This is a genomic window from Candidatus Pelagibacter bacterium nBUS_27, from assembly GCF_051200985.1.
Taxonomy (GTDB): Bacteria; Pseudomonadota; Alphaproteobacteria; order Pelagibacterales; family Pelagibacteraceae; genus Pelagibacter.
The window spans coordinates 583,874-641,544 of sequence record NZ_CP172845.1; the positions used below are offsets into that span (position 1 = coordinate 583,874).

General features: G+C 28.4%; 61 protein-coding genes, 6 tRNA genes and 1 pseudogene (2 of these 68 running past the window's edge). 16 read left to right on the top strand and 52 right to left on the bottom strand.

All coding sequences use genetic code 11. The features are described 5' to 3' along the window. The 8 genes from ACIJYG_RS03215 to ACIJYG_RS03250 all read right to left on the bottom strand — a co-directional run. A protein-coding gene (locus ACIJYG_RS03215; protein WP_435098509.1) for a hypothetical protein crosses the window boundary here: on the bottom strand, positions 1-500 show its 5' portion. 103 nt of this gene lie to the left of the window's left edge; only the first 500 of its 603 coding nucleotides appear in the window; it begins with the start codon at positions 498-500; the stop codon falls past the left edge of the window. After that, positions 472-741, bottom strand: coding sequence for a GIY-YIG nuclease family protein (locus ACIJYG_RS03220; RefSeq protein WP_435098512.1), 270 nt, complete (start codon positions 739-741; stop codon positions 472-474). The genes ACIJYG_RS03215 and ACIJYG_RS03220 overlap by 29 nt, the downstream gene beginning before the upstream one ends. 4 nt (positions 742-745) lie before the next feature. Further along, positions 746-820: transfer RNA gene (locus ACIJYG_RS03225), tRNA-Glu, on the bottom strand. A 50-nt stretch (positions 821-870) separates the two neighbouring features. After that, positions 871-2,565, bottom strand: a complete 1,695-nt coding sequence (recJ, locus tag ACIJYG_RS03230; protein WP_435098515.1) for a single-stranded-DNA-specific exonuclease RecJ — start codon at positions 2,563-2,565, stop codon at positions 871-873. Continuing rightward, positions 2,562-3,509 carry a class II fructose-bisphosphatase gene (gene glpX / locus ACIJYG_RS03235; RefSeq protein WP_435098518.1) on the bottom strand — a complete coding sequence of 316 codons (948 nt, stop codon included), beginning with the start codon at positions 3,507-3,509 and terminating at the stop codon, positions 2,562-2,564. The genes recJ and glpX overlap by 4 nt, the downstream gene beginning before the upstream one ends. Beyond that, positions 3,509-4,501 carry a putative transporter gene (locus ACIJYG_RS03240; RefSeq protein WP_435098521.1) on the bottom strand — a complete coding sequence of 331 codons (993 nt, stop codon included), beginning with the start codon at positions 4,499-4,501 and terminating at the stop codon, positions 3,509-3,511. Before ACIJYG_RS03240 ends, glpX begins: the two co-directional genes overlap by 1 nt. A gap of 7 nt (positions 4,502-4,508) precedes the next feature. Next, entirely contained in the window at positions 4,509-4,790 is a 282-nt protein-coding gene (locus tag ACIJYG_RS03245) for an ETC complex I subunit (protein ID WP_435098524.1), read from the bottom strand. Positions 4,791-4,796: 6 nt separating this feature from the next. Further along, positions 4,797-4,873: transfer RNA gene (locus ACIJYG_RS03250), tRNA-Pro, on the bottom strand. 93 nt (positions 4,874-4,966) lie between these two features. Between ACIJYG_RS03250 and ACIJYG_RS03255 the strand changes: the two genes are divergently transcribed. The 3 genes from ACIJYG_RS03255 to ACIJYG_RS03265 are packed head-to-tail and all read left to right on the top strand — an operon-like array spanning position 4,967 to position 7,172. Beyond that, a complete protein-coding gene (locus tag ACIJYG_RS03255; protein ID WP_435098527.1) occupies positions 4,967-5,440 on the top strand; it encodes a zinc-ribbon domain-containing protein in 474 nt (157 codons plus the stop codon). Between the two features lie 6 nt (positions 5,441-5,446). Beyond that, on the top strand, positions 5,447-6,628 hold the full coding sequence (gene nhaA / locus ACIJYG_RS03260) for a Na+/H+ antiporter NhaA (protein WP_435098530.1): 1,182 nt from the start codon (positions 5,447-5,449) through the stop codon (positions 6,626-6,628). 31 nt (positions 6,629-6,659) lie between these two features. After that, positions 6,660-7,172: a glutathione peroxidase gene (locus ACIJYG_RS03265; RefSeq protein ID WP_435098533.1), complete on the top strand. Its 513-nt coding sequence runs from the start codon at positions 6,660-6,662 to the stop codon at positions 7,170-7,172. On the opposite strand, the gene ACIJYG_RS03270 is transcribed toward ACIJYG_RS03265, so the two are convergent. The 10 genes and pseudogenes from ACIJYG_RS03270 to rarD form a co-directional block, all read right to left on the bottom strand. After that, positions 7,167-7,298 (bottom strand): hypothetical protein, encoded by a 132-nt coding sequence (locus tag ACIJYG_RS03270; RefSeq protein WP_435098536.1) that lies wholly within the window; start codon positions 7,296-7,298, stop codon positions 7,167-7,169. The genes ACIJYG_RS03265 and ACIJYG_RS03270 overlap by 6 nt on opposite strands. Positions 7,299-7,495: 197 nt before the next feature. Next, positions 7,496-7,936 (bottom strand): MBL fold metallo-hydrolase, encoded by a 441-nt coding sequence (locus ACIJYG_RS03275; RefSeq protein WP_435098539.1) that lies wholly within the window; start codon positions 7,934-7,936, stop codon positions 7,496-7,498. Positions 7,937-7,941: 5 nt separating this feature from the next. Beyond that, positions 7,942-8,703: a TatD family hydrolase gene (locus ACIJYG_RS03280; protein WP_435098542.1), complete on the bottom strand. Its 762-nt coding sequence runs from the start codon at positions 8,701-8,703 to the stop codon at positions 7,942-7,944. After that, positions 8,696-10,236 (bottom strand): annotated as a pseudogene (gene metG, locus ACIJYG_RS03285) (methionine--tRNA ligase). The gene ACIJYG_RS03280 and the pseudogene metG overlap by 8 nt, the downstream one beginning before the upstream one ends. After that, on the bottom strand, positions 10,229-11,158 hold the full coding sequence (locus tag ACIJYG_RS03290) for an AAA family ATPase (RefSeq protein WP_435098545.1): 930 nt from the start codon (positions 11,156-11,158) through the stop codon (positions 10,229-10,231). Before ACIJYG_RS03290 ends, metG begins: the two are co-directional and overlap by 8 nt. 67 nt (positions 11,159-11,225) lie before the next feature. Beyond that, positions 11,226-11,768: a dTMP kinase gene (tmk, locus tag ACIJYG_RS03295; RefSeq protein WP_435098548.1), complete on the bottom strand. Its 543-nt coding sequence runs from the start codon at positions 11,766-11,768 to the stop codon at positions 11,226-11,228. Beyond that, a complete protein-coding gene (locus ACIJYG_RS03300) occupies positions 11,761-12,912 on the bottom strand; it encodes a D-alanyl-D-alanine carboxypeptidase family protein (RefSeq protein ID WP_435098551.1) in 1,152 nt (383 codons plus the stop codon). Before ACIJYG_RS03300 ends, tmk begins: the two co-directional genes overlap by 8 nt. Continuing rightward, complete coding sequence (locus tag ACIJYG_RS03305) at positions 12,905-13,666, bottom strand: SPOR domain-containing protein (RefSeq protein ID WP_435098554.1); 762 nt, start codon at positions 13,664-13,666, stop codon at positions 12,905-12,907. Before ACIJYG_RS03305 ends, ACIJYG_RS03300 begins: the two co-directional genes overlap by 8 nt. After that, positions 13,656-14,657: a lytic murein transglycosylase gene (locus tag ACIJYG_RS03310; protein WP_435098557.1), complete on the bottom strand. Its 1,002-nt coding sequence runs from the start codon at positions 14,655-14,657 to the stop codon at positions 13,656-13,658. Before ACIJYG_RS03310 ends, ACIJYG_RS03305 begins: the two co-directional genes overlap by 11 nt. Beyond that, positions 14,644-15,522 carry an EamA family transporter RarD gene (gene rarD, locus ACIJYG_RS03315; protein WP_435098560.1) on the bottom strand — a complete coding sequence of 293 codons (879 nt, stop codon included), beginning with the start codon at positions 15,520-15,522 and terminating at the stop codon, positions 14,644-14,646. The genes ACIJYG_RS03310 and rarD overlap by 14 nt, the downstream gene beginning before the upstream one ends. Positions 15,523-15,608: 86 nt before the next feature. On the opposite strand from rarD, the gene ACIJYG_RS03320 reads away from it, so the two are divergent. After that, positions 15,609-15,698, top strand: a tRNA-Ser gene (locus ACIJYG_RS03320). A 6-nt stretch (positions 15,699-15,704) separates the two neighbouring features. Here the strand turns inward: ACIJYG_RS03320 and ACIJYG_RS03325 are convergent. After that, entirely contained in the window at positions 15,705-15,899 is a 195-nt protein-coding gene (locus ACIJYG_RS03325; RefSeq protein WP_435098563.1) for a succinate dehydrogenase assembly factor 2, read from the bottom strand. Positions 15,900-15,989: 90 nt separating this feature from the next. Between ACIJYG_RS03325 and recG the strand changes: the two genes are divergently transcribed. Beyond that, positions 15,990-18,041 carry an ATP-dependent DNA helicase RecG gene (gene recG / locus ACIJYG_RS03330; protein ID WP_435098566.1) on the top strand — a complete coding sequence of 684 codons (2,052 nt, stop codon included), beginning with the start codon at positions 15,990-15,992 and terminating at the stop codon, positions 18,039-18,041. Here the strand turns inward: recG and ACIJYG_RS03335 are convergent. Then, positions 18,038-18,655: a DUF502 domain-containing protein gene (locus ACIJYG_RS03335; RefSeq protein WP_435098569.1), complete on the bottom strand. Its 618-nt coding sequence runs from the start codon at positions 18,653-18,655 to the stop codon at positions 18,038-18,040. The genes recG and ACIJYG_RS03335 overlap by 4 nt on opposite strands. Positions 18,656-18,767: 112 nt before the next feature. Between ACIJYG_RS03335 and ACIJYG_RS03340 the strand changes: the two genes are divergently transcribed. Continuing rightward, the gene (locus ACIJYG_RS03340) at positions 18,768-19,595 is read left to right on the top strand and encodes a M48 family metallopeptidase (protein WP_435098572.1); all 828 of its coding nucleotides are present in this window, start codon (positions 18,768-18,770) and stop codon (positions 19,593-19,595) included. Between the two features lie 10 nt (positions 19,596-19,605). Here ACIJYG_RS03340 and ACIJYG_RS03345 read toward each other — a convergent pair. From ACIJYG_RS03345 to ssb, 6 genes are all read right to left on the bottom strand, one after another. Then, positions 19,606-19,681 (bottom strand) — tRNA-Lys (locus tag ACIJYG_RS03345). 84 nt (positions 19,682-19,765) lie between these two features. Continuing rightward, positions 19,766-20,878 (bottom strand): tRNA guanosine(34) transglycosylase Tgt, encoded by a 1,113-nt coding sequence (gene tgt / locus ACIJYG_RS03350; protein WP_435098575.1) that lies wholly within the window; start codon positions 20,876-20,878, stop codon positions 19,766-19,768. Between the two features lie 9 nt (positions 20,879-20,887). Further along, the gene (locus tag ACIJYG_RS03355) at positions 20,888-21,448 is read right to left on the bottom strand and encodes a peptidylprolyl isomerase (protein ID WP_435089146.1); all 561 of its coding nucleotides are present in this window, start codon (positions 21,446-21,448) and stop codon (positions 20,888-20,890) included. Beyond that, a complete protein-coding gene (gene coaD / locus ACIJYG_RS03360) occupies positions 21,441-21,935 on the bottom strand; it encodes a pantetheine-phosphate adenylyltransferase (protein WP_435089148.1) in 495 nt (164 codons plus the stop codon). Before coaD ends, ACIJYG_RS03355 begins: the two co-directional genes overlap by 8 nt. Beyond that, entirely contained in the window at positions 21,935-24,514 is a 2,580-nt protein-coding gene (gene gyrA / locus ACIJYG_RS03365) for a DNA gyrase subunit A (protein WP_435098578.1), read from the bottom strand. The genes coaD and gyrA overlap by 1 nt, the downstream gene beginning before the upstream one ends. 5 nt (positions 24,515-24,519) lie before the next feature. After that, on the bottom strand, positions 24,520-24,972 hold the full coding sequence (gene ssb / locus ACIJYG_RS03370) for a single-stranded DNA-binding protein (RefSeq protein ID WP_435098581.1): 453 nt from the start codon (positions 24,970-24,972) through the stop codon (positions 24,520-24,522). 88 nt (positions 24,973-25,060) lie between these two features. Here ssb and uvrA point away from each other — a divergent pair, with 88 nt between their 5' ends. Together uvrA and ACIJYG_RS03380 are read left to right on the top strand one after the other, a co-directional pair. Beyond that, positions 25,061-27,913 carry an excinuclease ABC subunit UvrA gene (uvrA, locus tag ACIJYG_RS03375; RefSeq protein WP_435098589.1) on the top strand — a complete coding sequence of 951 codons (2,853 nt, stop codon included), beginning with the start codon at positions 25,061-25,063 and terminating at the stop codon, positions 27,911-27,913. A gap of 55 nt (positions 27,914-27,968) precedes the next feature. After that, entirely contained in the window at positions 27,969-28,571 is a 603-nt protein-coding gene (locus tag ACIJYG_RS03380; RefSeq protein ID WP_435098610.1) for a urate hydroxylase PuuD, read from the top strand. A 32-nt stretch (positions 28,572-28,603) separates the two neighbouring features. Here ACIJYG_RS03380 and ACIJYG_RS03385 read toward each other — a convergent pair whose 3' ends face one another. From ACIJYG_RS03385 to ACIJYG_RS03450, 14 genes are read right to left on the bottom strand one after another with little or no spacing between them, the layout of a single operon-like run. Then, positions 28,604-30,565 (bottom strand): acetoacetate--CoA ligase, encoded by a 1,962-nt coding sequence (locus ACIJYG_RS03385; RefSeq protein WP_435098626.1) that lies wholly within the window; start codon positions 30,563-30,565, stop codon positions 28,604-28,606. A gap of 29 nt (positions 30,566-30,594) precedes the next feature. After that, positions 30,595-31,485: a protein translocase subunit SecF gene (gene secF / locus ACIJYG_RS03390; protein ID WP_435098629.1), complete on the bottom strand. Its 891-nt coding sequence runs from the start codon at positions 31,483-31,485 to the stop codon at positions 30,595-30,597. Next, the gene (gene secD / locus ACIJYG_RS03395; protein WP_435098632.1) at positions 31,485-33,038 is read right to left on the bottom strand and encodes a protein translocase subunit SecD; all 1,554 of its coding nucleotides are present in this window, start codon (positions 33,036-33,038) and stop codon (positions 31,485-31,487) included. The genes secF and secD overlap by 1 nt, the downstream gene beginning before the upstream one ends. A 14-nt stretch (positions 33,039-33,052) precedes the next feature. After that, the gene (gene yajC, locus ACIJYG_RS03400) at positions 33,053-33,340 is read right to left on the bottom strand and encodes a preprotein translocase subunit YajC (protein WP_435089166.1); all 288 of its coding nucleotides are present in this window, start codon (positions 33,338-33,340) and stop codon (positions 33,053-33,055) included. Positions 33,341-33,395: 55 nt separating this feature from the next. Next, positions 33,396-34,655 (bottom strand): serine--tRNA ligase, encoded by a 1,260-nt coding sequence (serS, locus tag ACIJYG_RS03405; protein WP_435098635.1) that lies wholly within the window; start codon positions 34,653-34,655, stop codon positions 33,396-33,398. Then, positions 34,648-35,418: a twin-arginine translocase subunit TatC gene (gene tatC, locus ACIJYG_RS03410; protein ID WP_435098638.1), complete on the bottom strand. Its 771-nt coding sequence runs from the start codon at positions 35,416-35,418 to the stop codon at positions 34,648-34,650. The genes serS and tatC overlap by 8 nt, the downstream gene beginning before the upstream one ends. Further along, a complete protein-coding gene (gene tatB / locus ACIJYG_RS03415) occupies positions 35,411-35,626 on the bottom strand; it encodes a Sec-independent protein translocase protein TatB (protein WP_435098641.1) in 216 nt (71 codons plus the stop codon). Before tatB ends, tatC begins: the two co-directional genes overlap by 8 nt. 5 nt (positions 35,627-35,631) lie before the next feature. Beyond that, positions 35,632-35,832, bottom strand: coding sequence for a twin-arginine translocase TatA/TatE family subunit (tatA, locus tag ACIJYG_RS03420; protein ID WP_028037013.1), 201 nt, complete (start codon positions 35,830-35,832; stop codon positions 35,632-35,634). 43 nt (positions 35,833-35,875) lie between these two features. After that, positions 35,876-36,580 carry an SMC-Scp complex subunit ScpB gene (gene scpB / locus ACIJYG_RS03425; RefSeq protein ID WP_435098645.1) on the bottom strand — a complete coding sequence of 235 codons (705 nt, stop codon included), beginning with the start codon at positions 36,578-36,580 and terminating at the stop codon, positions 35,876-35,878. Next, positions 36,573-37,316, bottom strand: a complete 744-nt coding sequence (locus tag ACIJYG_RS03430; protein WP_435098649.1) for a segregation and condensation protein A — start codon at positions 37,314-37,316, stop codon at positions 36,573-36,575. Before ACIJYG_RS03430 ends, scpB begins: the two co-directional genes overlap by 8 nt. Positions 37,317-37,325: 9 nt before the next feature. After that, positions 37,326-38,276: a glycoside hydrolase family 3 N-terminal domain-containing protein gene (locus tag ACIJYG_RS03435; RefSeq protein ID WP_435098652.1), complete on the bottom strand. Its 951-nt coding sequence runs from the start codon at positions 38,274-38,276 to the stop codon at positions 37,326-37,328. Next, the gene (locus tag ACIJYG_RS03440) at positions 38,269-38,529 is read right to left on the bottom strand and encodes a hypothetical protein (protein WP_435098655.1); all 261 of its coding nucleotides are present in this window, start codon (positions 38,527-38,529) and stop codon (positions 38,269-38,271) included. Before ACIJYG_RS03440 ends, ACIJYG_RS03435 begins: the two co-directional genes overlap by 8 nt. Further along, positions 38,529-40,262, bottom strand: coding sequence for an arginine--tRNA ligase (argS, locus tag ACIJYG_RS03445; RefSeq protein WP_435098658.1), 1,734 nt, complete (start codon positions 40,260-40,262; stop codon positions 38,529-38,531). The genes ACIJYG_RS03440 and argS overlap by 1 nt, the downstream gene beginning before the upstream one ends. Continuing rightward, complete coding sequence (locus tag ACIJYG_RS03450) at positions 40,259-41,377, bottom strand: deoxyguanosinetriphosphate triphosphohydrolase (protein ID WP_435098661.1); 1,119 nt, start codon at positions 41,375-41,377, stop codon at positions 40,259-40,261. The genes argS and ACIJYG_RS03450 overlap by 4 nt, the downstream gene beginning before the upstream one ends. Before the next feature lie 50 nt (positions 41,378-41,427). Between ACIJYG_RS03450 and ACIJYG_RS03455 the strand changes: the two genes are divergently transcribed. Together ACIJYG_RS03455 and xth are read left to right on the top strand one after the other, a co-directional pair. Continuing rightward, entirely contained in the window at positions 41,428-41,745 is a 318-nt protein-coding gene (locus ACIJYG_RS03455) for a HesB/IscA family protein (RefSeq protein ID WP_435098682.1), read from the top strand. After that, positions 41,745-42,521 (top strand): exodeoxyribonuclease III, encoded by a 777-nt coding sequence (gene xth / locus ACIJYG_RS03460; RefSeq protein ID WP_435098685.1) that lies wholly within the window; start codon positions 41,745-41,747, stop codon positions 42,519-42,521. Before ACIJYG_RS03455 ends, xth begins: the two co-directional genes overlap by 1 nt. Here the strand turns inward: xth and ACIJYG_RS03465 are convergent. Genes ACIJYG_RS03465 through ACIJYG_RS03480 form a run of 4 tightly spaced genes read right to left on the bottom strand, consistent with a single transcriptional unit; the run spans position 42,513 to position 45,486 of the window. After that, positions 42,513-43,511, bottom strand: a complete 999-nt coding sequence (locus ACIJYG_RS03465; RefSeq protein WP_435098688.1) for an Ldh family oxidoreductase — start codon at positions 43,509-43,511, stop codon at positions 42,513-42,515. The two genes, xth and ACIJYG_RS03465, sit on opposite strands and share 9 nt — an antisense overlap. After that, complete coding sequence (locus ACIJYG_RS03470) at positions 43,512-43,910, bottom strand: Fur family transcriptional regulator (protein ID WP_435089184.1); 399 nt, start codon at positions 43,908-43,910, stop codon at positions 43,512-43,514. A 24-nt stretch (positions 43,911-43,934) separates the two neighbouring features. Beyond that, positions 43,935-44,738, bottom strand: coding sequence for a metal ABC transporter permease (locus ACIJYG_RS03475; protein WP_435098691.1), 804 nt, complete (start codon positions 44,736-44,738; stop codon positions 43,935-43,937). A 1-nt stretch (position 44,739) separates the two neighbouring features. Beyond that, positions 44,740-45,486 carry an ATP-binding cassette domain-containing protein gene (locus ACIJYG_RS03480; protein WP_435098694.1) on the bottom strand — a complete coding sequence of 249 codons (747 nt, stop codon included), beginning with the start codon at positions 45,484-45,486 and terminating at the stop codon, positions 44,740-44,742. A 71-nt stretch (positions 45,487-45,557) separates the two neighbouring features. Between ACIJYG_RS03480 and znuA the strand changes: the two genes are divergently transcribed. Beyond that, a complete protein-coding gene (gene znuA, locus ACIJYG_RS03485; RefSeq protein ID WP_435098697.1) occupies positions 45,558-46,580 on the top strand; it encodes a zinc ABC transporter substrate-binding protein ZnuA in 1,023 nt (340 codons plus the stop codon). Positions 46,581-46,872: 292 nt separating this feature from the next. Then, positions 46,873-47,838 carry a hypothetical protein gene (locus ACIJYG_RS03490; protein ID WP_435089190.1) on the top strand — a complete coding sequence of 322 codons (966 nt, stop codon included), beginning with the start codon at positions 46,873-46,875 and terminating at the stop codon, positions 47,836-47,838. 78 nt (positions 47,839-47,916) lie between these two features. Here ACIJYG_RS03490 and ACIJYG_RS03495 read toward each other — a convergent pair whose 3' ends face one another. Then, positions 47,917-48,087: a hypothetical protein gene (locus ACIJYG_RS03495; RefSeq protein ID WP_435084866.1), complete on the bottom strand. Its 171-nt coding sequence runs from the start codon at positions 48,085-48,087 to the stop codon at positions 47,917-47,919. 224 nt (positions 48,088-48,311) lie between these two features. Between ACIJYG_RS03495 and ACIJYG_RS03500 the strand changes: the two genes are divergently transcribed. Together ACIJYG_RS03500 and ACIJYG_RS03505 are read left to right on the top strand one after the other, a co-directional pair. Beyond that, positions 48,312-48,461 (top strand): hypothetical protein, encoded by a 150-nt coding sequence (locus ACIJYG_RS03500; protein ID WP_435089192.1) that lies wholly within the window; start codon positions 48,312-48,314, stop codon positions 48,459-48,461. 11 nt (positions 48,462-48,472) lie between these two features. Then, complete coding sequence (locus ACIJYG_RS03505; protein WP_435098700.1) at positions 48,473-48,991, top strand: hypothetical protein; 519 nt, start codon at positions 48,473-48,475, stop codon at positions 48,989-48,991. Between the two features lie 2 nt (positions 48,992-48,993). Here ACIJYG_RS03505 and ACIJYG_RS03510 read toward each other — a convergent pair whose 3' ends face one another. Genes ACIJYG_RS03510 through ACIJYG_RS03520 form a run of 3 tightly spaced genes read right to left on the bottom strand, consistent with a single transcriptional unit; the run spans position 48,994 to position 54,544 of the window. Next, a complete protein-coding gene (locus ACIJYG_RS03510; protein ID WP_435098703.1) occupies positions 48,994-50,199 on the bottom strand; it encodes a sugar phosphate nucleotidyltransferase in 1,206 nt (401 codons plus the stop codon). Beyond that, a complete protein-coding gene (gene ilvD, locus ACIJYG_RS03515) occupies positions 50,199-51,917 on the bottom strand; it encodes a dihydroxy-acid dehydratase (protein ID WP_435089198.1) in 1,719 nt (572 codons plus the stop codon). Before ilvD ends, ACIJYG_RS03510 begins: the two co-directional genes overlap by 1 nt. After that, positions 51,917-54,544, bottom strand: a complete 2,628-nt coding sequence (locus tag ACIJYG_RS03520) for a valine--tRNA ligase (RefSeq protein ID WP_435098708.1) — start codon at positions 54,542-54,544, stop codon at positions 51,917-51,919. Before ACIJYG_RS03520 ends, ilvD begins: the two co-directional genes overlap by 1 nt. Before the next feature lie 124 nt (positions 54,545-54,668). On the opposite strand from ACIJYG_RS03520, the gene ACIJYG_RS03525 reads away from it, so the two are divergent. Both ACIJYG_RS03525 and ACIJYG_RS03530 read left to right on the top strand, forming a co-directional pair. Beyond that, positions 54,669-54,742, top strand: a tRNA-Cys gene (locus ACIJYG_RS03525). A gap of 50 nt (positions 54,743-54,792) precedes the next feature. After that, a tRNA-Asn gene (locus ACIJYG_RS03530) sits at positions 54,793-54,868 on the top strand. A gap of 21 nt (positions 54,869-54,889) precedes the next feature. Here the strand turns inward: ACIJYG_RS03530 and ACIJYG_RS03535 are convergent. The 4 genes from ACIJYG_RS03535 to ACIJYG_RS03550 form a co-directional block, all read right to left on the bottom strand. After that, complete coding sequence (locus ACIJYG_RS03535; protein WP_435098711.1) at positions 54,890-56,077, bottom strand: alginate lyase family protein; 1,188 nt, start codon at positions 56,075-56,077, stop codon at positions 54,890-54,892. Between the two features lie 50 nt (positions 56,078-56,127). Beyond that, positions 56,128-56,499 (bottom strand): helix-turn-helix domain-containing protein, encoded by a 372-nt coding sequence (locus tag ACIJYG_RS03540; RefSeq protein ID WP_435089201.1) that lies wholly within the window; start codon positions 56,497-56,499, stop codon positions 56,128-56,130. A gap of 198 nt (positions 56,500-56,697) precedes the next feature. After that, complete coding sequence (locus tag ACIJYG_RS03545) at positions 56,698-57,432, bottom strand: amino acid ABC transporter ATP-binding protein (RefSeq protein ID WP_435089202.1); 735 nt, start codon at positions 57,430-57,432, stop codon at positions 56,698-56,700. Positions 57,433-57,438: 6 nt separating this feature from the next. Beyond that, positions 57,439-57,671 carry the final stretch of an amino acid ABC transporter permease gene (locus tag ACIJYG_RS03550; protein ID WP_435098714.1) on the bottom strand. Its footprint extends 1,039 nt past the window's final position, so only the last 233 of its 1,272 coding nucleotides appear in the window; its start codon lies off the right edge, out of view; the stop codon is at positions 57,439-57,441.

Here is a 57,671-nt window from a genome sequence, read left to right on the forward strand (position 1 = left end):
GATTGATTAATAATAATCAATTTTTTTTTTTGTGATGCGTTTAATTTTAAACCAATTAAAAATCTTTTTTTTGTCCAATTACTATTAAATATAATTCTTTTAGTTTTATTAAGTAAATTAATTCTATCTTTTGTAGATTTAGAGTCTGACATATCAATAGGATCATTATGAAAAAATAATACAATATTTTTAAAATAATGCGATAATAGATTAACATATTTGGGTCTATTATGTACTTCAATAATATCAGATTTAATCTTTTTCTCTTTTTCTATAAATTTATTTAAATAAGATTTAGTTGAACTTTTAAAAAAAGTTTTTTTAAAATTTAAATTTATATATTTTTTAGATAGTTTTTTTTTAAATTTGGTAAAGCCATAAACAATAATATCTTTTTTATACTTGCTTTTAATAATTGTATTCTTGAGAAATATAGAGATGGCTCCTGGATAAGATGGTGAAAAATTTTCTTTATAGGGTAAGAGTATGGAGATTTTCATTTTTACTTAATTTTGATCTTTTCTTTTTATCATTTTTTAATTTATATTCATAAGACATTGCTTCATTTTTATTTTTAAAATATCTTTTATAAATAACAATCCAAAAATAACCCATTGTGGATTTTGCACCCTTATTTGAATTGTGTTTTAAAAGACGTTGTTTGATATTATTAGTATAACCTACGTAAGTTTTATTAGATCCAGGACTAATTGATTTTAACATGTAGACATAAAAAGCCATAAAATGGCGGTCCCTGGGGGAATCGAACCCCCCTTTGCAGGATGAAAACCAGCTGTCCTAACCGATAGACGAAGGGACCGTTGAAAGGTCTTTTATTTTAAAAGTTACTAGAATTCAAGACTTATTAAATTATAGAATTAAATCCTTTATATTTAATTGAATTGTTTTTTTATTATTCCAAATATTTTCATATATTTGACCAATAATATTAATCTTTTTTTTATATGATAATAAATATTCACCAATTTCTGTATTCAAACAATTAAAACATATCCCTTTGATTAAACTACCTATTTCTGGCTTTATAAAAACTGATAAATGTTTGTTATTTATTTTTTTGAATTTTACAATTTTAACATTTTTAATCAAAAAAGTAGGTAAAGAATTAAAATTTCCAAATGGTCCTAATTTATTAATATCATTCATAAATTTATTTTTAATAGCTGATGAAGATAGTTCCATATCATATTTGTTCAAATTTTTAATCTGAGATACTTTTTTTAAATAATCCTTTTGGATAAAATTATCTAAATTTTTGATATTTGTTTTTTTTATCGTAAACCCAGCAGCCATATTATGTCCGCCACCCTTTTCAATAATATTATTGTCAATTAATCTATTTATTAGGTTTCCTATATTATACGATGAAGTAGATCTAGCGGAAGCTTTAAAAATATTGTTAGATTTTGTAATTACAATTGAGGGTTTGTTAAAATAATCTTTTAATCTTGAAGCAATGATACCAATTAATCCCTCATTCAAATTATTATTAAAATATATTATAACATTTTTATTTTCTTTTTTGATCTTCTCAAAATCTATTTCGTTTAAAATATCTTCTTCTATTTTCTTTCTTTTATTATTAAGATTTATCAGTTTATTAGATCTATCTTTGATAACTTCTTTATTGTTTGCAGTTAATAACTCAACTCCGTAATTAGAACAATTAAGTCTTCCACCAGCATTAATTATAGGACCAATTAAAAAACCAAGATCATCGACTGTAATTTTTTTTTTCAAATTGTATTGATCAAAAATATAGCTAAATACTGCATTATCTTTTAAGTTAAAATCATCGATTGTATTACGTGCTATTATTTTATTAATTTTTCTTAGAGGCATTACATCGCATATAGTAGCAAGCAATACATATATTAGAAAATTAGATAATTTAAAATTTGATTTGGTTTTTTTAATTAAAATATCTATAAAAAAATAGGTTAAAGCAGTAGCGCATAAGATAGAACTCTCTTTATTAGTTGTATCTTTTTTTGGGTTTATAACAGCTTCAGATTTTGGATAGGGTCTATTAATTTCATGATGATCAATTATTATTGATTTGATATTTTGTTGATTTAAATATTCAATTGCCTCATATGAAGTCGAGCCACAATCAACCATTATTATTAATTTAGGTTTTTTTAAAATTAATTTTTGAAAAAGTTTTTTACTAGCTCCATAACCATCGTTAACTCTATCAGGAATATAAAAAAAATGTTTTTGATTAATATGATTAAAATATCTGACCAATAATGATGTAGCGCAAGCTCCATCAACATCATAATCTCCCAAAATACAAATATTTTCATTGTTTTTGAAGGAATTTAAAAGAATTAAAGAAGCTTTTTGATAATCATGATCATCTTTAAATATATTTACTAATTTTTGACTGTTGTTGATCTCATGTATTTCTGAGATATCATAATTTCTTGAAATGATTAACTGTGATATTATATTTCCAAGACCATAATCTTGCTTAACTTTTTCAAATAAATTCTTATTAACTTTTTGTTGTGTCCAAGTTTTTCCAGAAACAGAAATCATTCATTTATTGAATTAACACTTTTAACTATTTCTCTAAAGTTACTATTTTTATGAGTAACCAAAGTTTCACTTAAATATTTATTACCATCAATAGCAATTCCTTTTAAAACTTCACCATTAGTTATACCTGATGCGCAAAAAAGAGAATCTCCTTTAACAATTTCGTTTAATTCATATTTTTTGTTTAAATCCGTGATACCCATCGATTTGGCTTCAATTATATCTTTTTCATTATCAAAAATAAATCTTCCTTGAAAATGACAGTTGTAGGAGTCAAGCGCACATGCAGCTAGAACACCTTCTGGTCCACCTCCGATGCCCAAAAACATATCAACATTATATTTTGGATCTGAAACATATAAGGCTCCAAGAACATCACCATCTGTTATAAGTTTAATATTTACATTTAATTCTTTTAACTTATCAATAATAATTTTATGTCTAGGTCTATCTAAAACACAAACGGTTAGTGAAGAAACATCTTTGTTCTTAAATTCTGATAAATTTTTAATATTTTTTTCTAAAGGAAAATCTAAATCAATTAAACCTTTATCAATTATTCCAGTCGCAATTTTATCCATGTAAGTTTCTGGTGCATTAAATAAATTACCCTTTTCTCCAATTGCCAATACTGCAATCCCACCAGGTAAATTATTTGCTACAAAATTTGTTCCTTCAACAGGATCCACTGCAATATCAAAATCTGGACCATTTTTTGTACCTAAAAATTCTCCAGTATAAAGTAGTGGAGCCTCATCTAAGGTGCCCTCACCTATTACAACCTGTCCATTCATATCAATTTTATTTAGTTCTGACCTCATAGAATCAACTGCAGCTTGATCAGCAGCAATTTTATCTTTCTTACCTACTAAGTATGAAGCTGCTAAAGCTGCTTTGGATGTAACATTACAAAATTGGTCAATAAATTTATTATCAATTGCCATTAAATTTTTTCATCAATAAATTCATCTTGATTTATTTTTGACTCAAATTCTCTTAAACGTTTATAAACACTGGCTAATTCAATTATTGTAGGCCAAGCTTTAAGTATATACTGCATAGAACCCTCTACCCTTCCAAAAGCTCTTATTATTTGCTGCATTACACCAAGAGTAACAGCGCCAGCTACAATTGCAGGTGCTAAGAAAACATATGCTGATAGTACATTTGCTTGTAAATAAGCAATTCTTCCAACGTTGAAATATAAATATCTAATGTAACTTAAAAAATGTATTTCCCTTACTCCATTAAAAAGTTCTTCAATTGATTTTGGTCTAACAGATCCGTCATCTTCAGCAACAACTAATATTTTTCTATATGCTGCTTCTTTTTTTTGAAGATCATATTCAACACCAACTAATCTTAAAATTAATCCCAGTACAATTAAAAATATAGTTCCTCCAACAGACCAAATTAAAGCTCCAACAATTAATCCATAATCCCAATCACCAAAAAAGAAAATTGGTATGCTTACGCTTAAACCAAATAAGATAGGCATAAATTCAATTAAAATCATTAAAGCTTCAATTAAACTAGTACCTAATGTTTCCATTATTCTAGAAAATTTTATTGTATCTTCTTGGACCCTCTGAGATGCACCTTCGATTTTACGTGCTCTATCATAAACGCTATGATACCACTCAACCATTGCAGTTCTCCATCTAAAAAGATAATGGGATGTAAAAAAACTTACAACAACAGCCACACCAACATAAATTGCAGCAAGTGTTATAAAGGATAATAAACTTGACCAATATTCTTCAATAGTTATTGCATTTGGTTTACCAAGTGCTTTTTGGATCATGTCATAAAATTGACCAAACCATTCATTTATTTTAACATCAATTTTAACTTGGATCCAAAGAGACGATAAAATTATTATTGATCCTAACCATGACCACATATACCATTTTTTTAATTTAAAAAATCTAAACATTTATTTATTATTTTAAAAAATTATCTGCGTATGATTTTTTTACAGTTTTTCTTTTCTTGGGTTCAATTAAATCAAAATCAATTTTTCTTTTTTTTGCATAGTTAACAGCTAATTCTTTAGATGAAAATTCCAATTTAAGTTCAGACAATGTATCTGAAGAGCTTTCCCAACCCATTAGAGGGTTTTTAGTTGGGTCTTTAGTTTTAAACTCTAAAATCCACTTATTATTCTTTGCAGTTCCCGACTGCATAGGATTTTTGTTTGGAATATAAATTATCGCTTTATTCATCATAGATGGTCGGAGTGGCAGGATTCGAACCTGCGACCCTCTGGTCCCAAACCAGATGCGCTACCAGGCTGCGCTACACTCCGATCCGTGTACTATTACAGTACATTTTAATTATTTAAAAGGATAAAGATAAGCAAATTGAAGGTAATTTTAATAGAATCTGATATATAAAAATTATGATTATTGAGTGCAAAAATTGTAATAAAAAATTTAATGTAAATGACAAGCTAATTCCTCTAGATGGGAGGCAAATAAAATGTGGATCTTGCAATCATAGCTGGCACTTTATAATTGAAAAACCCTTAGAAGAAACCAATATTGTTAAAGAAGAAACCACTATTATTAAAAATGAAGATTTGAGACGTGATCAGACAGAAAACAAAAAAAAATTTGAACTTCCTACTAAAATTCAAGATAAAAATAAAACATCAAAAAAAGATTCAAATTTTGAAAATGATATTAAAAATCAAAAATCAAATAATTTTTTTTCATACTTATTAGTTTCTATCATTTCATTTATTGCGCTAATTATTGTTATAGATACACTAAAAACACCACTTATAAGCCTCTTTCCTGGCTTGGAAATTATCTTATTTAATCTTTTTGAAACATTGAAAGATGTAAAATTATTTATTATTGATCTAACTTAAAATTTTATGATTAATTATTTATCTCAACCTTTTAAATGGTTTTTTAAACTTGAGGCTGCAAGTGGATTAATTTTATTAATTGCTGCTATATTGGCATTAATAATTAGTAACAGTAGTTTCAGTTATCTATATTTTCATAGTCTTGAATCATATTTATTTATTGGTATTAACGAATTTGGGTTAAAACTTAGTGTTCATCACTGGATTAATGATGCTTTGATGGCAATATTTTTCTTTTTTGTCACTTTAGAAATTAAAAGAGAATTTATCCAAGGTGAGTTATCAAATATTAAACAAGCTCTACTTCCTATAATTGCAGCAGTTGGTGGCATGCTGGTACCTGCTCTTTTTTATGTTTTTATCAATTGGGGAAATTCAGAAACTATGAATGGTTGGGCAATTCCATCAGCAACTGATATAGCTTTTTCATTGGGGATTTTATCATTATTAGGATCAAGGGTTCCAATATCATTAAAAGTTTTTCTAACTGCTTTAGCGATAATTGATGACCTTGGTGCTATTTTGATTATTGCTTTCTTCTATTCTGGAGATTTAAGCATTCCATATCTTAGTCTTATTTTATTAAGTTATATTTTACTTTTAATTTTAAATAAATTTTCTGTGAAAATCTTTATCCCATATCTGATTATTGGATTGTTTATGTGGTTTTTTACTTATAAATCTGGAATACATGCTACGATTGCTGGCGTTTTATTGGCTACTACAATTCCTCACAGAATAAAAGACAAGGATTTTTCATTACTTGTAAAAATAGAACATGCAATTTCACCATATGTTGCATTTATGATAATGCCTCTTTTTGCATTTGCGAATGCTGGTGTAAACTTAGAGGGCTTGTCTTTATCTAGCTTATTGGCTCCAGTTCCACTCGGTATTTTATGTGGACTATTCTTTGGTAAACAAATTGGTGTATTATTATTTTCCTATATTTCGATAAAATTAAAGTTTGCCGAAGCACCTAATAATTCAAGTTGGTTAAGTTTATATGGAGTTTCAATTTTAACAGGCATTGGATTTACGATGAGTTTATTTGTTGGTAATTTAGCATTTATAGATAATACTCAGTACATTGACGGTGTTAAAATAGGAGTATTAACAGGATCATTGCTCTCCACTATATTTGGATATTTATTGTTATTAATTTCGGCAAAAAAAGTAAATGTTTAAAAAAAAACTCATTGTTTATATAATAATCCTAATGTTTTCTTTTTTTACTAAAACTATGTCAGATAATTCAAAAACTTTTTTTGATTTTAAAATTAATTCTATAAATGGTGATGAGCTAGATCTGTCGACTTTAAATGGCAAAACTGTATTGTTAGTTAATGTTGCTAGTAAATGTGGGTTTACAAAACAATACGATGATCTTCAAAAATTATATGATGATTATAAGGATAAAGGGCTAATCGTAATTGGCGTTCCCACAAATCAATTTGGTGGCCAAGAACCTGGAACTGAAACAGAGATTAAAAATTTTTGTGAAACTAATTTCAATATTACATTTCCAATGACCAGCAAGTATGATGTTAAAGGAGATAATGCTCACCCAATATACATATGGGCAAAAGATTCATTTGGCAGATCAACAGTACCTAAATGGAATTTTCATAAGATTTTGATAAATAAGGAGGGTAAAATTGACGATACCTTTGCATCTTTTACTGCCCCAACGTCTAAAAAAATTATAAATAAGTTAGATCAAATTTTATAAGTTTACAGACAATCCATCATAAGCTGGAATAATATTTTTAGGTAATTTTTCCTTAATTACGCTGTAGTCTATATCAGTATGAAGATTAGTTAAGATGGCTTTTTTTGGAGAAAACCTATTTATCATTTCTAAGGATTTTTCAAAATTATAATGTGAAGGATGATTTCTGTACCAGAGACAATCAATAATTAGGTATTTAAGATTTCTGAAATATTTATAATCTTTTTTAAATATTTTACTTACATCACTAATATAAGCTAATTTTTTATCTATGATATAACATATAGAATAAACTTTACCATGTTGAACTTTAACAGGTTTAATTAAGATATTTTTTTTTTATTCTTAATAAATAAATCTTTATTAATATTATTCAACTTAAGGGTTGCTGGATATTCTCTGCTAAATTTGTCAAAGCAATAAGAAAATGTTTCTTTAAGATATTTAGATGTTGGGTTGTCAGCAAAAATATTAATTGGTTTTTTATTTCTTATAAAGAAAGATCTTAAATCATTTATACCGTGGGTTTGATCTGCATGCATGTGAGAGTAAAAAACTTTATCAATTTTTTTTATTTTTTGACTTAGCATTTGATTACGTAAGTCGGGAGAAGTATCAATTAAAATATTTTCTTGATCTGTTTTTATTAAAGCAGAACATCTTGTTCTATAGTTTTTTTTATTCTTAGGATCACAATTACCAAAATAGCCATCTGGACGAGGTACGCCCATCGAACTTCCACATCCAAGAATTACAAACTTCATAATATTTAATTAAAAAAAAGTTTATTAAAATTACTAGTGGTAGAGCTTATCAAATTGGATTTAGAAATATCTTTTATATCTGCTAATTTTTGAGCAGTATAATCAATAAAAGATGGTTCATTCTTTTTACCTCTATTAGGGACAGGAGCTAAAAAAGGACTATCTGTTTCTATCAAAATTTTATCCAAAGGTAAAAATTTAAATGTTTCTTGTAAATCTAGAGAATTTTTAAAAGTTATAATGCCACTGGCAGAAAAAAAGGCATTAAGGGTCAAAAGTTTTTTTGCAAAATCTTTACTACCAGTAAAACAATGCATTAATATCTTTAGGTTTTGATCTTTATAATTGTTCAGGATATTAAAAGTTTCATCCTCAGCATCTCTAGAATGAATAATTAATGGAGTATTTGTTTTTAAAGAAGCATCAATATGCTCTTTAAAACTAACTATTTGATTATCTCTATCACTATTATTGTAATAAAAATCTAAGCCTGTTTCGCCAATGCCAATTATTTTTGTATTATCATTAAGATTTTTTACAATAAAATCTGAGGTAATTTTATTATCAGTTGTTTCATGTGGATGAATTCCAATTGTACCATAAATTATTTCATCTTCTTCTATAATCTTTTTAATTCGATCAAAGCTTTTATATGAAGTTGAAATTGTTAATAATTTCTTTATACCCACCTCTTTTGAACGCTTAATTACGTTGCTTAAATCACTTAATAAAGGCTCATGATCCAAATGACAGTGTGAATCAATCATTGTTTTTATCTATCTTTTTAAAAAGAATATCTATTTTATTTATTTTACTTCCATTTGATAAGAATTTATTATTTTCAATAGACGTTAAATTAATATCATCTTCATTAAGTTCAAAAATCTTTAGAGCTTTGACTGCTGATTGAGGAATTATTGGATAAAGTAAAAAGCTAATTTTTCTTACAATTTCTAAGGTTGAATAAACTATTGTATTTAATCTAATTGGATCTTCTTTTTTTTCCATGGTTCTTGATCATTAAAATATTTATTAGCTTCAAATAAAGAGTTTATAATGAAATTTATGTAAAAATTAATATCTTGATTATCAATTTTTTCTCTTATTATTGATAAATTATCTTTATATCTATTTAAAATTACTAAATCTTCTTCCACAAATTTAATATTCTTTGGGACTTCGCTATTACAATTCTTGATAGCAAATGCTGTAACACGTTGACATAAATTTCCAAAATTGTTAGCAAGATCACTGTTAATACAATCTTCAAGTCTTTCTTGTGATATATTACCATCATTTCCAAAAGACACTTCTTTAATTAAATAATATCTTAATGGGTCTAGGCCATATTCGTTAATTATTTCAATTGGATCTAAAATGTTACCTTTTGATTTAGACATTTTTTCATCACCAGATAGTATCCAGCCGTGACCATAAACTCTTAAAGGTAATTCTATTTTAGCTGCCAAAAGAAAAGCTGGCCAATATACTGCATGAAACCTTAAAATATCTTTGCCAATTAAATGTATTGATGCTGGCCAAAAATTTTTAAACAATACATCATTGGTATCAGGATAATTTAATGCACTAATATAATTTGTTAGTGCGTCGAGCCATACGTAAATAACATGATCCTTATTATTAGGTACTTTTATTCCCCATGAAAAACTTTTTCTACTAACTGATAAATCTTTTAATCCGCTTTTAACAAAACTTATAACTTCATTTTTTCTGGACTCTGGTGCAATAAAGTTTGGGTGAGATTCATAATACTCAAGAAGTGGTTTTTCCCATTTTGATAACCTAAAAAAATACGACTCTTCCTCAATCCATTCAACAGGTGATTTTGAAGAAATAGATCTTTTAATACCATCTATTTCTTCTATTTCATCTTCATTGTAAAAAGCTTCATCTGATACAGAATACCAACCAGAGTATTTTGATAAATAAATATCATCATTTTTTTCAAGTTCATTCCACAAATGTTGCACTGTTTTTTTATGTCTATCTTCAGTAGTTCTTATAAAATCTGTATTTGTTAAATTTAGTGTATGTGAAAGATCCCTAAATGTTTGACTAATTTGATTGCAAAATTCCAAAGGGTCAATATTTTGTTTTTCTGCTGAACGTTGTATTTTTAATCCATGCTCGTCAGTCCCAGTTAAAAATTGAACATCAAAACCATCCATTCTCTTAAATCTAGCAAAAAAATCAGCTATTATACTTGAATAAGCGTGACCCATGTGAGGTTTGGCTGAAGGATAATAAATTGGTGTAGTGATATAAAACTTTTTATCCATTTAAAACTCTATCTTCAAATTCCATTAATAAACTTTCATCATCTAAATTAAAAATTTTTGTATCATTAATTTTATTTAAAAAATATTTTTGTTTGCTTAGTAATTTAATATTTTTAATTGATATATTCTTTCTAAAATAGATCTCTATTAAAAAGTATAATAAATGTTTAATAAATTGATCTTTTTTATATTTTTTTTCCATTATAACTTTTTTTATAAAGTCTTTTAAATTAATATCTTTTAAATCAATATCATTTTGACTGGCAAAATTTATTAAATTTAATATTGTTCCTGGTGTACTGTAATCATTTATCATTTCATCATTAATTGAATTCCTATAATCAGCCTCTAAAATTTTGTTAGTGATATCAAATGATTGATTAGTTGTAAGATGAATTTTATAATTAAGACATCTAGATTTTAGAGTTGGTAGAGTTTTTTTGTTATTATTGATCAATATAAAATAGATATTATCATTTGGTTCTTCTAATACTTTCAATAAAGCATTCACAGAATTAATATTTAAAAGCTCAATATTATCTATAAGTACAAGCCTAGGTTTTATATTAAAAGAAGATTTGTTTAGGGTTAAAATTAAATGTCTAATTTGGTTTATATCAATACTTTTTTTATCTTCATTTATATCAATTGAAATAAAGTTTGGATTAGATTTATTTGAAATCAATTTAAATGATTTATTATCTGGGTTAATTTTAAAATTTTTAACATCATATGCAAAATCTTCATCATATGACAAAATATAATTAATAATGTGGTATGCTAGAGTAGATTTTCCAATCCCTTTTTCGCCAGATAATAATATTTTATTGGGAAGTTTTTTATTAATATATAGTCTTTTAAAATTTATAAATTCGGCATGATGACCAAATAGGTTTAATTGATTTGATGGACTCAAGTTCATTTAATTAATTTATCAATTTGATTCAAAATTAATGCTTGATTATGCTCTATGTCTAAATTTGAATTAATTAGTTGGTATTTTTTTTTTTAAATTTTGATAATTTCAAAAATCCATTTTGAACCTTTTCATAAAATGATATATCAAATTTATCATATCTGTTTAGTGATTTTCTCATTTTTAATCTTTCCTTTAAATTCTTTTTATTAACTGTATTTAAAAATGTAAAACTAACGTTAATATTTTTCAGTAAATGATTGTTTAAAGTTTTAATTAAATTAATATCAACACCCATTCCATAGTGTTGATAGGCTATTGTTGAGTCTATAAATCTATCAATAAGTATTATTTTTTTATTAAAAGATTTTTTTATAATATCTATATTTTCACTTCTTGCAGCCATATATAGTAACAAGTCAGTATTTTTATTAAAATTTGATTTATTATTTAAAATCAATTTTCTAATCTTTTCTGAATTTGGATTGCCACCAGGCTCTCTTATTTTTATATGACTAATTTTTTTTTTGTTAAGATACCTGGAAACGACAGAAATGTGGTGACTTTTTCCACTTCCCTCTATTCCTTCAAAAACTATGATTGGTTTTTTAGACATCGCCCCAAATGAGATAATTAAGTGATTTTAATAATCTAGATACAAAATTTACTTGTTTAACTTCTTTTGAAGCCAGTAAATCGTATTCACCAACTAACTCATCATCATAAACAACCTTTAAAACAGCAACTTTTTCATCTTTTTTAATAGGGGCATTTACAGGCCCTTCATATTTGATAGAAACTTTTAAAAGTTTTTTTTTAGCTTTTTTAATAGTTTTGTAGATGTCTTGTTTGGTATAGACATCAACACTATCATTTTTTCCAAGCCATACATCTACTTTTTCAAACGATTCATTAGCTTTAGAAATCTTGACAAGATCAAAATTAGTAAGACCGAAAGTAAGTAATTTTGAACTTTCTCTTGATCTAGCATTTTTCGAATTAAATCCACTACCAACAGCAATTAATCTTCTGCCATTTCTAATAATTGATGATGCTAAAGAGTATTTTTCAACTGCTAAATATCCAGTCTTAATTCCATCTGCACCTAAGTTTTTATATAAAAGAGGATTTCTATTACCTTGTGTTATCGGGTCACCCCCTGTTCTATTCCAAGTAAATTTTTTTTCAGAAAAAATCTGATAGAATTTAGGATGTTTATTAATTAAATATTTAGACATTTTTAAAATATCTCTGACAGTTGAATAATTATCTGGGTTATTTATACCTGACGAATTAGCAAAATTAGTATTTTCCATCCCTATTTCCTTGGCTTTTGCGGTCATTAAAATTGCAAATTCTTCTTCAGTACCCGCAATACCTTCTGCTAATGCTACACAGGCATCATTTCCAGAAGCAATTATTATTCCTTTTAATAAATTCTCTACTGACACCTCGTCTCCTACCATAATAAACATAGATGAATATCCCGAGGTAGATAGACGCCATGCTTTTTCAGAAATTATAAACTTTTCATCTAATCTTAAATCACCTGATTTAATTAAATCAAATGCAATTATTGATGTCATAATTTTAGTCATTGATGCTGGATAGATTGAAATATCAGGTTCTTTTTCGTATAGAATTTCACCTGAATAATAATCTTGTAATATTGCAGTCCTAGCTTTTACATCAAAATTAGCAGTGGCTAATTCAGCATAATAAAAACTAACAAATAGTATTAAAAATAATTTCTTAAACATCTTTTAAAATCTCTATATTTTCAAAATTTAACGACTTAATTTTATTAAATGAGTCTTTAAGTTTTTTTATATCATTAAATGGTCCTATTAATACCCTATATTTAGTATTTGATATTGTTTTAATAATTGGGTTCTTAATATTTGTTTCATTAGTAATTCTATCTGACATATTCTTAGCGGAGTCTTTATAATAAAAATCAGCAATCTTTATCGAGTATTTAAAAATTTTGTCTTTTGAAATATCTTCTTTTTGTAAGCTAGAATTACTCAGGTTATCAATCTGAATACCATCAACAGGCGCTTTTTGAGCAACATTTTTTTCTTCTTTATAAGTTTTAGCTTTTTTTGCAATAAATGTAGAGTTTTGTGAAATTAAAACAAGATCAATATAAGGTTCATTTAAATCTAATGATAATTCCTCTGCTATTCTTAATGTTATGACACTATTATAGAAATCAGAAAATTTTGCTTCATTTGAAATAACTTCTGCAATTACTGTTTTTTTGTTAGAGGGATTTGTTATCTTAACAAAAGAATTTTTTTTTAAATTTTTATGAAAAATCAAAAAAGATCTATTATCTATTTTTTTTGTAATTTTTTTTTCTTCTTTTAAAACAGCGTCATAAACTAAAGCAAAACCAGAGTTTTTATATTTCGTTAATATTTCTTGATTTAAAATATTTCTGTTAGGATTATTTTGTTCACACCCAGCTAAGAATATAAAAAATAGTATAGATAAAACTCTATAATTCATTTTCAAATTTCTTTTTAAGTGTGCATACAGCTAATGAAAATCTTAATGATCTATTCCATTTTAAGATAATTTCATAATTATCAAAAACTAAATAAGCTGGGCTTAAATTTTCAGCATCTGGTATAATATCTTTATCAGGTGTTATTATTGATGCGGCTAGGTTGTCAAATTTTTTGTCCAAAACATCGTTGTTAACAATATATTTCCTAAAATATTTTAATTTATTCTTGTTATGAAGTTTTTTTGCAGAAACATTTAAATATTTTTTTGGTACAGTTGTAGATAAATCTATTTTATAAAAACATGGTTGATCGTCATTCCACCCTATTTTATTTAAATAGTTCGCTGCTGATGCATAGGCGTCTTTGTTATTTTTTAGATCGATATAATTGTTTTTATCAAAATCTATTGCGTAATTCTTCATTGTTGAAGGCATGAATTGAAAATAACCAAATGCACCAGCCCAAGATCCATATAATGTTTTATAATCAATTTGATTATTTTCTATTAGTCTTAACAATATTAATAATTCATTTGTAAAAAACTCTGACCTGCGTTCATCAAAACTTAATGTAGCCAATGAAGATAAGATATCCATTTTACCAACATAAGTTCCGAAATTGGTTTCTATACCCATTAAGGCTAAAAGAAGTTCTTTTTCTATTCCATATTGATCCTCAATTACATTAATCAAATTAAAGTTTTTATTATAAAAATTTACACCTTTAGAGACCTTTTTAGATGAGGTTCTTTTTGATATATAAGTTTTGGTATCTTCATAAAATTCTGGTTGATATCTGTCATATTTAATAACATTTGGTAAAAATTTTACATTAGCCATAGCTGTATCAAAAGTTTTTTCTGAGATATTATTTTGCAAAGCAGTTTTTTTAAAATTTTTCTTCCATGTTAGAAAACCTGATAGATTTTCTGCAAATGACGATGAGCAAATAAAAATTATACAAATAAATATATACTTAACTAGTTTCATATAAATCTTTCAAATATATGACTACAGCAATCCATATAAAAATAAAACTAACTAATTTTGCCAATGAAAATGGCTCGTCATAATAAAAATAACCAAGTAAAAATTGTAATGTTGGTGTTATATAAAAAATCATTCCAGTTGGACCTAAGCCACACAGTTCTACACCTCTAACATATAAAAATAATGGTATTACAGTCATAGGCCCAGCCAAAAATATAACCAACATCATTGGTGGATTTGATAACTGAAAATCATTATGCCCATATAAAGTTATCAAATAAAAAGCAATTAGAGCAAATGGTAAAATATAAAAACTTTCAATCAAAAGACCTATGTCTGTATCAATATTAATTTTTTTTCTAACTAAATTGTAAAATCCCCAGCTTAATGCAACTATGATGCCAACCCAAGGAAGAGACTTAAAACTAATTAATACTAAATATAAAATTGAAATAATTACCAATATAATTGATAAAATTCTTCGTTTGTTTAGTTTTTCATTAAAAAAAATGTAACCAAGCATAACACTTAAGATTGGCATCATAAAATACCCAAAGCTTGCATCAATTATTCTATTGGTTGCTATAGCGTAGATCCAAACAGCCCAATTAATAAAAATAAGAAAACCTGACAAGAAAAGATAAATCAAATTTTTTTTATTTTTAATAATTTTAAAAAAAATATGCCATTTTGAAAAAAAGAAAGTTGTAATTATTAAAGTAAATGTCGTCCATAAGCATCTGTGAACAACCAATTCTATGTGACCAATAAACGTGATATATTTAAAATAAAGAACACCAAAAAAACCCCACCAAAAAGAACCAGATCCAGCTAAGAACAGTCCTTTATTAAATTCTTTATTCATAGAAATTAAACTGATTTGTTATTAATAGCTTCTTTAGACTATTTTATAGTTGAATTAAATAATTTTAATAATAAAACAATGCTCACGGAGAGATGGCAGAGTGGTTGAATGCACCGGTCTTGAAAACCGGCAAAGGGGCAACTCTTTCCTGAGTTCGAATCTCAGTCTCTCCGCCACTATTTTTAATCATTGTATTTAAAATTTTTGTACAAAAGGTTAATTTTGTTATCTTTAAATTTAAAATCTGTCACCAGACCATTGAAAAAGTTATAAAGATTAGCATCATCTATATCTAATAACTTTTCTAAATCAGCAAGATCTTCATTATTCAATTCATCAATATATTTTTTTGTAAAAGCGCCTAAGAGTTTATCCATTTCTTTTGTGCCACGATAATTTGAGCGGTAAATAATTTTTTTTTTAATTGATCTATATTGAGCGTCATTAATATAATATATTATTAGTTTATGACTAATAAAAGTAATTATGAGTACTTATTATCAGATTTAACCGAGCTTAATGGTGTTGGTATTAAAACAACCAATTTATTAAAGAGAAAAAAAATTAACAATATTTTTGATTTATTATGGAAGTTGCCAAAATCATATACTGATAGAAGCTTATCGACAAATATAAAAGATTTAAGGATCGGAGAAAATCAAACAATAACTATAATTCCTAAAAAATATCTGTTTCCACGTGTTAGAAATTTACCCAACAGAGTGTCATGTTTTGATGAAACTGGTGAAATTGATTGCATCTTTTTTAATAGCTATGAGGGCTATGTAAGAAAAATTCTTCCACTTGGAAAAGAAATTACTGTAAGTGGAAAAATTGCTTTTTACAGAAATAAATATCAACTTACTAATCCTAAATATGTTTCTGAAGACTCTTCTTTAATAAAACAGAAACATAATACTTACTCATTGACAGAAGGTATCTCGGAGAAAATATATAATAAAATTATTAATCAAATAATAAGCAATTTACCTATATTAAAAGAATGGCATTCAAAAAATATATTAGATAAATTTGATAACATTAATTGGAATGAAGCAATCATAGAATTGCATAAATCAGAAAATATTGGAAAATATCAAGATAACTTTTATCAGAGATTAGCTTTTGATGAAATTTTTTCTACTTTTCTAGTGAATTCAGAAATTAGAAAAAAAATAAAGAAAATTAAAAAAAAGAATAAAAGCTTAAATAGAAAAAAACAAACAAACATATTAAACAAATTAGAATTTTACCTTACCAATGATCAAAAAAAAACCTTAGAAGAAATTAATCAAGATCTTTCCTCATCTAATAAAATGTTTAGACTTTTGCAGGGTGATGTGGGGAGTGGTAAAACAATTGTTTCATTAATCGCTGCTTACAATACTGTAAATTCTGGCTTTCAAGTTGCGTTGATGGCCCCTACCGAAATTTTAGCACGACAACATTATAATTTTGCAAAAAAATTATTTTCAAAAGAAATTAATATAGAATTAATTTCAGGTAAATCTGATTATAAAACTAAAAAAATTATATTAAATAAATTAGAAAATAACAATATTGATATCATTTTTGGTACTCATGCAATTTTTCAAAAAAAAATCAATTTTAAAAATTTAGGATTAATCATTATAGATGAGCAGCATAAATTTGGTGTTAACCAAAGAAAACGTTTGTCTGATAAAGGTGGTAAAAATTGCGATGTATTATTAATGACCGCCACACCAATACCAAGAACTTTAACAATGACTATGTATGGAGATATGGATCTTTCTATTATAAGAGAAAAACCTAAATCAAGAAAACCTATTAAAACTTATAGTAAATTAGAAAGTAAAATTGATGATGTTATTAAGTTTATAAAAAAAGAAATACAACTAGGCAATCAAATCTTTTGGGTATGTCCTTTAATAGAAGAGTCAAAAAAAATAGACCACTCTTCAGCTGTTAAAAAGTTTGAGTATTTAAATAAACTTTTTCCAAATCAAGTATCTCTACTTCATGGCAAGACTGATAAAGAAGATAAGGAAATTATATTGGATAATTTTTTGAAAAAAAAATTTAAAATATTAGTATCCACAACAATTATTGAGGTTGGTATAGATTTTCCTAATGCAAACGTAATTATCATAGAAAATGCAAATAAATTTGGATTATCACAATTACATCAGTTAAGAGGTCGAGTTGGTAGAGGCAATAAAGACTCTGCCTGTATATTAATGTTCAAATCAAATTTAAGTGATAATGCAAAAAAAAGAATTAATATTTTAAAGGAGTCTAATGATGGTTTTTATATATCCGAAGAAGATATGAAAATTAGAGGTTTTGGTGATATATTAGGATTTAAACAAAGTGGTATTAAAAATTTTAAATTAGCTGATCCAATACACAATAATGATCTTTTTCTATTGGCAGAAAAAGAGATTAAAAGAATAGAAAATAACAACGAAGATATAGGTAGGTTTAAACCACTTATTAAATTATATGATAGAGCAGATATTATAAATGATATTGCTTAAGGTTCTTTTTTTGAAGTACCTGCAGAAACAATAAATTTAGAAGCCTCTTCGAAATTCATATCTAAAAAAATTACATCATCAACAGGAAACATTAATAAAAAACCACTTGTTGGGTTTGGTGTGGTTGGAACAAAAACATTGATGAGTTTTTTGTTAGTTTTATCTGACATTTCACCTTTATTTTCTTTAGTTGCAAAACCAACTGCCCAAACATCTTTTCTTGGGTATTCGACCAAAACAACACTTTTTTTATCATCATCTTTTTTAGAAAAAGTTTCAGTCATTTGAACGATTGCTGAATAAACAGTTCTTAGAAAAGGAATTCTTTTAAATAGATCATCAATTAATCCAAGAATTTTTCTACCCAAGAAGGACAAAGATAGCCCGCCTACGATAGTTATTAATATTATAGAAATCAAAATTTCTACACCAGGGATGTCAAAAGGCAAATAGTGATTAGGGTTAAGATTTTTAGGAATTAATTTTGAGGATACACCTATTAGGAATTTACTAAGATATATAGTAAATCCGATAGGAATTAATACAACTACGCCTGTAATAAAGTAGTTCCTGAGTGTTAAAGATAAAGATTTTCTTTTAGATTTTTTATTCATATTTTAGTTAAAACTTGAATAAATTACAAAAGCTATCGCAACAATAAATAATACTAATAAAATTTTATTATTAAGATTCATAATAAAATGATAATAACAACTATATATGAAAATGAATAGAAGAAAATTTTTGTCTTATGTTGGCTGTGGTTGTTGTGGCTTTATCATGCCCTCTTGTACAACTGCTCCGATTACTGAAAGAAAACAATTAAAAATTGTTTCTGAAGCAAAACTAAATGCTCAAGCAGCTCAAATATATGAAAAAGTGAAAGAAAAAGAAAAAATGAGCGATGACAAAAAAACATTAAATGAAATTAAAGAAATTGGAAAAAAGATGGAAGACTCAATTTCTGAATACTTTGATAGAGAAAATTTAGATGACCCAACTAGAAACTTTGATTGGGAATATATATTAATAGATAAAAAGAAAGTACGTAATGCATGGTGCATGCCAGGAGGCAAGATAGCTGTTTATACAGGTATTCTAGATGCAACAAAAAATACTAATGGTTTAGCAGCTGTGATGGGTCATGAAATTGCCCATGCTGTTGCAAAACATTCTGTTGAAAGAGCTAGTAGAGGTACTTTGTTAAATGTAGGTACTAGAATTATTGATATAGCAAGTGGCGGTGTATTATCTGACATTAATAGAACAACGGGTCAAAATACAGTTGGTTTATTAGCGCAACTTGGAATTTTAAATCCTTTCAATAGAAAACAAGAAAGTGAAGCAGATTATCTTGGAATGATATTTTCCTCACTATCAGGATACGATATTAGAGAAACTGTTAAAATTTGGGAACGAATGAAAGAATTAAACAAAGGTAAAGAACCTCCTGAATTTATGAGTACACATCCATCATCTGATAATAGAATTCGTGATTTAAATGAAAAGATGAACGAAGTAATATTAGATTACCCACCAATTAAACTAAGCTAAATTTAAATAGTGGTGAGCCCTGATGGACTCGAACCATCGACCCATTCCTTAAAAGGGAATTGCTCTACCAACTGAGCTAAGGGCCCCCAAATATTCAAATTGAATAGTTGTTGTATACAGAATTATTCTAATTTTTCAAACGTCAAATTGAACAAAAAAATAGATATCTTTTACAACTTATCTATGTATTTATCATGAAATTGATCAAAAGTACCTTCTGAGATATTTTTTCTTATAGCTGACATTAATTCTTGATAAAAATTAATATTATGTAGAGTTAGTAACATTGATGCTAAAATTTCATTAGTATTAAATAAATGGTTTAAGTAATTTTTTGAATATTTATTGAGACTTAAATTGTTACAATCAGCATCTAAAGGAGTATTGTCTGTTTGATATTTGTTATTTTTAATGTTTATTCTTCCATTCCAAGTAAATGCTAAACCAGTTCTTCCTGATCTTGTTGGTAAAACACAATCAAACATATCTATACCTCTTTTAACTGCTCCAATTATATCTGAAGGTGTCCCAACACCCATGAGGTAATGAGGTTTTTCATCAGGTAAATGTTCTTTAACATCATCTAGTACATCAAACATTTCTTTTTGAGACTCTCCCACTGCTAAACCACCCATTGCATAACCATCAAATCCAATTTTAATTAATTCCTTTAGTGATTTAATTCTTAAATCTTTAAATAAGCCACCTTGGACAATGCCAAAAAGAGCTTTGTGTGGATTTTGACCAAAAGCTTTTTTCGATCTATCTGCCCAGTAAAGAGACAAATCCATTGATTTTTTTATCAGTTCATAATCATCAGATTTTCGGGGGCATTCATCCATTATCATAATTATATCGGAATTTAGGCCTAATTGAATTCTTATGCTTTCTTCAGGGCTTAAAAAAAACTTTTTACCATCAACATGTGAATTGAAAATTGCTCCTTTTTCTCTGTCAATTTTATTTAACTTAGAAAGGGACATTACTTGAAACCCACCAGAGTCGGTAAGAATTGGCAAATCGCAGTTCATAAAATTATGAAGACCTCCTGCTGACTGGACTCTTTCGACACCTGGTCTAATCATTAAATGATATGTGTTTGATAATATAATTTCTGATCCAGTTTTCTTTATGTCATCGATGGTACAAGCTTTAACCGTAGCTTGAGTGCCAACAGGCATAAAAGCCGGTGTATTGATATTTCCTCTGTTGGTTTGAATTAAACCACATCTAGCAAATTTATCTTTTTTTAAAACATTAAAGGCAAAAGATTTTAATGCCATTTAAAGAAATTATAATGATTTAAAACTTATAATCTTATCCGGATCTGATACAGAACCGTTATTACTCTCATCACCTCTTTTAATTTTATCCACTAAATCCATACCCTCTAAAACTTTTCCAAAAACTGTATATTGTCTATCAAGGAACGGCGCAGGTTTAAAACATATAAAGAATTGACTATTTGCACTATCAGGATCGGAAGATCTTGCCATAGATAATGTTCCTCTATCGTGTGGCACACTACTAAATTCTTGTTTTAAATCAGGTAAATCAGAACCACCCATTCCAGCTCTTCTTAAATCAAAATCATTTGAATCTGATTTCCCAAACTTTACATCACCTGTTTGAGCCATAAACCCGTCGATAACTCTATGAAAAACAACATTATCGTATTGTCCTCCGTCAGCTAATTCTTTAATTCTTTTAACATGATTGGGAGCTACATCTTCAAATAACTCAATTTTCACATCTCCATCTTTTAATTTTAAAATCATTATATTCTCCTGCGCTATTGATTGATTGGTAAATAAAAAAAATAAAATAAATATATTTGTTAAAATTCTATTCATATTTTTCTTTTAAAGACTTAATTGTACTTTTGGTAGTAAATTTTTTAATATCACCATTTAATTTTACAATTTCTTTTACAAATCTTGATGAGATTATTTGATTTTCTACATCAGACATTAAAAAAATTGTTTCAATATTATTATTAAGTTTTCTATTCATACCAGCTAATTGAAATTCATATTCAAAATCCGAGACCGCTCTTAAGCCACGTAGAATTATATTAGATCTATATTTTTTACACAAATCAGTTGTAAGAGAGCTGAATGAAACTACTGATATTTTTTTTCTATTTAGTTTTAAATCAATGAATAAAGCTTTATTAACGATATCTATTCGCTCCTCAGAATTAAATAGATAGTTTTTATTACTAACATTAGAAACTCCAACAACAATTTTATCAAACAGTTTTAATGCTTTTTTAATTACATCTATATGTCCGTATGTAATTGGGTCAAATGTACCTGGGTAAATAGCTGTCTTGTTCATTAAATTAGATTATCATCAATTTTAATTGCAGATACTACTTTTTCTTCACCTGATAATTTTATAATTCTTACTCCTTGAGTATTTCTACCTGCTGTTCTAATTTCTTTAACAGCAACTCTTATTACTCTTCCTTTATTTGTAGAAATAAGTATTTCGTCACCTTCAAAAACTGGGAATGATGATGTAATATTTCCGTTTCTTGGTGAATTTACAATTCCAATTATACCTTTGCCACCTCTATTAGTAACTCTATAATCTATATGAGAAGTTCTTTTTCCATATCCATTCTCACTTATTGATAAGACAAATTTTTCTTTAGCTTTGATCTCAGATTTTTCATCTTTAGATTTTTTGCCATTTTTTTTTGTTTTATCGTTATTAATAACTGACAGAGATACAATCTGGTCATTTGAGGCAAGCTCTATACCCTTTATACCTTTAGATGATCTTCCTTTGAATACTCTTAATTTCTTTGCTTCAAATCTTATACATTTACCAAACTTTGTGCTTAAAATAACATCTTGATCATCTTGACAAATTTTAACTCCTACAATTTTATCATTATTGTCAAGTTTCATTGCAATTTTTCCTGACGCATTAATTGATGAAAAATCTTCCAAACTATTTTTCCTAACTTTCCCTTGTGCTGTAGCAAAAATTATTTGGTAATTTTTAGACTCAGTCTCATTCTCTGGCATTGGCATTATAGAACTGATAGATTGGTGGTTTTTTAAAGGTAAAATATTAAACAATGATTTACCTTTTGAGGTTGTGGAACCCTCAGGAATTTTCCATGCCTTAACTTTATAAACTAGTCCTTCAGTAGAAAAGAAAAGGACTGATGTATGTGTGTTAACTGATAATGTCTGGATAACAGAATCTTGATCTCTTGTAGTAATACCAGATTTACCTTTACCACCTCTTTTTTGTTGTTTAACTCCATCCAATGATCCTCTTTTTATATAACCCTGTAGTGTAACGGTAATGATTACAGACTGTTTTTGAATAGTTTCTTCAATGTCATAATTTAACACAGCATCTATAATTTTAGTTCTTCTTGGAACTGCAAATTTTTCTTTAATATTCTTAAGCTCTTCACTAATCACTTTTAAGAGTTCTTTTTTTGAAGATATGATTTTTTTGTATTTAGCTATTAACTCAGCTAGTTTTTTTATCTCAACTTCTATTTCATTTATTCCAAGGGCTGTAAGTTTTTGTAATCTTAATTCTAAAATAGCTGTCACTTGGGGTTCCGATAATGAGTAGATATTTTTACTTTTTTTACCTTCAACTAAAGAAATTAGTTTTTGAGTTTTGTTTATTTTCCACTTAGTTTTTAAGATAGATTGTTTGGCGTCATCTGGAGTTTTAGATGAACGTATAATCTTAATAATTTTATCTAAATTTTCTACAGATACAGATAAACCTAATAAAATATGTGCTCTTTCCTCTGCTTTTTGAAGATCAAATTTTGTTTTTTTAATAACAACATCTTCTCTAAAAGATAAAAAGTTCGTTAAAAAATCTTTTAAATTGCAAGTTTTAGGTTTTCCATCAACAATTGCTAAAGTATTAAATCCAAATGAACTCTCGATTTGAGTATTCTTATAAAGTTGTCTTTTAATCGTTTCGGGCTCAACACCATTTCTTAAATCTATTGCAACCCTGATACCTTCTCTATTAGACTCATCTCTAATATCTTTAATACCTTCAATTTTTTTCTCTCTAACGAGTTGGGCAATTCTTTCATTTAATACTGACTTGTTAACTTGATACGGAATTGATGTGATAACCAATCTATCTCTACCATTTTTTAAAGTTTCAGAAGCTACTTCACCTCTAAGCTTAAATGAACCTCTTCCATTATTATATCCTTGTTTAATGATATCTTTACCAATTATAACACCTCCTGTTGGAAAGTCAGGTCCAGGGATATGTTTCATTAATTCCTTAACTTTAATATCTTTATTGTCGATCAAAGCTAATGTTCCATTTATTATTTCACCTAAATTGTGTGGAGGAATGCTAGTTGCCATACCTACAGCAATACCACCTGCGCCGTTGACCAAAAGATTTGGGTACTGTGCAGGTAAAACAGTTGGCTCTTTTTCAGTTTCATCATAATTACTTTTGTATGAGACTGTATCTTTTTCAATATCATCAATTAAAAACTGTGAAACTTTTGAAAGCCTTGTTTCAGTGTACCTCATAGCAGCAGCAGGATCTCCGTCAATTGATCCAAAGTTACCCTGACCTTGAACCAAAGGTAAGCTCATTGAAAAATCCTGAACCATTCTTACGAGAGCATCATATACTGACTGGTCACCATGAGGGTGATATTTACCAATTACATCCCCTACTATTCTTGCAGATTTTCTAAATTGTTTTGACCAATCATATCCACCTTTATACATTGCGTATAGAATTCTTCTGTGTACAGGTTTTAATCCATCTCTTACATCAGGCAAAGCCCTACTTACAATTACACTCATTGCATAAGAAAGATAAGACGAGCTCATCTCATCATGCATTGAGATTAATTTAATATTATTGTCTTTTGGAGCTTCAGTTTTTTGCATAGACACTAAAATGGAATTTCGTCATCCATATCATTTGAAACTTGTGAAGAATCCTCAATATTATTTTGTTGAGAAGTATCATTTTGAATTCCACCACCAGTATTTCCACCTCCAAGCATTGTTAGTGTAGTGTTGTACCCTTGAAGAACAATTTCAGTAGAATATTTATCTTGTCCAGACTGCTCATCTTTCCATTTTCTTGTAGTTAGTTGACCTTCTACATAGATTTGAGCACCTTTTTTTAAATATTGTTGAATAACATTTACAAGGCCTTCGTTAAATACAACTATACGGTGCCATTCAGTTTTTTCTTTTTTTTCACCTGTATTTTTATCTTTCCACGATTGACTTGTAGCTAAGCTAAGTCTCGCAACACTTTTGCCATTAACCATTTGTTTGATCTCAGGGTCTGCGCCCAAACGACCAATTAATAATACTTTATTTAAACTTCCAGCCATAATATTTAATATTTGTTAAATTAATTAATAAGAACTATATCACAATTCTTCTCATTATTAATTTTATTAACTCAAAGCAACAAAAAATATGATCAAAAAGATAGTTATTAAGGGTGCCAAAGAACATAATTTAAAGAATGTTTCTGTTGAAATACCTAAAGATCAATTTGTTGTAATAACAGGTCTATCAGGGTCAGGAAAATCCTCACTAGCTTTTGATACTATTTATGCAGAAGGTCAAAGAAGATATGTGGAAAGTTTGTCTGCTTATGCAAGACAATTCTTAGATAAAATGAAAAAACCTAATGTAGATCTTATAGAGGGCTTAAGTCCTGCAATAGCTATCGAACAAAAAAATACGTCTAAAAATCCGAGATCAACTGTTGCTACAGTTACGGAAATTTATGACTATATGAGGGTTTTATTTGCCAGAGCAGGTATTCCCTACTCACCTTTTACTGGTAAACCAATTACATCACAAACAATAACTCAAATTGTAGATTTAGTAAAAAAACTACCAAAAAAATCTACTATTTATATTTATGCTCCAGTAGTTAGGGGTCGTAAAGGAGAATATAAAAAAGATATTTTAAGTTACAAAAGAAGAGGATTTAGAAAAATTAAAATTGATAACGTTTTATACGATATAGAAAAATCGCCTAATTTAGATAAAAAACTAAAACATGATATTTCAGTTTTAGTTGATAGAATTGTATTAAATTCAAAACTAGGCAATAGATTGGCAGAGAGCATTGAGACAGCAGTAAATTTATCTAATGGATTAGTATTTGTTGAATATGAAGATGAAACACTTCCACAAAAATTTAGAAAAACAGAAAAACTAATTTATTCAACAAAATTTGCTTGCCCAGAAAGTGGATTTACTATTGAAGAGATAGAGCCAAGACTTTTTTCATTTAATAGTCCTTATGGAGCTTGTGAGGAATGTGAGGGTATTGGAATTAAATTAAATGTTGATCCAAATTTAGTTATTCCAGACGAAAGAAAGAGTATTGCAGATGGTGCGATTGAGCCATGGGCAAAATCTACAACATTATATTATGCTCAAACATTAGCATCAATTGCTAAACATTATAGTTTTTCACTTGATGATAAATGGAAAAAATTACCAAAAAAAATTAAAGATGTAATTTTGTATGGATCTGATGAAGAAGAAATTAAGTTTAATTATGATGATGGTTATGAAAAATATTCGCATAAAAAAACATTTGAAGGTGTAGTTAACAATCTGGAAAGAAGATTTTTAGAATCTGATAGTGAGTGGAAAAGAGAAGCTATAGCGGAATATCAGTCAGATTCTGCTTGTGAAGGATGTAATGGAAACAGACTTAAAGAAGAAGCTCTATGTGTAAAAATTGACAATCACAACATTAGTGAAGTTACAAAAAAATCAATCCTTGATGCGTCTCAATGGTTTAATGATTTAGAAAAAAATTTAGATAAGCGACAATTTAAAATTGCGGAACATGTCTTGAAAGAAATCAATGAAAGATTAAACTTTTTACTCAATGTTGGCTTAGATTACCTTACATTATCAAGAGAGTCTGGAACACTTTCAGGTGGTGAAGCTCAAAGAATAAGGTTGGCTTCACAAATTGGATCGGGACTTACAGGTGTTTTATATGTTCTTGACGAGCCTTCAATAGGATTGCACCAAAAAGATAATGTTAAATTAATTAATGCTCTTAAAAGGTTAAGAGATTTAGGCAATACCGTAATTGTTGTAGAGCACGATACAGAGACAATGGAAAATGCTGACCATATTATTGATATGGGGCCAGAAGCTGGGACTAACGGTGGACAAGTCACATCACAAGGAACATTCGAAGAAATAAAAAAAGATAAAAACAGTATTACTGGACAATATTTATCCAATAAAAAAATAATTGAAATTCCTAAAACTCGTCGATTAGCAAAAAATGGAAGATTTGTAGAAATTAATGGTGCCACAGGAAACAATTTAAATAATGTAAACCTTAAAATACCAACAGGAAGTTTCACTTGTATAACAGGTGTTTCTGGAAGTGGTAAATCAACCTTAATATTACAAACTCTTTATCATGCTTTAAACTTAACCCTAAACAATAAAGCTAGAAAGGCGCCAAAAGCTTTCAAAAGTTATAAAGGTGTTGAGTTAATAGATAAGATTATAGACATAGATCAATCACCAATTGGAAGAACTCCTAGATCAAACCCAGCAACTTATACTGGTGCCTTTGGTCCAATTAGAGATTGGTTTACAAGTTTGCCTGAGTCTAAAACTAGAGGTTATAAACCTGGAAGATTTTCTTTTAATGTTAAAGGTGGAAGATGTGAGGCTTGTGAGGGAGATGGCGTTATAACATATGAAATGCATTTTTTACCTGATGTGTATATTCAATGTGATGAATGCAAAGGTACTAGATATAATAGAGAGACATTAGAAATTAAGTTTAAAGATAAAAGCATTGCAGACGTTTTAAATATGTCGGTAGATGAAGGTTGTGAATATTTTGAAAATATATCGAATATTAAAACAAAACTTTTAACACTTAAAAAAGTAGGTTTAGGTTATATAAAAATTGGTCAACAAGCCACAACACTTTCAGGTGGTGAAGCTCAAAGAATAAAACTAGCAAAAGAACTTTCTAAAAGATCTACTGGTCGAACCATGTATATATTGGATGAACCAACTACTGGACTTCATCAGCATGATATAAAAAAACTTTTAGAAATACTTCATACATTTGTAAAACTAGGTAACACTGTCGTAGTTATTGAGCACAATTTAGACGTCATAAAAACTGCTGATTATATAGTCGACATGGGGCCTGAGGGCGGTGTTAAGGGTGGCAACATTATTGCAGAAGGTAAACCTGAGGAAATTTGTAAAATCCCAGGGAGTTACACTGGTCAATTTTTAAAACCATTATTAAAATAATATATTAAAAGATTGTTAAAATTTTTGAAAAATTAGTGTATAAATACACAGAATCATGAGTAATTTATTATCATCACTTTCTAAAACAATCCATGCATCCCTAGCATTAGCAATATTGCTGTTTATTGGTTTATTTTATTTAAATGGTGGATTTGCATTTGATACATTGTTCTGGAGTTGGTTGTTTAGATATATACATGTAATTGTTGCAATTATGTGGATTGGTTTACTTTGGTATTTCAATTTTGTTCAAATTCCAAATATGGGAAAGATTCCAGATGATCAAAAACCAGCGATTGGTAAAGTTATAGCTCCTGCAGCTCTATTTTATTTTAGATGGGCAGCAGCATTAACTGTACTATCCGGATTGGTTTTAGCTTTACTTAATGGTTATTTACATGATGCGATGACACTAAGTATCGGCTCTGGAATTCCAAAACACACTGCTATTGGTATAGGTATGTGGCTTGGTGTGATAATGGCTTTTAATGTGTGGTTTGTAATATGGCCTAATCAAAAAAGAGCCTTAGGTATAGTTGATTGTGAACCTGAATTAAAAGCTAAATCAGCGAAAACAGCGATGTTGTTCTCAAGAACAAACACTCTACTTTCTCTACCAATGTTGCTTGCGATGGTAGCAGCGCAAAATCTTTACTAGTTTTTTTTATTTTTAATTTAGCTTTGCTTAAGTTAATATTGTAATTCTTTTATATTGCTAAACTCATCTAAAACATGTGCATTTGCTAAGGCCTCTTTGTTTTTAATTTTATTACCTTCAATAATATTTTTTACAGCTAATTCAACAATTTTACCACTTTTGGTTCTGGGGATGTCATTTACTTTTATTATTTTATGAGGGACATGTCTTGGAGATGCGTTTTTTCGAATTTGCAATTTTATTCTTTTTAATAAATCTTCACTAAGTTCATAATTTGAATTTAAAATCACAAATAAAACAATTCTAATATCATTATCCCATGACTGACCAACAACAAGGGACTCCTTAATTTCATTAAATCTTTCAATTTCAGAATAAATTTCAGCTGTTCCAAGACGAACTCCACCGGGATTTAAAGTTGTATCTGAACGACCAACAATTATAAAGCCTTTTTTATTAGTTATTTTTGCATAATCACCATGATGCCAAATATTTTTAAATTTATTAAAATATGCCTTATTAAATTTAGTATCATTTTTATCATTCCAAAACTTTAAAGGCATTGATGGGAAAGGATTAACACAGACAAGTTCTCCTTTTTCATTTAAAACAGATTTACCTTTTTCATTAAAGACACGAATATCCATTCCCAAACCTTTGTTTTGTATTTCACCAGAATAAACAGGTTGATATAAATTTCCCAGAACAAAACAAGATACAATATCTGTACCACCTGATATTGATGCGAGGTGAATGTTTTTTTTTATATTCTTGTAAACATATTTAAAACTATCTTCAGATAAGGGAGAACCAGTTGAACAAATAGTTCTTAATTTAGGTAATTTGTATAATTTTTTAAAATCTTTTTTAGTTTTTCTTAATGAATCAATATATTTTGCACTAACACCTAGTAAAGTTATATTCTCTTTATTTGCTATTCTTAATAAAAGGTCCTCTTTTTTGTACATTGGAGAACCATCAAATAATACAATTGAAGCTTTTGAGGCTAAAACTGAAATTAACCAATTCCACATCATCCATCCACAAGTTGTAAAATAAAAGACATTATCGTGTTCTTTTATATCGCAATGTAGTTGATGTTCTTTTAAATGTTGTAATAATACACCACCAGTTTTATGACATATACATTTAGGTTTACCAGTTGTACCACTTGAAAAAAGAATTGCTAATTCATGTTCAAAATCAAATTTTGAAAATTTTAATTCAATTTCGTCTTCTTTGATAATATTTTTCCAATTATAGGTTTTAATATACTTGTATTTTGGAAGTTGTTTAATTTCTGATTCACCTGGATAATTTGAGACAATTATATGTTTTATGGTTGGTATCTTTTTAATTATGCTGGGAATTCTTTCTAAAATATTAATCCTTTTTCCATTATAGAAATATTCATTTGTTACAAATAAGACTTTTGGTTTTATTTGTGAAAATCTTTCCACAACACCATTTATACCAAAATCTGGTGAGCATGATGACCATATGGACCCTATAGCTACAGTAGCTAAAAAAGCCTCAACTGTTTCTGAAGTGTTTGGCATATAGGCTACTACTCTATCTTTTGATTTGATATTTATTTTTTTTAAAAAAGCACCAACATTCTTTACGTTTCTATTTAATTCTCTCCAATTTTTTGTTTCACGGAATCCACCTTCACTAATAAAAGTGATCGCTTTTTCATTATTATTTTTAGAAAGTAAATTTTCAGAAAAATTTAATTTTGATTTTGGTAAAAAAATATTTTTATAAAATTTTGGAGATTTTTTTGATTTGATTGAATTTTTCTCACCTTTTACTTTTGTATAATCCCAAACACTATTCCAAAAATTATGTGAATTTTTTACAGACCAATTATGAAACTTTTCGTAGTTTTTATTAAAATTTTTTTTAAATCTTTTTGATATAAATTTCTCAAATTTAAATAAATTTGAATTTATTTTTAATTTTTTTGAAGCTTCCCAAAGTTTTTTATTCATGCAAATATATTGCTTTAGATAGTTCTAATTTAATTATTATCATCCTCTCTCAAAACAGTTTTTTGAGAAACTCTAAGTCTAACTAAAACAGTGTTGGCGATATAAATTGAAGAATAAGTTCCAAAAACTACACCTAAAATCATTGCTAATGAAAATCCTTTTAAAATTTCACCTCCAAAAAAATAAATGGCTATTAAAGCTAATAATGTTGTAACTGAAGTAATTATTGTTCTAGATAAGGTTTCATTAATTGAAATATTTGTTAACTCAAAAATTTTAATATCAGAATATTTTCTCAAATTTTCTCTTACACGATCAAAAATAACAACTGTGTCATTCATCGAATATCCCACTATAGTTAGGACGGCAGCTATGATGGATAAATTAATTTCAAGACTAAACAAAGAGAACACACCAAGAGTAACTATAACATCATGAAATAAAGCCAATATTGCACCAAGACTAAATTGCCATTCAAATCTTATCCAAATATAAAAGAGCATTATCGCTAAAGATAAAGAGATTGCAATTACACCAGATTTTAATAACTCAGCACTTACTTTAGGTCCAACATTTTCAACTCTTCTAAAATTAAAATTATTACCAAAAGATTTATCAAGGTTAGTTTTTATTTCTTCAATTATATCTTTCCTATTATCTTTATTTTCAAATTTAACTAAATAATCAGATTCATTGCCAAATTTTTTAACCGATACATCTCCAAGATTCATTTGGCTAAATTTATCTCTAAGTGAACTAACATTTATTTTTGTATCTGTTGATCTTAATTCAATTAGTGTACCACCTTTAAAATCAATTCCAAAATTAAGTCCTTTAAAAACTAATAGAGCTAGCGAGCAAGTAATCAATAGAACAGATATCAAATTAAAATGATTATAATATTTGTTAAATGCTATCATTAAATTAATTTTTCCTTATTTCTATTTTTGGACACATAGAGGCTAGTGAAAAGTCTTGCAATAAAATAAACTGAAAATAGTGTGGTAAAAATTCCTACACCAAGAGTAACAGAAAAACCTTTTATTGGACCTGACCCCATAAAAAAAAGTATAATTGCTGCTAATAAAGTTGTGATGTTAGCATCAATAATTGCTGTTCGGGATTTAGTATAGCCACTATCAAAAGCTACAATATTATTCTTTTCATCTTTTAATTCTTCTTTAATTCTCTCAAAAATTAAAACATTTGCATCAACAGCCATACCAACTGTTAAAATTATTCCTGCAATACCTGGAAGTGTTAATGTGGCTTCAAATAAAGTTAAAATTCCTAACAAAATTAATAAATTAATGATTAAAGTTACATTAGTAATTAAACCAAAAACTTTGTATTTAACAAACATAAACATTATAACCAAAAGAAAACCTAAAGCTAAAGCAATCATTCCTGCATTAATTGAATCCTGACCTAAATCTGGTCCAACGGTTCTTTCTTCGATGATATCTAATGGAGCCGGCAATGCACCAGATCTTAATAAAAGTGCTAAATCTGTTGCAGATTGGAATGTAAATCCTCCACTAATTTGTCCTGAACCACTTGCAATAGTGTCTCTAATAACTGGAGCACTTATTATTTTACCATCTAATACTATGGCAAGCTGTTTTCCAATACCAGTAGAAGTTGCTTTACCAAATCTTTTAGCACCTACCCTGTCTAATGAAAAAGAAACAATAGTTTGGTTTGTTTGTGTATCCATTTGAGGCTGTGCGTCTAAAAGATTATCACCACTAATTATGATACGTTTACTTACAGTTGCTTCTTCAATTCCATCTTCATATTTTAATTTTTCAACACCAAACCTATCGTTTTCATTACTAGTAACAAATCTAAAAGTTAAGTTAGCAGTTTTTCCCAAAAGAGATTTTACTCTCATAGGATCATCTAAACCAGGGAGTTCAACTAAAATACGATTGTTTCCTCTCTTCAAAATGTTTGGCTCATTAGTTCCCACTTCATCAATTCTTCTTCTAACAATTTCTATTGCTTGATCTTGAGAAGAGGTTTTCAAAGAAATTAATCCTTGTTTTGAAAAATTTACTTGAAGATTTGTGCCTGTATCTTCAATTTCTAATTGATGAGATTTGAATCTAGGATAATAAGGATTTAGATCACTATTTTCATCAGTAAAAACATCAATTATTAATTGTTTGCTCTGATCATCAGTATTAAAAAATATTTTTTCATCTTCAATTTTAATATTATTAATCTTTATATTTTGATCTTTAAAATAATTTCTAATTGTTGTGGTTAAATTTTGAAGTTTTTGCTCAATAACTGGTGCATTATCAATTTCAAGCAATAGATACGAGCCACCTTGTAAGTCTAAACCTAAATTGATCTTTTTATTAAAAAAATTGTCATCAACTTTAATTAAATTTGATGAGGCTATAACAATAAATAATAATGATAATAGAGTTATAAATAAGATTCTTAACTTTGAAAAATAAAGCACTTTACTTTAATTTATTATTTCTTAACTTCTTGAGTATTTAAAAGACCTTGAATGCCTGTTGCTTTCACAATTTCAACTTTAACATTGTCAGCTATTTCAACTTCGACTTTATCGTTATCAATTAATCTTTCAACGGTACCAGTAATACCTCCAGAAGTTATAACTTTGTCACCTCTTTTTAAACCTTCAACCATTGCCTTATGTTCTTTAACCTTTTTTTGTTGAGGTCTTATTAAGAAAAAATAAAAAATAACAAATATTAAAATTAACGGTATAAATTGTCCTATTCCTGAACCTTCCATAAATCTCCTTATAAATTAGATGAATTATTATACTATCTTAATTGTGAAAACAACTTTAATTGAATGAAATACTTTCTAAATTGTTCATATAAGATCTTAAGACTTTTGGTACAATAATTGAACCATCTTTTTGTTGATAATTTTCTAAAACAGCTATCAATGTTCTTCCAACAGCTAGTCCACTTCCATTAAGGGTGCCAACGTAGTGGGTTTCTTTATTTTCAGTTTTATATCTAGTTTTCATTCTTTGACCCTGAAATGTTGAGCATGACGAACAAGAAGAAATTTCTCGATATTTATTTTCTGAGGGAAGCCAAACCTCTATATCATAAGTTTTTTCAGCACTAAAACCCATGTCTCCTGAGCATAAAATAATCTTTCTGTAAGGTAATTCTAATTTATCCAATATATCAGTTGCGCAGTTAGTCATTCTTTCTAGCTCTTCTGAGCATTTTTCTTTTTCAACAATACTAACCATTTCAACTTTATAAAATTGATGCTGCCTGATCATACCTTTAGTGTCTTTACCATAACTACCAGCTTCTTTTCTGAAACAAGGAGTTGAGGCAACTAATCTTATGGGCAAATCCTTACGATCAACAATTTTATCTTTAACCATATTTGTTAAGATTACTTCAGCTGTAGGTATCAAAAATTTTCTGTCAGACGCTCCGTCAAATTTAATTTCAAACTGATCATTTTCAAATTTTGGGAGTTGCCCAGTACCAAACATTGTATTATCAGAAGCAATTAATGGTGGTGAAATTTCTTGATAGTGATTTTGATTTACATGGGTATCAAGCATAAAATTTGATAATGCTCTTTCCAATAAAGCTAACTGGTTTTTGACAAAAACAAATCTTGAACCTGTAGTTTTTGTTGCAAGATCAAAATCAAGCATTTTTAATTTTTCACCTAGCTCGTAGTGTGATTTAGGATTAAAATCAAAGTGAGGTATTTTACCTGATTTTGAAATTTCAATATTATCATTTTCATCTTTACCATTAGGAACATCGGGATGAGGTATGTTTGGGATATTTGATAGTATATTTTCTAATTCAACTTTAATTTTTTTTTGATTATCAGAAACCTTCTCTAAATCAGAAGAAATTTCTTTTGATCGTTTGAACAAAGACTTATCTTTAGATTTTGATATATCTTTTTTTTCTTTTTCAAGAGTTTCTTTTTGTTGAATTAAATCTCTATTTTGTTCATCCAATTTTTGTAAATTCTTAAAATCAATATTCAAAGATCTTTTTTCCAAAGACTTTTCAAAGAAACTAAAGTCTTTTCTAATTTCTTTAATATTATGCATCAGTATTTTTTAAATTTTTATTTTCTATAAATTTTACAGAAAATATAGATAATTCATATAAAATTAATAATGGAATGGCCAACCCGATTTGAGTAATTGGGTCGGGTGGTGTTAACAAAGCAGCAGCTGCAAAAATTATAACCACAACATATTTTCGTCTATCTTTTAAGAACTGACTATCTACAACACCTACTCTAGCTAACAAGCTAAGTACCACAGGTAATTGAAAACTTAATCCAAAAGCAAAAATAAGTTTCATTACAAGAGATAAATATTCATTTACTTTGGCTTCAAGCTGTATGGGTAAACCTGTTGATAGACCAGTACTTTCAAACGATAAGAAAAATTTAATCGCAAGAGGCATAATTAAATAATAGACCAACATTCCCCCTAGAAGAAATAATATTGGTGTTAAAATTAAGTAAGGCATAATCGCTATTTTTTCATGCTTGTACAAGCCAGGAGCTATAAATTTCCAGATTTGCATAAGAATAAATGGACAAGTAACAAAAAAAGCTGTGAAGAAAGAAACCTTTAGATAGGTTAAGAACGTTTCTTGTAACGCTGTAAAGATTAACCTTCTTTCAGATCCATCATCCTTAACAGCCTTAGCGAAGGGATCAACCAAGAACCCATATATGGTTTCAGCAAAAAAATAACATCCAATAAAAAAAATAAACAAAAATAAAAAACTATGAATTAGTCTTTTTCTTAGTTCAGTTAAATGACTTATGAAGCCACCTTCATTTTCTTCGTTATTCATCTTTTTTATTATCTTTTTCTACTTTTTCAATTTTTTCATCTTCAATATCAATATTTGAAACTTCATTTTGAATATCATTGATGTATCTTTTGGCTGTACCAATCCAAGAACCAGCTTTTTTTAACATTAAAGGAAAATCTTTTGGACCAAGAACAACAATAGCAATAGCTACTACAATTAAAATTTCAAACCAACCAATAGTAGGCATGTATTTTAATCTTTGTTATTTGAGTCTTTATTTTCGTCGGAAATATTTTTTGGCTCGCTTTCGTCAGTAACATCTGACGCCATTCCTTTTTTGAAACTTTTAATACCCTTAGCAACATCACCCATTAAACTAGATATTTTTCCACGTCCAAATAATAAGACAACTAATATTACAACAATTGCTATTTGCCAAATTCCTATACTCATAAAAACTTATAACCTTTTTATGGTTGATTTAAAAGTGACTTTTTTATGTATCTTTTTCCTCTTCATCAAGAGTGCTATTTAACATCTCGTCAATATTTGAGTAGATATCTTCTTTCTTTTCATCTTGTTTTTCTTTAAAAAATTTGCTCGAGCCAAAAATTGCATTATCAACACTTGCGCTATCAATTAAACCAGCGGCACCTAATTCATCAACTGTTGGAAGATCTGATAATTTTTGTAAATTGAAATGACTTAAAAAGCCATCTGTTGTTAGGTATTGAATAGGTTTACCTGGAACATCTTTACGACCTCCTGGTTTAACCCAATCTAATTCCATTAATATTTCTAAAGTATTTGTCCCAAATGCAACACCACGTATTTCTTCAATTTCCGCTCGAGTGACAGGTTGATGATAAACAATAATGGCTAAGGTCTCAATAGCAGCACGCGATAATTTTTTTTCAACAGTTTTTTCTTGTGTCATTAAATTTGAAAGTTTAGGTGACGTTCTAAAAGACCATTTATCTTTTATACACACCAAATTTATACCCCGGCTTGAATATTCTTGCTGTAATTTTTCCAACGATTTAGCAACATTTGCTTTTTTTGAAATTTTAGTTTCTATTGTGTCAACATCAAGAGGCTCAGCAGCCGCAAAAATTACAGCTTCAATTTCTTTTTCAAGATCTGTAAGTTTTGATGGAAATTTAACTATGTTATCTTTAGATATTTTTTCTTTTTTAATCATTAATTTCCCTTACATAGATATCATCAAATAGGTTTTCTTGTTTTATCGAAAGATTACCTTCTTTGACTAACTCTAAAGATCCGGCAAATATACCCGCTTTGCCTGTCTTTTTATATTTGGATCCATTTTTAAAATTATTAGGTATTAAGTCATTTATATTTTTCCAATCCATCAATTTGCCAAGAAATTGTTTTATAGTTTTAATGCCATCTTCAGTAGTAAATACAGGTAATTTAGGAATACTCATGGTTTGAAAGTCTTTAGTCATCACTATTGATGAATAAGATTTTAAAAGTTCAAATAAGCTTACATTATATTCAGAACTATAAATAGATCTTATATTGCCTTTAATACCACGAGTTCTAATTTCTCTCCCTAATCGATTTCTTTTAAGCATTTGCTCAGAAAGCAATCTAATTAGTTCCAATTTTTTAAGTTGTAATTTTAATTTTTCTGCAACCTCTTGAACTTTGAATTCCTCTTCAGGGGTGCCTGGGAGTAATAATTTTGATTTTAGATAAGCTAACCATGTAGCCATTAATAAATATTCAGACGCAATTTCTAAATTCAAATTTTTTTCGTTGGTAATATAGTTATGAAATTGGTCAGCTAATTTAGTTATTGAAATTTCTTCTAAATCTACTTTTTGTGCTTTAGCAAGATCAAGTAATACATCTAACGGGCCATTATAGTTATTGATATCAACATTAAATAAAACAGAATCAGACTCAGGCATATACAAATATTAACTTAAAATTTTATAAAATTGTGATGTTTTTTTAATTATAAAGCTACTTATCAAGGGTGAATTTTCAGCAACTATCTTCATTTCATTGAGGTTACTATTGCAATGAAGAACTATATTACATCCAGCTTTAAATGATTTAATAGTATTGTCTTTCATGGTCTCTTTTAAGCTCTTCATTGAAAGATCGTCTGAAATTATAATGTTTTTGAAACCTATTGAATTCCTAATATGATTAATCACTTTTTTTGATTGAGTAGCTGTATTTAACTTATCAATATTTTTATAAATAACGTGAGCTGTCATTGCAAAAAAACAGTTCTTTTTTTTAAAAACACTAAAATCATATTTCTTTAGATAATTAAGCGATTTATCAACTACAGGAGTAAAATTATGACTGTCAACTTTAGCTAAGCCATGTCCCGGTATATGCTTTATTATTGTTCCAATCGAATTTTCTTGAAATAATTTTATACATAAATCACCCAACTTAGAGACTATTTTTGCTTTTTTTGAAAAAGATCGATTACCAATTATATTACTAGATCCTTTAATTCTAAGATCTAAAACAGGCACAGTATTGATGTTTGCTCCTATTAACTTTAATAAGTGAGATGTTTTATCAATAAATAATTTATAAATAATATCAAATTTCATTTTATCTTTTTCATAAAGATTGCCAAAATATTCAGATGTTAAGTTGTCAAAAGAAATAATATTACTTAATCTATTTACTCTTCCACCCTCTTGATCAACTAATATTGGATAATTCTTATCTTTAAATATCTTTTTTATACTATCTGTTAAAACTTTAGTTTGTTTGATAGATTTAATATTTCTTAAAAACAATATCACGCCCCATGGTTTGTATTTAATTAAAAATTTTTTTTCATTACTTGATAACTTGTAAGATTTAATACCAACGATTATAGCTCTTCTATTTTTAATCATTTTCTAATAATTTCCAAAAGTTAAATTTTTTTTTCTTTTTTTTGTCTGTCTGTTTCACATATTCAATGACATTATCTGTATCATTTTTTAATAAAGGTAAATTTTTTGAATAATCTTTAATCTTTTTATTAATATTTTTGTAAGATCTATAAGAATTTTTGATATTATCATTTGAGAAATAATATCTTCCTGTGAAAAAAAGAAATATTATAATAATTGCTATAAATATTAAATACTTAATCTCTTTTAACATTACATTTTAGTTGGGGAAGTAACACCAACTATGTCCATTCCTGATTTAATAACATTTGCAATCACTTTTAAAAAAACTAATTTATCTTGAGAGATATTTTTTTGATCATTGATAAATCGTTTTTCTGGAAATTGTTTTCCAAGATTCCAATAAGAATGAAATTCAGCAGCAAGCTCATATAAGTATATCGGTATTCGATGAGGCTCTAATTTAGTGCTAGATGCATCAATACATTTTGGCCATTCAGATATTTTCTTTAAAATTTTAATTTCATCAACTGAATATTCGAATTTAAAATTATCTATATTAATATCTTTTTCTAAATCTCTGTCCAAATGCCGAAATACAGATGAAATTCTAGCATAACAATATTGAACATAATATAGTGGGTTATCTTTAGATTTTTCTTTGACTGCATCAAAATCAAAATCTAGCTCCACATCACTACTTCTGTTTAACATAATAAATCTAGTTGCATCTTTACCAACTTCCTCAATTAAATCGTCAACTGTAATATAATCGCCTTTTCTTTTTGACATTTTAAATGGTTTGTTGTCTTTAATTAATTTTACAAGCTGACTAATTTTACAAATTAATTTATTTTGTTCTCCCGAAAGAGCTTCTACTGAAGAAGAAATTCTTTTTATATAACCAGCATGATCTGCGCCAAGAATATTAATTAGATAATCAAATTTACGATCAACTTTATTTTTATGGTAGGCAACATCACTTGCAAAATAAGTCCAGGTACCATCAGATTTTTGCAAAGCCCTATCCTTATCATCACCAAAATCTGTTGATCTGAACAACAATTGCTCTCTTTCTACCCAATCCTTCTTATCTTCCCCCGCCGGTGCTTTAATTTTACCTTTATAGACAAAATTATTAACTTCCAAAAATTTTATTACATTCTCAACTTCTTTATCTAAAACAATACTCTTCTCGCTGACAAAATTGTTATGTTTAATGCCAAGACTTTTTAGATTTTTTTTGATTAATAATAAGGCTTGTTCTATTGATAATTCAGTTAATCTTTCACTTATATTTTCATAATTTTCAAAATTTAATTCATCATTGGAAGAAATAATATTTTTTGCAAAATCAACTAGATAGTCTCCTGGATATAGATCGGAATTATCAATTGGAAATTTTTCATTAAATTTAATCTCGCGTATTCTGGCAAAAACAGATTTAGTAAAATTAATAATCTGATTTCCATAATCATTGACATAATATTCTTTAGTAACTTTGTGATGGTTAAAGATTAATACATTTGAGATTACATCACCCAATATAGCTCCACGACAATGACCGACATGGAGAGGTCCTGTTGGGTTAGCTGAAACAAATTCTATTAAATAATTTAGCTTTTTTTCTTTTTCATTAACACCAAAGTTTTTTTTGTTAGTAATGATTTCTTGAATAAAATTTGTCCAAAACAAAGGTTTAAACTTAATATTAATAAAACCTGGTTTCACAATTGTTATATTTTGGATTAATGAATCTTTATCTTTAATAATGGGAGATATTTGTTCAGCTATGTCTATTGGCGATCTTCTATTTAATTTTGAAAGTACCATAGCTACATTAGTCGATATATCACAATCAAATTGAGCTGGTGGAATTTCCGCATTAATTCCATTAAAAGTTTCTGGAATAAGTAACTCTCCTTGTTTGCTTAGATTAATTAAAATTAATTTAATTTTGTCTAGGTACGATTCAAAGATATTCATTTATAATTATTATATAGGTTAATAGCATAACGATCCGTCATACCTGAAATAAAATCTGAAATAGCTCTAAATTTATCACTAGTCAATTGATCTTTTGAAAGAAATTTTTTAGGATTAGATTTAATTATACTAAATAATTTTTTAATGATCACTTTACCTCTTTGATTTTTCCTTAAAACTGATTTATTATTGTACATTTTAGTTCTCAAAAATAATCTAATTTCTCTTTCTGAATTTTGTAATTTATCTGAAAAATTAACTAATAATTGATCTGCCTTATTAACATCATTTACAGATTTAATTTTTAACTCTTTTAAATTTTTTTGTGTGTTAGACAACAAGTCTCTAATCATTAAATCAATTGAGTCTCTAATTATTTGATAAGTGGCAATTTTATAATTTCTTTTATTTATTTTATTTTTATACTTAAGATAAATCGATTTAAAAAAGTCTATTTCAACAAGTTCTTCTAATTTAAACAAATTAGCTTTAATTCCATCTTGAATATCATGATTATTGTAAGCAATATCATCAGAAATTGCTGAAATTTGAGACTCTAAAGATGCGTAAGTGTTAAAATTAATCTTTCCTTTAAATACCTTTAAACCAATTAAGCTATTTACTAAGTTTGTATCTTCGACAGGTCCGTTATGTTTTAACAACCCTTCTAATGTTTCAATAGATAAATTTAGACCTTTAAATTTAAAATACTTATTCTCTAAGAACATAACTATTCTTAATGTTTGCAGATTATGATCAAAACCACCATAATTTTCCATACATTCGTTTAAAGCGTCTTCACCAGCATGGCCAAATGGTGTGTGACCTAAATCATGAGCAAGACTTAATGTTTCAGCTAAATCTTCATTTAAATTTAAATATTTAGCAACAGATCTTGCTATTTGAGCAACCTCAATAGAATGGGTAATTCTTGTTCTGAAATGATCTCCCTCCGTATTTACAAATACTTGTGTTTTATGTTTCAACCTTCTAAACGATGCACTATGGATAATTCTATCTCTATCTCTTTGAAATGGTGATCGATACTTTGAAGTGGGCTCTTTACTAAGTCTACCCTTACTTTTGAATACGCCTAACAAAGTGTGTTTTTTCATCCTTTAATTTAAATAATTAAGTATTATATTAGTAGTATCAGTGTTCAGACATGATTAAAGAAATTAAATTTACAGATAATGCTCTAAAACAGATAGCAAATTTATTATCTAAAAAAGATGATGGATCATTTTTTAGAATCGCTATTAAGGGCGGAGGATGTTCAGGTTTTCAATATGAATTTACATTTGAAAAATCCAAAAATGACGATGATTTAAATTTTGAAAACATCTTAATTGACAAAACTTCAGCAGATTTATTAAAAGGTTCTGAAGTTGATTATGTATCTGAGCTTATTGGTGAGTCTTTTAAAATTTCTAATCCACAAACTAAATCTTCTTGTGGCTGTGGTGTTTCATTCTCACTTTAATGATTATCTCATCTTGGAATGTTAACTCAGTAAGAGCCAGAATAGAAAATATCAAAAGCTATCTACTAAAATACAAACCTGACGTTTTAATGATGCAAGAAATAAAAACTGAAGATGTTAATTTTCCATATGATGATTTTGCCTCCATGGATTATGAAAGTCATGTTTTTGGTCAAAAAAGCTATAATGGTGTTGCCATCATATCTAAAGGAAAATTGAATAATGTCAGAACTGATTTAATCAAAGATAAGTTAAAACAATCAAGAATAATTTCTGCAGAAATAAAATATAAAAAAAAAGTTATTCAATTAATAAATATCTATACACCTAATGGTAATCCAGTTGATACTGAAAAGTATGATTATAAAAAAAATTGGATGGATCAACTTATCAAGCAACTAAAAACTTTATCTAAAAAAAATCAAAACATCATTTTAGCTGGAGACTTTAATGTTATCCCTGCTGCTGAAGATGTTTATAACGTTAAAAGCTTTGAAGACGACGCTTTGTATAGACTTGAAATTAGAAAAAAATTTAGAGAAATGTTAAATCTTGGTTTTAATGATGTTTATAGACACTTTAATGAAGATAAAGAGGGATATACATTTTGGGATTATATGAGAGGTGCTTGGCAAAAAAATAATGGTATGAGAATTGACCACTTCTTAGTTTCAAACTCTCTTATCGATAATATAAAAGATATTAATATTAATAAAGATCCTCGTGGTAAAGAAAAGCCTTCAGATCATACTCCGATTGAAATTAAACTAACTTAAAGATTTAATTTTATTAACTAATTCTTCATTGATATGTCTAGGGCCAGTATCTTGTCGATTTTTATGTCTTCTTTCACCAGGTAATCTAACTTCACCCATTGATTTCATTTTTTCAAAAAATTCTTCTGCATGTTTTTGCCAGCTTGTACCTGCAGTTTTATCTGGACAAATAGCTAGAATAAATTCACCACCGCTTGGTGGGCCACCATCATTATTATCTTTAGCAGCTGTTTCATAACTAAAATTATCACCCACTAAAGCACCAGCTAGCAATTCAACCATCATTGCAATTGCAGACCCCTTATATCCACCAAAAGGTAATAAAACACCACCATCAGCAATCTCAGCTGGATCAGTAGTATCTTTTCCATCTTTAGTTAAACCTGTTCCAAGAGGAACTTTATGCCCTTCTCTTTTAGCGACTTGAACTTCCCCCATGGCCATAGAAGCTGTTGCCATGTCATATACAACAGGTGTCTTTCCTGGTCTTGGCCAAGCAAATGAAATTGGATTTGTACCAAACAAAGGTTTCATTGCACCAGCAGGAGCAACAGCAGGCTTGTATGATGTACAAGCAAAAGCAACTAAACCATCATCTGCTAACATTTCAGTTTCAGGCCACATAGCAGCCATATGATGTGAATTATTAATAGCTAAAACGGCAACACCATTTTCTTTCGCAGCTTTAGATAATTCAGGTAAACCTTTGTTCAAAACAACTGGGGCTAAGCAATTATTGCCCTGAACTTTAATTACAGATGAAGAAACTTTATTAATTTCAGGTTTTCCTTTACCGTTTATCTTTCCACTCTTAAGACCGCTTACATATGCGGGTAACCTAAATAAGCCATGAGATACAGATCCATCTCTTTCTGCATTTCTAATTAGATTTGATAAAATAGTTGCAGTTTCATCATTGCATCCATTAGCTATTAGCGTTCTTTTTGCTAATTCAAAAATTTCATCCAAGGATAAAGAAATATTACTCATTTATTTAGTCTTACAATTTTTACATAAACCAAAAAATTCTAAATTATACTTGCTGTATTTCATTCCAGTTTCATCCGTAAAGTTTGATAAATATTTTGAAAGCTTTGAATTGCTTATTTCAGAAACATTTTCACAATTTTCACAAATTGAGAATGCTGTTGCTTTAGAAATTTGACAATTAGAATTTTGACAAGCTATAAAAGCATTTCTACTTTCAATCTTATGGATCTTTCCAATTTCTACTAATTTATCTAACGCTCTGTAAACTTGTAATGGAGCTTTAATACCTTCTTTTTGAACATTAAACAGGATTGAATAAGCTTTCATCGGCTCACCAGATTTATCAATTATATCAAAAATGATTTTTTGGTTTTTAGAAAGATTGTGTTCTTTTTGCATATACAAATTCTTATCAATTAGTTGTTAATTTTTCAATTTAATCGATTGTTTAATATTAAGTAAAGACAATATAAATAAAACTAAAGCAGCCATAATTATTGAAGGTCCAGATGACGTATTAAATTCTAATGAAGAAAATAAACCCAATATTACTGATAAAAGACCACCAATAATTGAGTATAAAACCATTTTCTTTGGACTATCTGAAATATTTCTGGCCATTGCAGCTGGTATAATTAACATTCCAGTGATTAATAATAAACCAACCATTTTAATTGATATAGCAATCACAGCAGCCATCAGAATTGTAAATATAGCTTTTGATCTATCGGGATTTAATCCCTCTGCTTCTGCTAGTTCATAATTTACTGTAGATGCGAACAGAGGTTTCCAAATCAATTTAAGTACAAATAAAATTAATGCTCCACCTGTCCATATAATAATTAAGTCGTTAGTTGTTACGGCTAATATGTCACCAAATAAAAGACCCATTATGTCGAAACGTATAAAGGTTAAAAAACCAATTACAACTAATCCAACAGCCAGAGAAGAGTGTGCCAAAAGACCCAACAAAGCGTCACCAGGTAAATTGGTTTTTTTCTGAAGTTGAATTAATATCAATGCAACTACAGATGAAATTATGAATACTGAAAGAGCAATATTAAGTTCAAAAGAATAAGCTATTGTGACACCTAATAAGGCTGAATGAGATAGTGTATCGCCAAAATAAGACAATCTTCTCCATACTACAAAACAGCCTAGTGGGCCAGTTACCAACGCAACTCCTATTCCAGCTATTAAAGCTCTTATGAAAAAATCATCTAACATATTAATTTTTCTTTATTTGACCCTCATCTGAATGAACATGGTCATGTTTGTGCTCATAAACAGATAGAATTTGAGAGGCTTGTTCACCAAATAAAGTTTTGTACTCATTATTTTTAGCAACATCCATTGGTGTACCTGAACAACACACATGACCATTTAAACAAACAACATGATCAGTTGCTGTCATAACAGTATGCAAATCATGGGAAATTAATAAAATTCCACAATTTAAAGTATCTGAAATTTTTTTGATCAATTCATATAACGCTATCTCTCCAGTATAATCAACACCTTGAACTGGTTCATCTAGAACTAATAATTCTGGTTTTTTTGAAATTGCTCTTGCAATCAAAACTCTTTGAAATTCTCCACCTGATAAATTTCCTAAATTTTCATTTTTAAGATGACTAACTCCAGTAAGGGTAAGAGCTTCATTTATTGCTTCATCTTTAATATCTTCAGTTAAAAGCATAAAATCATACACTCTTAGTGGCAAGGTCCAATCTATTGAAATTTTCTGAGGAACATAACCAACTTTGTTTGTAAATTTTTCAACTCTTCCCTCAATATTTTTGTAAATACCTAATGCAATTTTTGCTGTAGTACTTTTGCCAGACCCATTTGGGCCAATTAGAGTAACAATTTTTCCCTTCTCAACTTTTAACGAAACACCTTCAACTAACCATTTATTATTTTGTTTAAAACCAACTTTGTTCAGTTCTACTAATATATTTTTATCTGAGTTCATTTATATCTTGACTTGTATATGTTATATTATTACATACTGTTATATTATAACAACTAATTAAATTACTTATTATGAAAAATATCAAAAAATTACCCTTAATATTATCAATTTTATCAATGTTAACATTCTTTACATCAGCTAGTGCTGAAATTAAAGTGGTTACATCAATAAAACCTATCCATTCTTTAGCAAGTTATCTTATGGATGGGGTTGGAAAACCAAGTTTAATTGTAAATGGCTATGCGTCTCCTCACGCATTTTCCATGAAACCATCTCATGCAAAAATGTTACAAAATGCAGATATTGTATTCTGGGTTGGCGAAAGTATGGAAAATTTTCTAAAAAAACCATTGAGCTCGATAGCTAAAAAAGCCGAAAAAATCGAATTAATAGAAGTTAAAGGATTGAACGTATTAAAGTTCAGGGAAAGAAATATTTTTGATGAGCATAATCATGATGGTCACGCTAAAAAAGAAGATGATCACGACGACCACGACCATGATGATCACGCTAAAAAAGAAGATGATCACGACAACCACGACCATGATGATCACGCTAAAAAAGAAGATGATCACGATGATCATGCACACGGAGATTATGACTCTCACATTTGGTTAGATCCAATGAATGCTAAAGTAATCTTAAATGAAATGGCTGAACATTTGATCGAAAATGACACTGAAAATGCATCTAAATATAAAAATAATTTAAAAAAAGCACTTAAAGAAATTGATACTCTTATGATCCAAGTGATGACTGAATTAAACAAAAGTGTGTCATCTATAGTTTTTCATGATGCATATCAATATTTTGAACAAAGATTTAATGTAAATATTCTTGGAGCGTTTACTGTTAACCCCGATGTAATGCCCGGTGCAGAACAATTAGCAGAAATCAGAGAAATTATTGAACATGATAAAGTTGCTTGCGTGTTTTCTGAGCCTCAATTTAATCCTGACATAATCAACGCTGTATCAAGAGATATGAAGATAAAAACAGGTGTTTTGGATCCATTAGGTGCAACTTTAGATCCAGGTAAAAATTTATATTTTGATTTAATAAAGAATATGTCTTTGTCATTTAAAGATTGTTAAGTCAGTAGTTTTGTAATTGTACTAAAATACAACTTATATTTGTAAATTTTAAGTAGACAAATTTTAAAGATAATATATTGCTGATGAATCAGCTATTCCTTTAAAAATGTTCTATATTCTTACTGTGGACTTATGTTTTTTTTATTATAAATATCGATGAATCAACTCACCTTAAAAAAAAATAATAAATTTAATTATAGATAAATTTCCTCACACCTATTAAATCGTCATCAAGAATAAGAATCGTTCGAAACGGAAAACAATAAAGTAAACAAAAAAAAATAGGAAAGAAATGGAACTGACAACAATATATACGATCGTCGGCTTTGCATTAGCTGGTTATAGCGTTATTGCAAATGATTCAATACAAACACTAGGTACTTTTATAGCGTCTAAACAAAAATGGTTTAAATGGTACACTCTTGCTGGTTCAGCATCTGTAGTAATGGCTATAGCTATTACATGGGGGTGGTATTCGTATGATGGTGATATATCATACGGAAGGCTTAACAGAATACCATTTCAAGAAATTCAATGGTACCACGCAGTAGCTCCTGCTATTCTTTTAGTGCTTACTAGAGTTGGTATACCAGTATCTACAACCTTCTTAGTACTTTCAGCATTTGCATCCACTGTAGTATTGGAGAAAATGCTAATGAAAAGTGTTGTGGGTTATGGCCTGGCTGCTGTAGTCGCGTATTTAGCTTGGATAGTAGTATCAAAGTTTATCAATGAAAAATTTGATGAAGTTGAAGATAAATGGATAGGATTTTGGAGAAACTCAGTTTGGGTGACTTCTGGTTGGTTATGGTGGGTTTGGTTATCTCACGACGTAGCAAATATTGCAGTTTATCTCCCAAGACAACTAGATGTAACTTTACTATTAATTGTTCTAGCGTACTTTACAGCATTATTGTTCTACATATTTTATATTCATGGTGGACCAATACAAAAAGTTGTTTTAGATAAAACTGGAACAAGATATGCGAGATCAGCAACAATAATAAATGTTATTTATGCTGCAGTACTATACTACTTTAAAGAACTTAATGACCTTCCAATGTCTACAACATGGGTATTTGTAGGTTTATTATGTGGTAGAGAACTTGCTATATCAACTATGAATAAAGAGTACAAATTCAAATATGTCTTCCCATTAATTGGAAAAGACTTCATTAAAATGATCTTTGGATTAAGTGTGTCTGTAGGAATTGTTTTAGCAATTCACTACATCATTATTCCAAATAATTGGTTTTAAATAAATCTAATTATGGTCGTGTTAGAAATATCTAATACGACCATGAAATGTTTAATTTTAGTATTTTTTTTTAAGATATTATTTCTTGAATTTAGAAACTAACTCTTTTAATTTTAGTTTTTCTTTTTTTAATTTTCTTAGTTTTTCCCAAGAAGAAAAAGCTCTGTCATTCATTCTTAATTTTGTAAAATGCTTAATTGCTAATTCAATTTTTTTGTGTTTTTTGATGAGTTCTTTAAACTCCTTCATATTGAATAATCATAGCATAAATAAAATTAAAACAATCAGAATTTAAAAAAAAATTAATTTTAAAAAAGGGTTTAAAAAGGTGCTCTTAAGTAAATAAGAAAAAAAACTGAATTATTTTTTGCTTTAGTTTTGCGTCTACGGTATGATCTATTTAAGTCCCGCGCTAATTCAGCTTTAGGCTGATGATCAATTTTTAAAAATTAACAATTTAAAGTGTCAAAATTATGATTTTAAAATTGGTAAAATTACTGTGTTTTCTTGGATTGCACAGATACAAAACAATAAATATTGAGTTTGGATTTAATCCAACAGATAGAATTACGACTCTTGAGTGTAAAAATTGTGGACACACTAAATTAAAAGCTGATGGCTAAAATTAGATAAAATGAAAAATATTAGAAAAGATATTGAGATTAGGAGATTTATTGAATGGTCTAAAATTGTTAGAGGTAAACCAATTCAAATTAGATTATATGAATTAATATATTTTGAGCTTCTAAATTTGTGGATAGAACTAAACCAACCCCCATTGAGAAGATTAATATATGAAACCATAAATTCAAATGATTATGATGAAAAGTTTGTTAAGGGAAAAATTTTTCAAGAATATATTGATGAAATTTTAGAAACACCTTGTGAAGATAAATCTGGTTATTATAACCCAGACTCAAGAGAAGTATTAAGTAAAGTTAACATTAAAGAATTATATGATGTTAAATTTTTAATAAAAAGTGAATTAAATACTGTGATAATGATCGATAGATATAATGCAATTTACACATTCTGCAGACTATATGAAGAGTGGTGTTTGAAAAAAAAATCAGAACAAATTGATGATGTGACTAAAAAAGAAAGATTTGATGTAACAAAAGACTTACCAATAAAGATTTCAGCTCAAAGGTAAGTTTATTTAACCCTTCCATAAATATCTTCAAATCTAACTATATCTGTCTCTTTAAGAATTGATCCAACTTGAGCTTCAAATATTTTGACTGGTTTTTTTCCAGGATTTTGAATTCTATGAATTGCCTCTAATGGAATAAAGATGTGATCATTTGGTTTTTTTACAAAACTATTTTTGTTCAATGTTATCTTGGGATTTCCTTGAGTAACTAGCCAATGTTCAGCTCTATGATGATGTTTCTGTAAACTTAAAATACCTTTTGGTTTTACAAATAACTCTTTAATCAAAAAATCTTTACCTTCAAATAAATTTGTGTACCTGCCCCATGGTCGATAAAAGATATTCTTCTTCTTGATGTATTTATTCTTTTTTTTGTCATACATTTTTAAAATTTCTTTCCAACTTCCAAGATCTGACCAAGGTATATCTAGTTTGATAGCATTAATTTGCTTTGTTTTTTCTAAAATTGCATAGTCAAATGATTTAGCTGTAGCTTTAGTAAATGAAGTTTTGTTTAAATAATAAATATTAGATTTTAGTTTTGCTTTTTTAACCGCATTTACACAGTTTCTATAAATAATTGGTTGGTTTTTTTGAAAGTTATTAATTATTGAGTCTTTTCTAAGGAAAAACATTCCTGAATTCCAATAACCTTTTTGTTTTATTACATGTTTAGCTTTAGAAATTTTGGGTTTTTCAATAAATTTAGTTACTTTATTAATGTTTCCTTTAATCTTTTTAGTAACAAAATATCCGTATTCACTTGAAGGTGATGTAGGTTTAATACCGAATATGAAGATATTTTGATTAGTTAAATTTGATTTATTTTTATTTATCGCTTTATTAAACACACTCATTTTTTCAATTAAATGATCGGCTGTAAAAAACATCAATGGCTGATCATTTGGAATATCTTTAATTAAGGCAGTACTTAATATAGCTGGAGCCGTATTTCTTTTTGCAGGTTCTAAAACTATCTTATATTTTTTAATCTTATTTTTTTTAAGATGTTGTTTTACTTGTTTTAAGTATTTTTTATTTGTACTTATAATTGGAGAGTCATAAATAGGTGCTTTAGTTCGCTCTAAAGTTTTACACAGTAAAGTCCAATTTCCAAAATCAATAAATTGTTTTGCTTGATGTTTTTTAGAATTTGGCCAAAGTCTTGTTCCAGCACCTCCACATAAAATGACCGGTCGTATCTTCATTAAATTTCTGAATAATCCTTAACTTCTTTTTTCTTTCCAGGATGAGTTGGTGCGCCCAAATAAGCTGGTCCTACTGTTTGTGCGTATTTCCAAAGTGTTCCTGATCCAAAATCTGATTTTCTTGGTTTCCATTTTCTTTTTCTTAAAGTTAATTCTTTTTTAGAAAGCCTTACATTTATCGTCCCTTTTTTAGCATCTATATCAATTACATCTCCATTACGTAATAAAGCTATAGGGCCTCCTAGGGCCGCCTCAGGGCCTACATGACCTACACAAAAGCCTCTTGTAGCTCCAGAGAACCTTCCATCTGTTATAAGAGCAACTTTTTCACCCATTCCCTGACCATAAATTGCACCTGTTGTAGATAGCATCTCTCTCATACCTGGGCCTCCTACAGGGCCTTCGTAACGGATTATAATTACATCGCCTTCTTCATATTTACGTTTTTGGACAGCGTCCATAGCTGCTTCTTCATTATCAAAGCATCTTGCTTTACCAGTAAATTGTAATTTCTTAAGTCCAGCAATTTTAACTATACCGCCATCAGGAGCTAAATTTCCTTTTAAACCAACAACACCTCCATCTGGAGATAATGGATTATCATATTTTCTTAAAACTTTTTGCTTAGGATTAAATTTAATATTTTTTAAATTTTCCTTCATTGTTTTCCCGGTAACAGTCATACAATCACCATGAATAAAACCTCCATCATAAAGTGTCTTTAACAACATTGGTACACCGCCTGCTAACCACATATCTTTTGCAACATATTTTCCGCCAGGTTTTAAATCAGCAAGATAAGGTGTTTTTTTGAAAATTTTAGCCACATCCATTAAATCAAATTTTATTCCAGCTTCATTGGCAATTGCGGGTAGATGTAATGCTGCATTAGTAGATCCACCTGTAGCAGCAACTATAGTAGCAGCATTTTCTAAAGCTTTTTTTGTAACAATGTCTCTAGGTTTAATTTTTTTTGCTAAAAGATTCATTACTGTTTTTCCACTTTCTTTAGCGTACTTATCTCTTTCTTCATATGGAGCTGGCGTACCAGCAGAATATGGCAGGGCTAAACCAATAGCTTCTGATACACATGCCATCGTATTTGCTGTAAATTGACCACCACAGGCACCTGCACTTGGACATGCAACTAATTCTAATTTTCTAAGTTCTGCTGAAGACATTTGACCAGACGAATGTTTTCCAACAGCTTCAAATACATCAACAACTGTTACGTCTTTTCCCTTATATCTTCCTGGAAGAATTGATCCGCCATAAATAAATACACTTGGTACATTTAACCTAACCATCGACATCATTAGTGCTGGTAAAGATTTATCACATCCAGCAATACCAACTAATGCATCATAGCAATGCCCTCTTACAGTAAGTTCAGCAGAGTCTGCTATAACCTCTCTAGATATTAAAGAAGCTTTCATTCCTTCATGACCCATTGCAATTCCATCTGTAACTGTAATTGTGCAAAATTCCCTTGGAGTACCACCATTAGCTCTAACACCTTTTTTAACTGATTGAGCTTGTCTCATAAGAGCAATATTACAAGGAGCAGCTTCGTTCCAAGTTGAAACAACACCTACAAAAGGTTTTGATACATCTTTTTCTGTTTCGCCCATTGCATAATAAAAAGACCTGTGAGGAGCTCTATCTGCGCCTAATGATGTATGTCTGCTTGGAAGTTTCTTTTTATTAAATTTTGCCATTATATTCCCTTTATAGTTACTAATATTTTATCAATATCATTCTTTAAATTATTATAATTAGTTTTTTCCTGATCAACAATCTCTTTCGGTGCTCTATCTACAAAACTTTTGTTTTCTAATCTTTGCGATATCTTGTTCATTTCTTCCTGAATTCTATTTTGTTTACTAGTTAAATTTTCTTTAATTAATTTTAAATCAACATCTTTATCAAAATAAATCCTAAATAAATCACCTGTAACAACCATAGTTGCTGCTGGTTTATCTAAGTCATCATTAAGGATATTATTTATTCTTCCTAATTTTTTAAGGATAATTTCATTGTCATTAATAAATTTTTTTTGGTTATCATTAATATTATTGATAGACATGTCTATAAATGAACCTGGGCTTACATTAAGTTCATTCTTAAAGGATCTAATTTCAGATATTATACTTATAATATTTTCAACTTGCTCTGTATTAGAGTCTTTATTGATTTTACCAGAAGGCCAATTAGCAAGCATTAAAAAATCTTTGCTTGAATTATCAAATTTATTTTTAAGCCATATCTCCTCTGTAACAAATGGAATAAAAGGATGTAGCAAAATTAAGATTTGCTTGAATATATAACTTGAAACTTTTTTAACCTCAGATTTAGCTTCTTCATTATCCGAAAATAGTATTGTTTTAGATAATTCTAAATACCAGTCACAATAAGAGTGCCAAGCAAATTGATAAGCATTTTTTGCTGCCTCGTCAAATCTATAGTCTTCTAAATTTTTCTCAATTTTAGATTTTGCTTCAATTAATTCTGCATAAATCCATTTATTGATATTAACTGATAAATTTGGAACTTTATCGATGTCAGAAAAATCACATTCATTTGTGATTAAAAAATTATTAGCGTTCCATAGCTTATTCAAAAAATTTCTATATCCTTTAACTCTGTCTTCTGAAAGTTTTACATCGGTACCAGGAGATGCCATCGAAAGAAGAGTAAATCTTAATGCATCGGCACTATATTTTTCAATTAAATCTAAAGGATCAATAACATTACCTTTAGATTTTGACATTTTTTGACCCTTCTCATCTCTGACTAAAGCATGAACATAAATATCTTTAAAAGGTTCTTTATTTAAAAATTCTGTTCCAAACATAATCATTCTAGCAACCCAGAAAAAAATAATATCAAAACCAGTTACTAAAACTGAAGTTGGATAAAACTTTTCAACATACTCTTTATTGTCTGGCCAACCCAATGTTGCAAATGGCCAAAGACCAGATGAAAACCATGTATCCAACACATCTGGATCTCGAATTAAATCAACATCTTTTTTATAATGTTTTTTTGCTAATAATTTTGCATCATCTTCATCTTCAGCAACAAATATCTTTTTGTCAGGACCATACCAAGCAGGTATCTGATGGCCCCACCAAAGTTGTCTTGAAATACACCAGGGCTCTATATTGTTCATCCATTGAAAATAAGTCTTAGACCAATTTTCAGGAAAGAAATTAGTCTTTTTTGAATTAACAACTTCTTTTGCTTTAACAGATAATTTTTCTGCATCAGCAAACCATTGTTCTGTTAAGAAAGGTTCAATAATAGAATTAGATCTATCCCCATATGGAACCTTATTTTTTATATTTTCTTCTTTAACAAAAAAATCTTTATCTTTTAGTTCTTTTAAAATTCTCTTTCTTGCTTCAAATCTGTCTAATCCTATATATTCTTTAGGCGCATTTTCGTTAATTTTACCAGCTTCAGTAAATATATTTATAATTTCAAGATTATTTCTTTGTCCAACATCGTAGTCATTAAAATCATGCGCGGGTGTAATTTTTAGTGCACCAGTTCCCTGTTCAGGATCTGCATAATCATCTTCTATAATATTAATCTTTCTTCCAACAATTGGTATTGTAACTTTTTTGCCGACAAAAGATTTAAAGCGATCATCTTTTGGATTAACTGCAATTGCAGTATCTCCCAACATTGTTTCAGGTCTTGTTGTTGCAATTGTTATAAATTCTTCGGTTCCATCAATAGGATACCTAATATAATAAATTTTTGAATTTACTTCTCTTTGATCAACTTCAAGATCAGAAATTGCAGTTTTTAAAACAGTATCCCAATTTACTAGTTTTTTATCTTTGTAGATTAAATCTTTATTATATAGATCAACAAATACTTTTATTACTGATTTTGAGAGGTTTTCATCCATTGTAAAAGCATTACGCGACCAGTCACAAGAGCATCCAAGTTTTTTTAATTGGTTAATAATGATGTCACCATATTGCTCTTTCCATTCCCAAACTTTTTCAATAAATTTGTCTCTACCAATTTCATTTTTATCAATTTTTTCAGCAGTAAGTTTTCTTTCAACTAAAGCTTGAGTAGCAATACCTGCATGATCTGTACCTGGTTGCCACAAAGTTTCATAATTATTCATTCTGTGATAACGAACTAACAAATCTTGAATAGAATTATTTAAAGCATGACCCATATGAAGACTTCCAGTCACATTTGGTGGGGGTATAACTATTGAAAATTTTTTTGAATTTTCTTTAGGTTTGAATAATTCATTTTTTTCCCAATAAGAGTAAATCTTATCCTCTACATCAGAATGTATATATTTATCGTTACTCATGAATGTATAAAGTTTATAATTTATTAATCTAAATTAACAATAATCAATTTAGATCGTTATTTAATAGACTAATGAGAAATATTTAATATAAAAAGGCATCTGAAGCTATTAGTCAAAACAAGATGGCAACGTGGCGGAATGGTTACGCAGAGGATTGCAAATCCTTGTATCCCGGTTCGATTCCGGGCGTTGCCTCCAAAAAAAATCTTGTTTTAACTATAAAAAAAAGTAAGTTGAGTTTTTTACATTCCTCGGTAGCTCAGTTGGTAGAGCAGTTGACTGTTAATCAATTGGTCGTAGGTTCGAGTCCTACCCGAGGAGCCAAAATCTTTTTTTTAAATTTATCTATTTGTTAGCTAAAGCATTATAGATGCAGCCAATTCCAATTCCTGCAATCTCATCACTTTTTAAAGATCTAGATCTAGTTGTCATTTTAGATTTTAGGAATTTTGATGTTCTGTGATCAGGATATCTATATTGGATAATATGAAACCAAGGGCCATTAAAACTCACTCCATCTAAATTTTTATTAAATTTTTGAACACCGTTACTTGCTTGTGAATTATGTGCTTTTTTTGCCCAAGGCTCTAAAATTGAATTATCCATGAAACCATCTTGGAATAATTCAGCAGCTTTTAATAAATTTTTTTCATAATTTTTTGGAAGTTTTACATTTGCTGCATTGGCAATTTCCAAAATCATAAAAGCTTCACCTAATCCAGTATGATGATACCATAATGACCTATTACCACGTGTTGTCCTATCTTTAATGCTACCATCTTTTAAAATCCATTTATCTGCACCTTTAATTAGCTTTTTAACTAGTGATTTATAATTTTTATTATTATTGTGTTTGAGAGCAATGTTAGGGAAAAACCATCCAGCAGAATTTCCCATATAAAATTTTGATACTGGTTTTATCCTTTTGTAAAAAGATTTAAACCATTGATTAATCTTTTTATGTCTGGGATCATCTGTTTTATAAGATGTAAAGTTTAAGTTATAAATATAATTAAGACCCATAACAATTTCTACAGCAACAGTTGCATCTTTTATTGGCGCTATATCTTGGCCGTTAGGATCGCTCCATTCTCCCTCACAATCTTTTAAAATAGGTTTATCTTTTGAGTTTGTGTAACACTGCTTGGTTGCTGATAGTGTATTATTCTTTGCCCAAGTATAAAGTTTATCAAATAAAAATTCTTTATCTTTATCATTCTCAGTAACACTGGCATAAGTTATTGCATCTGCATATTCTTTAAAAACATCTCTACTGTAAACACCTTCTACTATCTTCCAGTTATCCATTCTTGAATTGTAGCCAAGTATTTTGGGCGCAAGATCTTTGTTAATAATATTTTTTTTAGGCTTATAATTGTTAAAACCACAAAACTTACTTTTATGTTCTATGGTTAGTTTGTTAAATTCATCTAGAACATTATCTGGAATAAATGGAGATTTGCTTAACTGCTTAGCGTTCAAAGAAGTGCTAAAAAAAAATACAATAAATATATATGAAATAAATTTATTCATAAATAATAGATATACTTTAAAAACTGAGTTTAGTGGGTCTTAAAATAAAATTATACTGCTTTAGAAATAACTGTTCCTGATATTTGTAAAGATTTATTAAATTTTAATTTTTGATCAGCACTAAGTTCTGAATATAATTTTGTTAAAAAATTATAGTTAACATTCATGTGACCTTCTTGAGATTTTTCTAAGTTAATTAGATATTCAGAAAAATCTTCAAAGAAATAATTAATTGGAACTTTTAAATAATTAGATAATTGTAGTAATCTAATAGAACTTACTCCATTAGTTCCTTTTTCGTATTTTTGAATTTGTTGAAATGTAACATTAATCGCTTTAGCAACTTTAGTTTGTGTTAATCCTAAAGCTAATCTTCTCAGCTTAAGTTTATTACCTAAGTGTTTGTTGAAATTATCTTCCATTAAGACCCCTCTTAATTAAATTTAAAATCATATTGAACAAACTTATTGAGGTTCATGCAATAGATAAATTTATTTATTTTCTTATTAAAAGATGAGTGACAAAAAACCTGTCAAGCTTAAGATTTTAAAAAAACTATTGTTTTTAAGATAAAAATATCAAACAGTTATCTTAATTTTTGATAATAAAAGAGTTAAAAGTTATAAAATTTGGCTTAAAAATAGCTTTGTTCTATCGCTCTTAGGATTAGCAAAAAATTCTTTTGTGTCAGCCTTCTCTACTATCTTACCTTCATCCATAAATATCATGCAATCAGCAACTTCTTTAGCAAATCCCATTTCATGAGTAACAACTATCATGGTCATTCCTTGTTTAGCTAAATCAACCATTACATCTAGTACTTCTTTAATCATTTCTGGATCTAATGCAGATGTTGGTTCATCAAATAACATTATTTTGGGTTCCATACATAGCGCTCTAGCAATAGCTACCCTTTGTTGTTGTCCACCAGAAAGTTGTCCCGGAAATTTTTGAGCTTGATCTAAAATCTGAACTCTTTCCAAGTGTTTTAAAGCCAATTCTTCTGCCTCTTTTTTAGGCATTTTCTTAACCCAAATAGGAGCTAATGTGCAATTGTCTAAAATTGATAAATGCGGAAATAAATTAAATTGTTGAAAAACCATTCCGACTTCTGCTCTAACTTGTTCTATATTTTTTGTATCTTCAGAAATCTCAGTTCCATCAACTATAATATTTCCTTTTTGATGCTCTTCTAATCTATTAATACATCTAATTAGTGTAGATTTACCAGATCCAGATGGTCCACAAACAACAATTTTTTCTTTAGCTTTAACTTCAAGATTAATATCTTTAAGTACTTGAAAGTCTCCATACCATTTGTTTACTTCTTTAATCTGTATAATTGAATCTGACATAGTTATTTATCTATCTGTTTTAAATTTTAATTCTAATTTTTGACTATATTTACTCATACTGTAGCAAATAATCCAGAATATAATTCCAGCAAATACGTAACCTTCCATCGAAAACCCAAGCCATTTAGGATTTGTTTTTGCTAAGTTTAACATTCCAACTAACTCCAATAACCCTACTACAAAAATTAATGGAGTATCTTTTACTAAAGCTAAAAAAGTATTGGCAATACCAGGTATTA

Coding starts and splice junctions, on each gene's coding strand:
- ACIJYG_RS03335 (WP_435098569.1), bottom strand. CDS start 18,655: ATGAATAAAAAATCTAAAAGAAAATCTTTATCTTTAACACTCAGGAAC.
- ACIJYG_RS03495 (WP_435084866.1), bottom strand. CDS start 48,087: ATGAAGGAGTTTAAAGAACTCATCAAAAAACACAAAAAAATTGAATTA.
- ACIJYG_RS03290 (WP_435098545.1), bottom strand. CDS start 11,158: ATGAACTTGAGTCCATCAAATCAATTAAACCTATTTGGTCATCATGCC.
- ACIJYG_RS03305 (WP_435098554.1), bottom strand. CDS start 13,666: ATGAATTATAGAGTTTTATCTATACTATTTTTTATATTCTTAGCTGGG.
- tatA (WP_028037013.1), bottom strand. CDS start 35,832: ATGAGTATAGGAATTTGGCAAATAGCAATTGTTGTAATATTAGTTGTC.
- ACIJYG_RS03385 (WP_435098626.1), bottom strand. CDS start 30,565: ATGAATAAAAAACTTTGGGAAGCTTCAAAAAAATTAAAAATAAATTCA.
- rarD (WP_435098560.1), bottom strand. CDS start 15,522: ATGAATAAAGAATTTAATAAAGGACTGTTCTTAGCTGGATCTGGTTCT.
- znuA (WP_435098697.1), top strand. CDS start 45,558: ATGAAAAATATCAAAAAATTACCCTTAATATTATCAATTTTATCAATG.
- ACIJYG_RS03510 (WP_435098703.1), bottom strand. CDS start 50,199: ATGAAGATACGACCGGTCATTTTATGTGGAGGTGCTGGAACAAGACTT.
- uvrA (WP_435098589.1), top strand. CDS start 25,061: ATGATCAAAAAGATAGTTATTAAGGGTGCCAAAGAACATAATTTAAAG.
- ACIJYG_RS03470 (WP_435089184.1), bottom strand. CDS start 43,910: ATGCAAAAAGAACACAATCTTTCTAAAAACCAAAAAATCATTTTTGAT.
- ACIJYG_RS03450 (WP_435098661.1), bottom strand. CDS start 41,377: ATGAAAAAACACACTTTGTTAGGCGTATTCAAAAGTAAGGGTAGACTT.
- ACIJYG_RS03340 (WP_435098572.1), top strand. CDS start 18,768: ATGAATAGAAGAAAATTTTTGTCTTATGTTGGCTGTGGTTGTTGTGGC.
- ACIJYG_RS03490 (WP_435089190.1), top strand. CDS start 46,873: ATGGAACTGACAACAATATATACGATCGTCGGCTTTGCATTAGCTGGT.
- tatC (WP_435098638.1), bottom strand. CDS start 35,418: ATGAATAACGAAGAAAATGAAGGTGGCTTCATAAGTCATTTAACTGAA.
- ACIJYG_RS03500 (WP_435089192.1), top strand. CDS start 48,312: ATGATTTTAAAATTGGTAAAATTACTGTGTTTTCTTGGATTGCACAGA.
- ACIJYG_RS03480 (WP_435098694.1), bottom strand. CDS start 45,486: ATGAACTCAGATAAAAATATATTAGTAGAACTGAACAAAGTTGGTTTT.
- ACIJYG_RS03280 (WP_435098542.1), bottom strand. CDS start 8,703: ATGATTGATTCACACTGTCATTTGGATCATGAGCCTTTATTAAGTGAT.
- ACIJYG_RS03325 (WP_435098563.1), bottom strand. CDS start 15,899: ATGGATAAACTCTTAGGCGCTTTTACAAAAAAATATATTGATGAATTG.
- serS (WP_435098635.1), bottom strand. CDS start 34,655: ATGCATAATATTAAAGAAATTAGAAAAGACTTTAGTTTCTTTGAAAAG.
- ilvD (WP_435089198.1), bottom strand. CDS start 51,917: ATGGCAAAATTTAATAAAAAGAAACTTCCAAGCAGACATACATCATTA.
- ACIJYG_RS03545 (WP_435089202.1), bottom strand. CDS start 57,432: ATGTCAGATTCAATTATACAGATTAAAGAAGTAAACAAATGGTATGGA.
- ACIJYG_RS03275 (WP_435098539.1), bottom strand. CDS start 7,936: ATGAAGTTTGTAATTCTTGGATGTGGAAGTTCGATGGGCGTACCTCGT.
- secF (WP_435098629.1), bottom strand. CDS start 31,485: ATGATAGCATTTAACAAATATTATAATCATTTTAATTTGATATCTGTT.
- ACIJYG_RS03255 (WP_435098527.1), top strand. CDS start 4,967: ATGATTATTGAGTGCAAAAATTGTAATAAAAAATTTAATGTAAATGAC.
- ACIJYG_RS03505 (WP_435098700.1), top strand. CDS start 48,473: ATGAAAAATATTAGAAAAGATATTGAGATTAGGAGATTTATTGAATGG.
- ACIJYG_RS03455 (WP_435098682.1), top strand. CDS start 41,428: ATGATTAAAGAAATTAAATTTACAGATAATGCTCTAAAACAGATAGCA.
- ACIJYG_RS03465 (WP_435098688.1), bottom strand. CDS start 43,511: ATGAGTAATATTTCTTTATCCTTGGATGAAATTTTTGAATTAGCAAAA.
- recG (WP_435098566.1), top strand. CDS start 15,990: ATGACTAATAAAAGTAATTATGAGTACTTATTATCAGATTTAACCGAG.
- scpB (WP_435098645.1), bottom strand. CDS start 36,580: ATGATTAAAAAAGAAAAAATATCTAAAGATAACATAGTTAAATTTCCA.
- glpX (WP_435098518.1), bottom strand. CDS start 3,509: ATGGCAATTGATAATAAATTTATTGACCAATTTTGTAATGTTACATCC.
- coaD (WP_435089148.1), bottom strand. CDS start 21,935: ATGAACAAGACAGCTATTTACCCAGGTACATTTGACCCAATTACATAC.
- ACIJYG_RS03540 (WP_435089201.1), bottom strand. CDS start 56,499: ATGGAAGATAATTTCAACAAACACTTAGGTAATAAACTTAAGCTGAGA.
- argS (WP_435098658.1), bottom strand. CDS start 40,262: ATGAATATCTTTGAATCGTACCTAGACAAAATTAAATTAATTTTAATT.
- ACIJYG_RS03535 (WP_435098711.1), bottom strand. CDS start 56,077: ATGAATAAATTTATTTCATATATATTTATTGTATTTTTTTTTAGCACT.
- tatB (WP_435098641.1), bottom strand. CDS start 35,626: ATGCCTACTATTGGTTGGTTTGAAATTTTAATTGTAGTAGCTATTGCT.
- ACIJYG_RS03300 (WP_435098551.1), bottom strand. CDS start 12,912: ATGTTTAAGAAATTATTTTTAATACTATTTGTTAGTTTTTATTATGCT.
- recJ (WP_435098515.1), bottom strand. CDS start 2,565: ATGATTTCTGTTTCTGGAAAAACTTGGACACAACAAAAAGTTAATAAG.
- gyrA (WP_435098578.1), bottom strand. CDS start 24,514: ATGCAAAAAACTGAAGCTCCAAAAGACAATAATATTAAATTAATCTCA.
- nhaA (WP_435098530.1), top strand. CDS start 5,447: ATGATTAATTATTTATCTCAACCTTTTAAATGGTTTTTTAAACTTGAG.
- ACIJYG_RS03380 (WP_435098610.1), top strand. CDS start 27,969: ATGAGTAATTTATTATCATCACTTTCTAAAACAATCCATGCATCCCTA.
- ACIJYG_RS03435 (WP_435098652.1), bottom strand. CDS start 38,276: ATGATTAAAAATAGAAGAGCTATAATCGTTGGTATTAAATCTTACAAG.
- xth (WP_435098685.1), top strand. CDS start 41,745: ATGATTATCTCATCTTGGAATGTTAACTCAGTAAGAGCCAGAATAGAA.
- yajC (WP_435089166.1), bottom strand. CDS start 33,340: ATGGAAGGTTCAGGAATAGGACAATTTATACCGTTAATTTTAATATTT.
- ACIJYG_RS03265 (WP_435098533.1), top strand. CDS start 6,660: ATGTTTTCTTTTTTTACTAAAACTATGTCAGATAATTCAAAAACTTTT.
- ACIJYG_RS03270 (WP_435098536.1), bottom strand. CDS start 7,298: ATGATAAATAGGTTTTCTCCAAAAAAAGCCATCTTAACTAATCTTCAT.
- ACIJYG_RS03240 (WP_435098521.1), bottom strand. CDS start 4,501: ATGTTTAGATTTTTTAAATTAAAAAAATGGTATATGTGGTCATGGTTA.
- ACIJYG_RS03520 (WP_435098708.1), bottom strand. CDS start 54,544: ATGAGTAACGATAAATATATACATTCTGATGTAGAGGATAAGATTTAC.
- ssb (WP_435098581.1), bottom strand. CDS start 24,972: ATGGCTGGAAGTTTAAATAAAGTATTATTAATTGGTCGTTTGGGCGCA.
- tmk (WP_435098548.1), bottom strand. CDS start 11,768: ATGTCTAAAAAACCAATCATAGTTTTTGAAGGAATAGAGGGAAGTGGA.
- ACIJYG_RS03430 (WP_435098649.1), bottom strand. CDS start 37,316: ATGCCTGAGTCTGATTCTGTTTTATTTAATGTTGATATCAATAACTAT.
- ACIJYG_RS03475 (WP_435098691.1), bottom strand. CDS start 44,738: ATGTTAGATGATTTTTTCATAAGAGCTTTAATAGCTGGAATAGGAGTT.
- ACIJYG_RS03220 (WP_435098512.1), bottom strand. CDS start 741: ATGGCTTTTTATGTCTACATGTTAAAATCAATTAGTCCTGGATCTAAT.
- ACIJYG_RS03310 (WP_435098557.1), bottom strand. CDS start 14,657: ATGAAACTAGTTAAGTATATATTTATTTGTATAATTTTTATTTGCTCA.
- ACIJYG_RS03440 (WP_435098655.1), bottom strand. CDS start 38,529: ATGTTAAAAGAGATTAAGTATTTAATATTTATAGCAATTATTATAATA.
- ACIJYG_RS03355 (WP_435089146.1), bottom strand. CDS start 21,448: ATGAATAGAATTTTAACAAATATATTTATTTTATTTTTTTTATTTACC.
- ACIJYG_RS03245 (WP_435098524.1), bottom strand. CDS start 4,790: ATGAATAAAGCGATAATTTATATTCCAAACAAAAATCCTATGCAGTCG.
- tgt (WP_435098575.1), bottom strand. CDS start 20,878: ATGGCATTAAAATCTTTTGCCTTTAATGTTTTAAAAAAAGATAAATTT.